At 71.0% G+C, this 55,232-nt stretch carries 54 protein-coding genes, 3 tRNA genes and 1 pseudogene (1 of these 58 running past the window's edge); 39 read left to right on the forward strand and 19 right to left on the reverse strand.

What is annotated here, in order from left to right; translation table 11 throughout:
• The 8 genes from dnaG to ACFRFH_RS10985 form a co-directional block, all read left to right on the forward strand.
• Positions 1 to 71: the end of a DNA primase gene (gene dnaG, locus ACFRFH_RS10950; RefSeq protein WP_382463038.1), read on the forward strand. It extends 1,822 nt beyond the left edge of the window; the window shows 71 of its 1,893 coding nt (coding positions 1,823-1,893); its start codon lies off the left edge, out of view; the stop codon is at positions 69 to 71.
• A gap of 224 nt (positions 72 to 295) precedes the next feature.
• Positions 296 to 1,927, forward strand: a complete 1,632-nt coding sequence (locus ACFRFH_RS10955; protein WP_382463039.1) for an ABC transporter substrate-binding protein — start codon at positions 296 to 298, stop codon at positions 1,925 to 1,927.
• A gap of 82 nt (positions 1,928 to 2,009) precedes the next feature.
• A complete protein-coding gene (locus ACFRFH_RS10960) occupies positions 2,010 to 3,104 on the forward strand; it encodes an ABC transporter permease (RefSeq protein WP_382463040.1) in 1,095 nt (364 codons plus the stop codon).
• A 1-nt stretch (position 3,105) separates the two neighbouring features.
• Positions 3,106 to 4,161, forward strand: a complete 1,056-nt coding sequence (locus ACFRFH_RS10965; RefSeq protein WP_382463041.1) for an ABC transporter permease — start codon at positions 3,106 to 3,108, stop codon at positions 4,159 to 4,161.
• The gene (locus ACFRFH_RS10970) at positions 4,158 to 5,846 is read left to right on the forward strand and encodes a dipeptide ABC transporter ATP-binding protein (RefSeq protein WP_382463042.1); all 1,689 of its coding nucleotides are present in this window, start codon (positions 4,158 to 4,160) and stop codon (positions 5,844 to 5,846) included. Before ACFRFH_RS10965 ends, ACFRFH_RS10970 begins: the two co-directional genes overlap by 4 nt.
• 10 nt (positions 5,847 to 5,856) lie before the next feature.
• Complete coding sequence (locus ACFRFH_RS10975; RefSeq protein WP_382463043.1) at positions 5,857 to 6,705, forward strand: ATP-binding cassette domain-containing protein; 849 nt, start codon at positions 5,857 to 5,859, stop codon at positions 6,703 to 6,705.
• A gap of 25 nt (positions 6,706 to 6,730) precedes the next feature.
• On the forward strand, positions 6,731 to 7,732 hold the full coding sequence (locus ACFRFH_RS10980; protein WP_382463044.1) for a D-isomer specific 2-hydroxyacid dehydrogenase family protein: 1,002 nt from the start codon (positions 6,731 to 6,733) through the stop codon (positions 7,730 to 7,732).
• Positions 7,733 to 7,810: 78 nt separating this feature from the next.
• Positions 7,811 to 7,883, forward strand: a tRNA-Asn gene (locus ACFRFH_RS10985).
• On the opposite strand, the gene ACFRFH_RS10990 is transcribed toward ACFRFH_RS10985, so the two are convergent.
• Positions 7,845 to 9,179: an acyltransferase family protein gene (locus ACFRFH_RS10990; protein ID WP_382463398.1), complete on the reverse strand. Its 1,335-nt coding sequence runs from the start codon at positions 9,177 to 9,179 to the stop codon at positions 7,845 to 7,847. The two genes, ACFRFH_RS10985 and ACFRFH_RS10990, sit on opposite strands and share 39 nt — an antisense overlap.
• A gap of 105 nt (positions 9,180 to 9,284) precedes the next feature.
• Between ACFRFH_RS10990 and ACFRFH_RS10995 the strand changes: the two genes are divergently transcribed.
• The 8 genes from ACFRFH_RS10995 (at position 9,285) to ACFRFH_RS11030 (ending at position 15,424) form a co-directional block, all read left to right on the forward strand.
• The gene (locus ACFRFH_RS10995) at positions 9,285 to 9,488 is read left to right on the forward strand and encodes a hypothetical protein (protein WP_382463045.1); all 204 of its coding nucleotides are present in this window, start codon (positions 9,285 to 9,287) and stop codon (positions 9,486 to 9,488) included.
• Positions 9,489 to 9,574: 86 nt separating this feature from the next.
• Positions 9,575 to 10,765 (forward strand): histidine kinase, encoded by a 1,191-nt coding sequence (locus tag ACFRFH_RS11000; RefSeq protein WP_382463046.1) that lies wholly within the window; start codon positions 9,575 to 9,577, stop codon positions 10,763 to 10,765.
• Positions 10,762 to 11,439 carry a response regulator gene (locus tag ACFRFH_RS11005; RefSeq protein WP_382463047.1) on the forward strand — a complete coding sequence of 226 codons (678 nt, stop codon included), beginning with the start codon at positions 10,762 to 10,764 and terminating at the stop codon, positions 11,437 to 11,439. Before ACFRFH_RS11000 ends, ACFRFH_RS11005 begins: the two co-directional genes overlap by 4 nt.
• Before the next feature lie 125 nt (positions 11,440 to 11,564).
• On the forward strand, positions 11,565 to 11,882 hold the full coding sequence (locus ACFRFH_RS11010; protein ID WP_382463048.1) for a hypothetical protein: 318 nt from the start codon (positions 11,565 to 11,567) through the stop codon (positions 11,880 to 11,882).
• Positions 11,883 to 11,954: 72 nt separating this feature from the next.
• Positions 11,955 to 12,830, forward strand: coding sequence for a sensor histidine kinase (locus ACFRFH_RS11015; RefSeq protein WP_382463049.1), 876 nt, complete (start codon positions 11,955 to 11,957; stop codon positions 12,828 to 12,830).
• 55 nt (positions 12,831 to 12,885) lie between these two features.
• The gene (locus tag ACFRFH_RS11020) at positions 12,886 to 13,203 is read left to right on the forward strand and encodes a hypothetical protein (protein WP_382463050.1); all 318 of its coding nucleotides are present in this window, start codon (positions 12,886 to 12,888) and stop codon (positions 13,201 to 13,203) included.
• Between the two features lie 158 nt (positions 13,204 to 13,361).
• Complete coding sequence (locus tag ACFRFH_RS11025; protein WP_382463051.1) at positions 13,362 to 14,912, forward strand: alpha/beta hydrolase; 1,551 nt, start codon at positions 13,362 to 13,364, stop codon at positions 14,910 to 14,912.
• A 95-nt stretch (positions 14,913 to 15,007) separates the two neighbouring features.
• Positions 15,008 to 15,424, forward strand: coding sequence for a hypothetical protein (locus tag ACFRFH_RS11030; RefSeq protein WP_382463052.1), 417 nt, complete (start codon positions 15,008 to 15,010; stop codon positions 15,422 to 15,424).
• A 27-nt stretch (positions 15,425 to 15,451) separates the two neighbouring features.
• On the opposite strand, the gene def is transcribed toward ACFRFH_RS11030, so the two are convergent.
• Positions 15,452 to 16,018, reverse strand: coding sequence for a peptide deformylase (def, locus tag ACFRFH_RS11035; RefSeq protein WP_382463053.1), 567 nt, complete (start codon positions 16,016 to 16,018; stop codon positions 15,452 to 15,454).
• A 40-nt stretch (positions 16,019 to 16,058) separates the two neighbouring features.
• Here def and ACFRFH_RS11040 point away from each other — a divergent pair, with 40 nt between their 5' ends.
• The 5 genes from ACFRFH_RS11040 (at position 16,059) to ACFRFH_RS11060 (ending at position 19,174) form a co-directional block, all read left to right on the forward strand.
• Entirely contained in the window at positions 16,059 to 17,024 is a 966-nt protein-coding gene (locus ACFRFH_RS11040) for a DMT family transporter (protein ID WP_382463054.1), read from the forward strand.
• Between the two features lie 88 nt (positions 17,025 to 17,112).
• Positions 17,113 to 18,366: a glycosyltransferase gene (locus ACFRFH_RS11045; protein ID WP_382463055.1), complete on the forward strand. Its 1,254-nt coding sequence runs from the start codon at positions 17,113 to 17,115 to the stop codon at positions 18,364 to 18,366.
• Between the two features lie 17 nt (positions 18,367 to 18,383).
• Positions 18,384 to 18,457 (forward strand) — tRNA-Ile (locus tag ACFRFH_RS11050).
• Positions 18,458 to 18,524: 67 nt separating this feature from the next.
• Positions 18,525 to 18,791, forward strand: coding sequence for a type II toxin-antitoxin system Phd/YefM family antitoxin (locus tag ACFRFH_RS11055; protein WP_382463056.1), 267 nt, complete (start codon positions 18,525 to 18,527; stop codon positions 18,789 to 18,791).
• The gene (locus tag ACFRFH_RS11060; RefSeq protein ID WP_382463057.1) at positions 18,788 to 19,174 is read left to right on the forward strand and encodes a type II toxin-antitoxin system VapC family toxin; all 387 of its coding nucleotides are present in this window, start codon (positions 18,788 to 18,790) and stop codon (positions 19,172 to 19,174) included. Before ACFRFH_RS11055 ends, ACFRFH_RS11060 begins: the two co-directional genes overlap by 4 nt.
• A gap of 98 nt (positions 19,175 to 19,272) precedes the next feature.
• On the opposite strand, the gene ACFRFH_RS11065 is transcribed toward ACFRFH_RS11060, so the two are convergent.
• Both ACFRFH_RS11065 and ACFRFH_RS11070 read right to left on the reverse strand, forming a co-directional pair.
• The gene (locus ACFRFH_RS11065) at positions 19,273 to 19,803 is read right to left on the reverse strand and encodes an AAA family ATPase (RefSeq protein ID WP_382463058.1); all 531 of its coding nucleotides are present in this window, start codon (positions 19,801 to 19,803) and stop codon (positions 19,273 to 19,275) included.
• Positions 19,804 to 19,807: 4 nt separating this feature from the next.
• Positions 19,808 to 20,833: an aldo/keto reductase gene (locus ACFRFH_RS11070; protein WP_382463059.1), complete on the reverse strand. Its 1,026-nt coding sequence runs from the start codon at positions 20,831 to 20,833 to the stop codon at positions 19,808 to 19,810.
• A 185-nt stretch (positions 20,834 to 21,018) separates the two neighbouring features.
• On the opposite strand from ACFRFH_RS11070, the gene ACFRFH_RS11075 reads away from it, so the two are divergent.
• Positions 21,019 to 21,630: a TetR/AcrR family transcriptional regulator gene (locus ACFRFH_RS11075; protein WP_382463060.1), complete on the forward strand. Its 612-nt coding sequence runs from the start codon at positions 21,019 to 21,021 to the stop codon at positions 21,628 to 21,630.
• 72 nt (positions 21,631 to 21,702) lie between these two features.
• Positions 21,703 to 22,203, forward strand: coding sequence for a hypothetical protein (locus ACFRFH_RS11080; protein WP_382463061.1), 501 nt, complete (start codon positions 21,703 to 21,705; stop codon positions 22,201 to 22,203).
• Here the strand turns inward: ACFRFH_RS11080 and ACFRFH_RS11085 are convergent.
• From ACFRFH_RS11085 to ACFRFH_RS11105, 5 genes are all read right to left on the reverse strand, one after another.
• Positions 22,200 to 23,534, reverse strand: a complete 1,335-nt coding sequence (locus tag ACFRFH_RS11085) for a M1 family metallopeptidase (protein WP_382463062.1) — start codon at positions 23,532 to 23,534, stop codon at positions 22,200 to 22,202. The genes ACFRFH_RS11080 and ACFRFH_RS11085 overlap by 4 nt on opposite strands.
• The gene (locus ACFRFH_RS11090; protein ID WP_382463063.1) at positions 23,531 to 27,490 is read right to left on the reverse strand and encodes a Pls/PosA family non-ribosomal peptide synthetase; all 3,960 of its coding nucleotides are present in this window, start codon (positions 27,488 to 27,490) and stop codon (positions 23,531 to 23,533) included. The genes ACFRFH_RS11085 and ACFRFH_RS11090 overlap by 4 nt, the downstream gene beginning before the upstream one ends.
• Positions 27,491 to 27,531: 41 nt before the next feature.
• Positions 27,532 to 27,918, reverse strand: a complete 387-nt coding sequence (locus ACFRFH_RS11095; protein ID WP_382463064.1) for a hypothetical protein — start codon at positions 27,916 to 27,918, stop codon at positions 27,532 to 27,534.
• A 66-nt stretch (positions 27,919 to 27,984) separates the two neighbouring features.
• The gene (locus ACFRFH_RS11100) at positions 27,985 to 28,461 is read right to left on the reverse strand and encodes an NUDIX domain-containing protein (RefSeq protein ID WP_382463065.1); all 477 of its coding nucleotides are present in this window, start codon (positions 28,459 to 28,461) and stop codon (positions 27,985 to 27,987) included.
• The gene (locus ACFRFH_RS11105; protein WP_382463066.1) at positions 28,461 to 29,171 is read right to left on the reverse strand and encodes a potassium channel family protein; all 711 of its coding nucleotides are present in this window, start codon (positions 29,169 to 29,171) and stop codon (positions 28,461 to 28,463) included. Before ACFRFH_RS11105 ends, ACFRFH_RS11100 begins: the two co-directional genes overlap by 1 nt.
• A 75-nt stretch (positions 29,172 to 29,246) precedes the next feature.
• Here ACFRFH_RS11105 and ACFRFH_RS11110 point away from each other — a divergent pair, with 75 nt between their 5' ends.
• Positions 29,247 to 29,705, forward strand: a complete 459-nt coding sequence (locus ACFRFH_RS11110) for an NUDIX domain-containing protein (RefSeq protein ID WP_382463067.1) — start codon at positions 29,247 to 29,249, stop codon at positions 29,703 to 29,705.
• A 4-nt stretch (positions 29,706 to 29,709) separates the two neighbouring features.
• Here the strand turns inward: ACFRFH_RS11110 and ACFRFH_RS11115 are convergent, their stop codons facing one another.
• On the reverse strand, positions 29,710 to 30,045 hold the full coding sequence (locus ACFRFH_RS11115) for a hypothetical protein (protein WP_382463068.1): 336 nt from the start codon (positions 30,043 to 30,045) through the stop codon (positions 29,710 to 29,712).
• Positions 30,046 to 30,133: 88 nt separating this feature from the next.
• Here ACFRFH_RS11115 and ACFRFH_RS11120 point away from each other — a divergent pair, with 88 nt between their 5' ends.
• Entirely contained in the window at positions 30,134 to 31,807 is a 1,674-nt protein-coding gene (locus ACFRFH_RS11120) for a bifunctional 3'-5' exonuclease/DNA polymerase (RefSeq protein WP_382463069.1), read from the forward strand.
• Between the two features lie 90 nt (positions 31,808 to 31,897).
• Entirely contained in the window at positions 31,898 to 32,740 is an 843-nt protein-coding gene (locus ACFRFH_RS11125; protein WP_382463070.1) for a DUF1684 domain-containing protein, read from the forward strand.
• Between the two features lie 82 nt (positions 32,741 to 32,822).
• On the opposite strand, the gene ACFRFH_RS11130 is transcribed toward ACFRFH_RS11125, so the two are convergent.
• Complete coding sequence (locus ACFRFH_RS11130) at positions 32,823 to 33,389, reverse strand: PadR family transcriptional regulator (RefSeq protein ID WP_382463071.1); 567 nt, start codon at positions 33,387 to 33,389, stop codon at positions 32,823 to 32,825.
• A gap of 167 nt (positions 33,390 to 33,556) precedes the next feature.
• On the opposite strand from ACFRFH_RS11130, the gene ACFRFH_RS11135 reads away from it, so the two are divergent.
• Complete coding sequence (locus tag ACFRFH_RS11135) at positions 33,557 to 34,060, forward strand: DUF3145 domain-containing protein (RefSeq protein ID WP_382463072.1); 504 nt, start codon at positions 33,557 to 33,559, stop codon at positions 34,058 to 34,060.
• A gap of 94 nt (positions 34,061 to 34,154) precedes the next feature.
• On the opposite strand, the gene ACFRFH_RS11140 is transcribed toward ACFRFH_RS11135, so the two are convergent.
• From ACFRFH_RS11140 to aceE, 6 genes are all read right to left on the reverse strand, one after another.
• Positions 34,155 to 35,390 carry a beta-ketoacyl-[acyl-carrier-protein] synthase family protein gene (locus ACFRFH_RS11140; RefSeq protein ID WP_382463073.1) on the reverse strand — a complete coding sequence of 412 codons (1,236 nt, stop codon included), beginning with the start codon at positions 35,388 to 35,390 and terminating at the stop codon, positions 34,155 to 34,157.
• Positions 35,391 to 35,504: 114 nt separating this feature from the next.
• Positions 35,505 to 35,756 carry an acyl carrier protein gene (locus ACFRFH_RS11145; RefSeq protein WP_021765217.1) on the reverse strand — a complete coding sequence of 84 codons (252 nt, stop codon included), beginning with the start codon at positions 35,754 to 35,756 and terminating at the stop codon, positions 35,505 to 35,507.
• Between the two features lie 54 nt (positions 35,757 to 35,810).
• Positions 35,811 to 36,815, reverse strand: a complete 1,005-nt coding sequence (locus ACFRFH_RS11150) for a beta-ketoacyl-ACP synthase III (RefSeq protein WP_370053227.1) — start codon at positions 36,813 to 36,815, stop codon at positions 35,811 to 35,813.
• A 14-nt stretch (positions 36,816 to 36,829) separates the two neighbouring features.
• Entirely contained in the window at positions 36,830 to 37,750 is a 921-nt protein-coding gene (locus ACFRFH_RS11155; RefSeq protein ID WP_382463074.1) for an ACP S-malonyltransferase, read from the reverse strand.
• 93 nt (positions 37,751 to 37,843) lie between these two features.
• Positions 37,844 to 39,052 carry a PucR family transcriptional regulator gene (locus ACFRFH_RS11160; protein WP_382463075.1) on the reverse strand — a complete coding sequence of 403 codons (1,209 nt, stop codon included), beginning with the start codon at positions 39,050 to 39,052 and terminating at the stop codon, positions 37,844 to 37,846.
• Between the two features lie 8 nt (positions 39,053 to 39,060).
• Positions 39,061 to 41,787 carry a pyruvate dehydrogenase (acetyl-transferring), homodimeric type gene (gene aceE, locus ACFRFH_RS11165; RefSeq protein ID WP_382463076.1) on the reverse strand — a complete coding sequence of 909 codons (2,727 nt, stop codon included), beginning with the start codon at positions 41,785 to 41,787 and terminating at the stop codon, positions 39,061 to 39,063.
• Positions 41,788 to 42,013: 226 nt separating this feature from the next.
• On the opposite strand from aceE, the gene ACFRFH_RS11170 reads away from it, so the two are divergent.
• From ACFRFH_RS11170 to ACFRFH_RS11195, 6 genes are all read left to right on the forward strand, one after another.
• Complete coding sequence (locus ACFRFH_RS11170; protein WP_382463077.1) at positions 42,014 to 42,484, forward strand: peroxiredoxin; 471 nt, start codon at positions 42,014 to 42,016, stop codon at positions 42,482 to 42,484.
• A 36-nt stretch (positions 42,485 to 42,520) separates the two neighbouring features.
• Positions 42,521 to 42,593 (forward strand) — tRNA-Val (locus tag ACFRFH_RS11175).
• Positions 42,594 to 42,617: 24 nt separating this feature from the next.
• A complete protein-coding gene (locus ACFRFH_RS11180) occupies positions 42,618 to 43,367 on the forward strand; it encodes a 3-oxo-5-alpha-steroid 4-dehydrogenase (RefSeq protein ID WP_382463078.1) in 750 nt (249 codons plus the stop codon).
• A 55-nt stretch (positions 43,368 to 43,422) separates the two neighbouring features.
• Positions 43,423 to 44,490 carry a hypothetical protein gene (locus ACFRFH_RS11185; RefSeq protein WP_382463079.1) on the forward strand — a complete coding sequence of 356 codons (1,068 nt, stop codon included), beginning with the start codon at positions 43,423 to 43,425 and terminating at the stop codon, positions 44,488 to 44,490.
• Between the two features lie 104 nt (positions 44,491 to 44,594).
• Positions 44,595 to 45,017, forward strand: coding sequence for a VOC family protein (locus ACFRFH_RS11190; RefSeq protein ID WP_382463080.1), 423 nt, complete (start codon positions 44,595 to 44,597; stop codon positions 45,015 to 45,017).
• An 88-nt stretch (positions 45,018 to 45,105) separates the two neighbouring features.
• On the forward strand, positions 45,106 to 45,951 hold the full coding sequence (locus ACFRFH_RS11195; RefSeq protein ID WP_382463081.1) for a class II glutamine amidotransferase: 846 nt from the start codon (positions 45,106 to 45,108) through the stop codon (positions 45,949 to 45,951).
• 60 nt (positions 45,952 to 46,011) lie between these two features.
• On the opposite strand, the gene ACFRFH_RS11200 is transcribed toward ACFRFH_RS11195, so the two are convergent.
• Positions 46,012 to 50,736, reverse strand: coding sequence for a beta strand repeat-containing protein (locus tag ACFRFH_RS11200; RefSeq protein ID WP_382463082.1), 4,725 nt, complete (start codon positions 50,734 to 50,736; stop codon positions 46,012 to 46,014).
• A 176-nt stretch (positions 50,737 to 50,912) separates the two neighbouring features.
• Between ACFRFH_RS11200 and ACFRFH_RS11205 the strand changes: the two genes are divergently transcribed.
• From ACFRFH_RS11205 to ACFRFH_RS11220, 4 genes and pseudogenes are all read left to right on the forward strand, one after another.
• Positions 50,913 to 51,248 (forward strand): ArsR/SmtB family transcription factor, encoded by a 336-nt coding sequence (locus ACFRFH_RS11205; protein WP_382463083.1) that lies wholly within the window; start codon positions 50,913 to 50,915, stop codon positions 51,246 to 51,248.
• Between the two features lie 35 nt (positions 51,249 to 51,283).
• Positions 51,284 to 51,781, forward strand: coding sequence for an SRPBCC family protein (locus tag ACFRFH_RS11210; RefSeq protein ID WP_382463084.1), 498 nt, complete (start codon positions 51,284 to 51,286; stop codon positions 51,779 to 51,781).
• Positions 51,781 to 52,398, forward strand: coding sequence for a dihydrofolate reductase family protein (locus tag ACFRFH_RS11215; RefSeq protein ID WP_382463085.1), 618 nt, complete (start codon positions 51,781 to 51,783; stop codon positions 52,396 to 52,398). Before ACFRFH_RS11210 ends, ACFRFH_RS11215 begins: the two co-directional genes overlap by 1 nt.
• Positions 52,398 to 52,700 (forward strand): annotated as a pseudogene (locus ACFRFH_RS11220) (DUF1801 domain-containing protein); the annotation flags it as partial. The gene ACFRFH_RS11215 and the pseudogene ACFRFH_RS11220, both read left to right, overlap by 1 nt.
• A gap of 129 nt (positions 52,701 to 52,829) precedes the next feature.
• On the opposite strand, the gene ACFRFH_RS11225 reads toward ACFRFH_RS11220, so the two are convergent.
• Entirely contained in the window at positions 52,830 to 54,074 is a 1,245-nt protein-coding gene (locus tag ACFRFH_RS11225; protein WP_382463086.1) for a hypothetical protein, read from the reverse strand.
• 394 nt (positions 54,075 to 54,468) lie between these two features.
• Between ACFRFH_RS11225 and ACFRFH_RS11230 the strand changes: the two genes are divergently transcribed.
• Both ACFRFH_RS11230 and ACFRFH_RS11235 read left to right on the forward strand, forming a co-directional pair.
• Positions 54,469 to 54,912: a DUF6325 family protein gene (locus ACFRFH_RS11230; RefSeq protein WP_382463087.1), complete on the forward strand. Its 444-nt coding sequence runs from the start codon at positions 54,469 to 54,471 to the stop codon at positions 54,910 to 54,912.
• Entirely contained in the window at positions 54,909 to 55,166 is a 258-nt protein-coding gene (locus ACFRFH_RS11235; RefSeq protein WP_382463088.1) for an SHOCT domain-containing protein, read from the forward strand. The genes ACFRFH_RS11230 and ACFRFH_RS11235 overlap by 4 nt, the downstream gene beginning before the upstream one ends.
• Positions 55,167 to 55,232 lie beyond the last annotated feature (66 nt).

The following is a 55,232-nucleotide window of genomic DNA, read 5'->3' on the forward strand; positions in this document are numbered from 1 at the left end:
AGCTGCGGCGCTCGCTCCAGGTGGCGCTGGCGTCGATCGATCATGAGCGGATGCGGCTGCGCGGCGAATAGCGCGGCACAATAGATCATCGCCACAGCCCGGCGACGGAATCCATAGCACTGTGCGCAAATGCGCGCGGAATTGTTGCGCCGATGTAAAGATTGCGCCGCGATCCGCGGCAACATGCGCATCGGGCGCGGCATTCGTGCTAGGACTGTGGCTACACGATTCGGCGATGTGGCACCCGTGTGCGCTCCGCCGATCGGTGACCCCACCAAGGAAGAGGTAATCGGATATGAGATCCGTAACAATCGGCGGACGGCGCCTGCTCGCCGTGTCGGCCGCATTCGCGGCCGCGGCGCTGGTGCTCGCGGGCTGCTCCGGGGCCAATAACGGCTCCAGCAGCGGCGGCGGCACGCTGACCATCGGCACGACCGACAAGATCACGTCGATCGACCCGGCCGGCTCGTACGACAACGGCTCCTTCGCCGTGATGAACCAGGTGTACCCGTTCCTGCTGAACTCGCCGTACGGCAGCCCGGACGTCAAGCCGGACATCGCCACGAGCGCGACGTTCACGTCGCCGACGGAGTACACGGTCAAGCTGAAGCCGAACCTGAAGTTCGCGAACGGTCACCCGCTGACCTCCGAGGACGTCAAGTTCACCTTCGACCGCCAGCTCAAGATCAACGACCCCAACGGTCCCGCGTCGCTGCTCGGCAACCTGGACAGCGTCAGCACGCCGGACAAGACGACCGCGGTCTTCAAGCTCAAGGTCCCGAACGACCAGACCTTCGCGCAGGTGCTCTCCAGCCCGGCCGGCCCGATCGTCGACCACCAGGTCTTCTCGGCCGACAAGGTCACCCCGGACAACACCATCGTCAAGGGTCACGCGTTCGCCGGTCAGTACGACATCACGAGCTACGACTTCAACAACCTGATCGCGTACAAGGCGAACCCGAACTACCAGGGCCTCCTCGGCAAGCCGGCCACGGACAAGGTCAACGTCAAGTACTACGCGGAGTCGTCGAACCTGAAGCTCGACATCCAGAAGGGCGCGATCGACGTCGCGTTCCGCAGCCTCTCGGCGACCGACGTCGAGAGCCTCGGCACGAACAAGAATGTCAAGGTCGTCAAGGGACCGGGTGGTGAGCTCCGCTACATCGTCTGGAACTTCAACACGCAGCCCTACGGCGCCACCACGCCGCAGGCCGACGCCAAGAAGGCCCTCGCCGTGCGCCAGGCCGCTGCCGACCTCGTCGACCGCGCCACCATCGCCAAGCAGGTCTACAAGGACACCTACACCCCGGCGTACTCGTACGTCCCGCAGGGCCTGACCGGCGCCACCACGGTGCTGAAGGACCTCTACGGCGACGGCAACGGCGGCCCGAGCCTCGACAAGGCGAAGGCTGCGCTGCAGGCCGCAGGCGTGACCACCCCGGTCGCGCTCAACCTGCAGTACAACCCGGACCACTACGGCCCGTCCTCCGGTGACGAGTACGCGCTCGTGAAGGAGCAGCTCGAGAACGGCGGCCTGTTCAAGGTCAACCTGCAGTCGACCGAGTGGGTCCAGTACTCCAAGGACCGCGTGAAGGACCTGTACCCGGCCTACCAGCTCGGCTGGTTCCCGGACTACTCCGACGCGGACAACTACCTGTCGCCGTTCTTCAGCAAGGACAACTTCCTCGCGAACCACTACGACAACCCCGAGGTGCAGTCGCTGATCACCCAGCAGCTCGGCACCACCGACAAGGCCGCCCGCACCAAGCTGATCGAGGAGATCCAGGCGAAGGTGGGCGCCGACCTGTCCACCCTGCCCCTGCTCCAGGGTTCGCAGGTCGCCGTGGTCGGCAAGAACGTGAACGGCACCGACAAGACGCTCGACCCGTCGTTCAAGTTCCGCTACGCCGCCCTCTCGAAGGGCTAGGCCGCACCTCAGGGCCGAAACGGGGGCGGCTCGCGTCTGACCCGAGCCGCCCTCACCCACGAACCACCCACGATTGGCTTCCATGACAGCGACCGTCAGTACCCCGGCAGCCCCCACTGCCGGGCCAGAACGTATCAAGGCGCGTCGACGGACGGGAGGCGGCCTCGGCCGCTACCTCGTCATCCGCGCGCTTCTCATCATCCCGACGATCTTCATCCTCGTCACCGTCGTCTTCTTCCTGATGCGGTCCACCGGTGACCCCATCACGGCGGCACTCGGCGGCAAGCTCCCTCCCGCGCAGCTGCAGCAGCGCATCCACGAGGCCGGCTACGACCGGCCGCTCCTCGTGCAGTACTTCGAGTACCTCGGACAGATCCTCCGCGGCGACTTCGGCACGACCTTCACCGACCACCAGCCCGTGACCCAGGTGCTGATCACGTACGGCGCGGCGACCCTCGAGCTGGCGTTCTACGCCCTCATCGTCGCGTTCATCGTCGGCATCCCGCTCGGCCTGCTCGCGGCCTACTTCCGCGACAGGTGGGGCGACGCGTCGCTGCGCATCTTCGCGATCCTCTGCTACGCGACGCCGGTGTTCTTCGTCGGCATGGTGCTCAAGCTCATCTTCTCGATCTGGCTGAACGTGCTCCCCGTCGCGGGGCGCGCCTCCACCAGCTCCGAGATCGAGATGCAGACCCTCCCGAACAAGACCGGCATCTACCTGATCGACGCGTTCATGACCGGGGACCCTGCGGTGGTCGGCGACGTGCTGCTGCACGCCGTCCTGCCGGCCGTGACGCTGGGCCTGCTGACCGCGGGCATCTTCCTGCGGCTGGTGCGCACGAACGTGATCGGCACGCTCTCCACCGACTACGTGGACGCGGCCCGCTCGCGCGGCGTCAGCGAGAGCCGGCTGGTGCGCAAGCACGCCTACCGTCCGGCGCTCATCCCGATCGTCACGGTCATGGGCCTCCAGATCGCCCTGCTGCTGGGCGGCGCGATCCTGACGGAGACCACCTTCGAGTGGAAGGGTCTGGGCTTCCAGCTCTCCCACTACCTTCAGGCGCGCGACTTCGTCGCGGTGCAGGGCATGGTCGTCCTGCTCGCCGTCATCGTCGCGCTCACGAACTTCATCGTCGACGTCATCGCGGCGCTCATCGACCCGAGAGTGAGGTACTGACATGGCCTCGGGCAAGCGATCCATCTGGAGCAGACTCCCCGTCGTGCATCAGCTCCGCCAGTCCGTCGGACTGCAGCGCGGGATGCTCATCGTCGGGCTGGTGCTCACCGCCCTGTTCATCCTGGTCGCGATCTTCGCGCCGGTCATCGCACCGTACGGCTTCGCGCAGCTCAAGGACGCGCACGGACAGTTCGGTTCGCAGCAGCCGCCGAGCCCCGCGCACATCTGGGGCACGACGGTCGGCGGCTACGACGTGTTCTCGCGCGTGATCTGGGGAGCGCAGACCGCGATCCTGGTGATCGTCGTCGCGGTCATCCTGTCGATCTTCGCCGGGGTCATCCTCGGTCTGGTCTCCGGCTACTTCGGCGGCTGGGTCGACCGGGTCCTCGTGGTGATCGCCGATGCGATCTACGCGTTCCCGTCGCTGCTGCTGGCGATCGTCATGGCGATCGTGATCTCGGGAGGACAGTCCAGTCTCTGGGGCGGCATCCTCGCCGCTGCGATCTCGATCACCGTGGTCTACATCCCGCAGTACTTCCGGGTCATCCGCTCGGAGGTCGTCCGGATCAAGGCGGAGGCCTACGTCGAGTCGGCCAAGGTCGTCGGAGCGAGCAACAGCCGGATCATGTTCCGCCATGTGCTGCGCAACTCGACCCGCACCCTGCCGCTGATCTTCACGCTGAACTCGTCGGACGCCATCCTGACGCTCGCCGCTCTCGGCTTCCTGGGCTTCGGCATCGAGCCGACCGCCGCGGCGGAGTGGGGCTACGACCTCAACAAGGCGCTGTCGGATGTCACGAGCGGCATCTGGTGGACATCCATCTACCCCGGTCTCGCGATCGTGCTCGTGGTGCTCGGCATCACGCTCGTCGGCGAGAGCCTGAACGATCTGGCCGACCCGCGCCTGCGCGGCCGCCGCCGCGCCGCTGTGGCGTCCGGTCAGGTGGCCGAGACCTCCGTCGTCCCCGGCGGTCCGCTGGAGGCGGGCCCCGGCGGAATCGACGGACTTGAAGGCGGAGAGTCGTTCGACGAGCACGGAATCGAGGTCAAGCCATGAGCGACGTCGTCACCATCGAGAACCTGTCGGTGACCTTCTCAACCGACGCCGGCGCCGTGAAGGCCGTCGAAGATGTCACCCTGCGCGTGTCGCCCGGCGAAGTGCTGGCGATCGTGGGGGAGTCCGGTTCGGGCAAGACCGTCACCGCCAAGACCATCCTCGGCCTGCTGCCGGAGACCGCGACCGCCTCGGGTGCCGTGGTGCTGCGCAGCAAGGACGGCGCCAGCGAGGCTGACGTCATCTCGCTGAACAAGAAGGAGCTCAGGGAGGTGCGCGGCACCGACGTGGCCATGGTCTTCCAGGAGCCGTCCACCGCGCTGAACCCCGTCTTCCAGGTCGGCTGGCAGATCGCCGAGGGCCTGCGCGCCCACGGCAAGCTGTCGAAGAAGGAGGCGCAGAAGAAGGCGGTCGACGTCCTCCGCCTGGTCGGCATCCCCGAGCCGGAGAAGCGGGTCAAGTACTACCCGCACCAGTTCTCCGGCGGCCAGAAGCAGCGCATCGTGATCGCGATGGCGCTGGTGCTGAACCCGGGCCTGATCGTCGCCGACGAGCCGACCACCGCGCTGGACGTGACCGTGCAGGCCGAGATCCTCGACCTGCTGCGGCGCTGCCGCGACGAGTTCGGCGCGGCCATCGTGCTGATCACGCACAACATGGGCGTGGTCGCCGACCTGGCCGACCGGGTCGCGGTCATGTACCAGGGCAAGGTCGTGGAGGAGGCCGACGCGCGCACGCTGTTCGCCGCGCCGAAGGACGAGTACACGCGGAAGCTCCTGGCCTCCGTGCCGCACATCGGCCAGGGCGCCGTCGCGACGCAGGACCGGGCGATCGCCCGCGCCGAGCGTCCCCAGGCGGCTCCGGTGGTCGCGGCGCGCGATCTGCGCATCCAGTACCCCGGCCGGCTCGGCCGCCCCGGGTTCGTGGCGGTCGACGGCGTGAGCTTCGACATCCGCCCCGGCGAGGTGCTCGGCCTGGTGGGCGAGTCCGGCTCGGGCAAGACGACGATCGGCCGCGCCATCGCCGGTCTCGGCAAGGTCACCGACGGCTCGCTCGAAGTGCTCGGGATCGAGATGAACGGCGTCAAGGAGCGGCAGTTCCGCAAGGTGCGCAGCGACATCGGGTTCGTGTTCCAGGACCCGGCGTCGAGCTTCAACCCGCTGCTCACGATCGCGGACTGCGTGGCGGAGCCGCTCGTCGTGCACGGCAGGGCGTCCTCGCCCGCGGCCGCGCGCGCCCGGGTGGACGAGCTGCTGGAGGCCGTGCAGCTGCCGCGCAGCTACGGCGACCGGTTCCCGCACGAGCTCTCCGGCGGCCAGCGGCAGCGGGCGAGCCTCGCGCGCGCCCTCGCCCTGGAGCCCACCCTGCTGATCGCCGACGAGCCGACCTCGGCGCTCGACGTCTCGGTGCAGGCGCGGGTGCTGGAACTGTTCGCCGACCTCCAGCGCGAGTTCGGCTTCGCCGCGCTGTTCATCAGCCACGACCTCGCCGTCGTCGACCTCCTGGCCGACCGGATCGCGGTGCTGCACCGCGGCAAGCTGGTGGAGGAGGGCACGGGCGCCGAGGTGCTCGGCAACCCGCGCGAGCCGTACACGCAGCGGCTGCTGGCCTCCCTTCCGGTGCCGGACCCGGTGGAACAGGCCGACCGGCGGGAGGCACTGCGCGCTCTCGCAGGCGAGAGCGCCTAGGGTCGATCATGTGAGTTCCGAACCTGCCATCCTCGTCAGCGACCTGTCCGTCGAATATCCCGCCAGGGGCGTCAGCCCTTCGTGCGTCGCCCTCCGCGGGGTGAGCTTCCAGTTGGAGGCCGGACAGTCGCTCGGGGTCCTGGGCGAGACGGGTTCGGGCAAGAGCACGCTGGCCGCGGTGCTCGCCGGGCGGGGGCTTCCCCTCCGCTCCGGCGAGCCCGGCCCGCGGATCAGCGGCGGCGACGCGACCGTGCTCGGGCATTCGCTGAGGCACGCGCGCAAGCGCGACCTGGCCGAGGTGACCTTCCACGTCGGCTACCTGCCGCAGGAGGCCGCCGCCACCCTGGAGCCGTCGCTGTCGGTGCAGGACAACGTCTCGCTGCCGATCTTCGAGCGCGACGAGCACTACGACCGCCGGGCGGCGGGGGAGCGGGCCGCGCTCATGCTGGACACCGTCCACCTCCCGCTCAGCGTGCTCAACAAGTACCCCTACCAGCTCAGCGCCGGGCAGCGGCAGCGCGTCGCTCTCGCCAAGGCGCTGGTGCTCGGCCCGCAGGTGCTGGTCGTCGACGAGCCGACCGCCGGCATCGACGCGACGGTCCGCGACGCGGTGATCGACCTCCTGGCCCAGCTGAGGACGCACGAGGGCTTCACGGCCGTGATCGTCAGCCACGACCTTGCCGTGCTGCGGCGCGCTACGGACAACTCGCTGGTGCTGCAGGGCGGCCGTCCCATCGCCTACGGGCCGATCGAGGACGTGCTGGCCGACCCGTCGCATCCGTTCGTGCGCGGGCTGGCGGACGCGCTGAAGCCGCCGGCGCGCCGGCGGGAGCGCCGGCCGCAGATCGCGGCGAAGTAGCAGACCGTCCCCGACAGGAGGAATCGTGACCGAATCCACGCCGCAGCACCGCGCCGTCCTCGCTCCGGGCGGAGTCCCGCTCGCGCCGGGCGAGCGTCCGGAGCCCGGACCGATCGCCGTACTCCCTACCGCCGAGCCCTCGTTCGTCGCGGCCGTGGAGGCCGCGGGAGGCACCGTCGAGCCGCTCTCGGACCGCACCCGCGGCGTCGTCTGGCTGTCCAACAAGGACGCCGCCGCCTTCCCGCCGGTACTGGAGGCGCACCCCGGCATCGGCTGGGTGCAGCTCCCGTTCGCGGGCGTCGACGCATTCTCCGGCATCATCGCGTCGGAGGACCGTCCCGGCCTGATCTGGACCAGCGCGAAGGGCGCCTACGCGCAGCCCGTCGCCGAGCACGCCCTGGCGCTCACCCTGGCGCTGCTGCGGGTCCTCCCGAAGCGCGTGCGGGCGACCTCCTGGTCGACCCTCGAGGAGGGCCGTTCGCTCTACGGCAGGAACGTCGTGATCATCGGCGCAGGCGGGATCGCGCTGGAGCTGATGGTGCTGCTCGCGCCGTTCGGCGCCCGCGTGACCATCGTGCGCCGCTCGTCGGAGGCCGTGCCGGGCGCTGAGCGCACCGTCGGCTCCGACCGGCTGCTCGAGGTCCTCCCGGACGCCGACGTGGTCGTCGTCGCCGCCGCGCTCACCGGCGGCACCCGCCACCTGTTCGGCGACGCCGAGTTCGCCGCTATGAAGGACACGGCGTACCTGGTGAACATCGCCCGCGGCGGCCTGGTCGACAGCGACGCGCTGCTGCGCGCCCTCCGCGCCGGGGAGATCGCCGGTGCGGGCATCGACGTCACCGACCCCGAGCCGCTCCCGGACGGCCACCCGCTGTGGTCCGAGGACGCCTGCCTGATCACGCCGCACCAGGCGGACACGTCGGAGATGGTCGCTCCGCTGCTCGCCGAGCGGGTCCGTGCGAACGTGCGCGCGTTCCTCGGCGACGGCGATTTCGTGGGCCGCGTGGACCCGGAGTTGGGGTACTGACGGCGACGCGCGCGGGGTGCGGAGCCGATTTCACTCGGCGCGCGAAGTCTTGCTAGAGTAGCTTCGCTGATAAAGCATTCCTCGATAGCTCAATTGGCAGAGCAGCCGGCTGTTAACCGGCAGGTTCTTGGTTCGAGTCCAAGTCGGGGAGCGGAAACACAGGCGAAGGCCCGGAGGTTGAGACCTCCGGGCCTTCGTCGTCGTCGGCCGAGTTCAGGTGCTGTTCACCCGCCTCGGCGTGACGGTTCCGCTCCGGGAGCGCCGAGGTGATGAGGCGGCCGACACGGCGGGACAGGCCGATCGACGGCCGCTCGACCGCGTCGTAGAACCAGTGCGCGATCACGAGGACGACCGGGACGAGCAGGATCGCGACGGCGATCCACGGTCGCCATCCCGAGACGCCGACGACGAGCGCGGTCGCGACGATGATCGGCTCGTGCACGAGGTAGATGCTGAACGAGCGCCGACCGGCCCACTGCACCGGCCGGGCCTCCAGCGGCCTCCGGAGCGGGCCGATGAACGCGAGCGCGACGATGACCGTGACGCCGACCAGGCTCAGCACGTAGCCGCCCGCCTGGCGCGGGCCCCACCCGGGCGGGGCGACGAGCGTGGGGGAGACCGTGAGCAGGAGCGCGCCGGCGACGATCGGCCACCAGACCCGGATGCGGGAGGCCGCGGCCCGGATGCGCTCCTTCTGGAAGGCCAGCAGCATCCCGATGCCGAAGACCGGCAGGTACTCCAGCATGTCCGCCGTCAGCCACGATGACGGAAGGCTCGCACGGACCCCGTCGAAGCGGGCGAGCGTCGAGAGACCGATGAGCACCGGGATGGTCGCCCACCACCAGCGCTGCGCCCGCGTCACGCGGATCAGCACGAAGATCAGCGGCAGCAGCAGCGAGAACCAGACCTCCCAGGTGAGCGACCACAGCGGACTGTCGAGGTTCGAGGTCCCGAACAGCAGCACGGCATCCTGCCGCACGTCGTGGACGGTGGGCGGCAGATGCGAGCCGAGCCAGCCTCCCACCGACGGATCGCGGGGCACGGCGAGGGCGAGCGTCAGCGCGAAGAGCAGTGCGCCCCAGACCGGCAGGTAGAGCCGCACCACACGCCGGCCGTAGTACGCGACCGTCGACCGCGCCGTCGACGCCCGCACCAGCAGCGGCAGCGTCAGCACGAAGCCGGAGAGCACGAAGAACACCAGGACCGCCTCGTGCCCGGCGAACAGTAGCCGCAGGGGCGTGGCGTACAGCCACCACTCGGGCGTGAAGGCGTCGGGAGCGACCTTGTCGACGTAGATCGCGGACACGGCGGGCACGACGAGGTGCGCGTGATAGCCGACGACGATGAGGGAGGCGACCCCGCGGAGGCCGTCCAGGGAGGCGTAGCGGGAGTCGGCCGTGCGAGGGGATTCGAAGGCCGTATTTAACTGAGCATTCCTCATTGCCATAGTGAACTACTCGTTCTACCGTTGTGGCAAGCGCCTCGCCCCAGCCAGTCCCATGCCGCAAACGGAATACGCCCCAGACGGCCCGCGAATCGCTACGATGCGGCCATGAAGCACAGGGACCGGGACGAGCGTGACTCCGAGCAGCCGGACGACGCGGTCGAGGAGTACGAGAACGACGCCGACGAACGGCGTGCGTCACTGGAGCGCGAGGCCGGGCTGACCAGTTTCGGGGGACCGGCCTTCGGGCCGCTGTTCCCGAAAGGCGACGGCGACGACGGGGAGATCTTCGACGCCGAGCACAATCCGTGATCGGCGGCTGAGTACTCCCGGGGGAGTACCCCGAAGACTCCCCGCGGGCCACGCCACGCCCCCTCTACGCTCGTTAGCATGAGGAGATGCCCTGGAACCCGTCCGCCGACTCCCGTCCGCACGGGCCGGGCTGGCCCGACGGCCGAGGGTGGTCGGGGCGGCGGCCACGCGGGACGATCTGGTTCCCGGTGGTCTTGTCAGTGCTGCTGCAGCTCCCCGGCGTCCTCATTGCCGCGCACACGGCGGCGGCCGACCCGCTGACGCTGGCGGCCGTCCTCGTCGCCTTCGCGGCCTCCTTCCTGCTGCTGCTCGCCCGCGTGTACCCCGGCCCGGTGCTGGTCTCGATCGCGGTGCTCTGCACCCCTGCGATCGCCCTCACGATGGGGCCGCCGCTCGCGGCCGTGCCGCTGGCGTTCGCCGTCGTCGGCGCGGTGGTGCGCTCGGCACGGGTGTGGGCCTGGTGGACGGTGGCCGGGGTCGCCGTGGTCGGGCCGCTCGGCGCATACCTGCTGGTGGGGAGGCCGGAGGCCGTCATCCGGCCGCTCGTCATCGCCCTCGTGCTCACCCTCCTGGTGGGTGTCGGTGAGGCGATCCGCGGGCGGCGCGAGCGCTACCGGGAGGTCTCCCGCCAGGTCGCCGCACGCCGTGAGTCCGTCGCGGAGGCCGAGCGGCTGCGGATCGCGCGCGAGCTGCACGACGTGCTCGCGCACTCGCTGTCCCAGATCAGCGTGCAGGCCGGGGTCGGTCTCCATCTGTTCGAGAGCCGGCCCGACAAGGCGCGGGAGAGCCTCGAGGCGATCAAGTCCGTGAGCAGTCAGGCGCTGGAGGAGGTGCGCGGCGTGCTCGGCTTCCTGCGCGCCGAAGGGTATCCGGCTTCGCGGGCGCCGGAGCCGGACCTGGCGCGCATCCCCGTCCTGGTCGAGACGTACCGGCGCGCCGGGCTCGACGTGCGCTACGACGACGCGCTGACCTCGGTGCCCTCCGCCGCCTCCCAGCTCGCGCTGTACCGGATCGTGCAGGAGTCCCTGACCAACATCGGCCGGCACGCGCAGGCACGCACGGTCTCCGTCCGGCTCGGCGAGGACGGCGGCGAGTACGTGCTGACGGTCGCGGACGACGGTCGCGGGCTCCCCGAGGGCGAGACCGACGGCAAGGGGATGATCGGGATGCGAGAGCGCGCGGAGCTGCTCGGCGGCCGGTTCGAGACGCGCGCGACGGAGGGCGGCGGACTGACGGTGGAGGCTCGCATCCCGCTGCGGAAGGCGGACGACGCATGACAGAGGACGGCAGGATCAGCGTGCTGCTGGCGGACGACCAGCATCTCGTCCGCGCGGGCTTCCGCGCGCTGCTGGAGGCGGAGGACGACCTGGAGGTGGTCGGCGAGGCTGCGACCGGGCGGGAGGCCGTGGACCTCGCCCGGCAGACGCATCCCGACGTCGTCCTGATGGACATCCGGATGCCGGACGGTGACGGCCTGTGGGCGACGGGGGAGCTCACCGCCGACCCGGACCTGGCGGGCACGCGGATTGTGATGGTGACCACCTTCGAGCTGGACGACTACGTCGCGCAGGCCATCCTCTCTGGCGCGAGCGGCTTCCTGGTGAAGGACACCGAGCCCGTGGAGCTGCTACGCGCCGTGCGGGTGGTGGCCGTGGGCGATGCGCTGATGTCGCCCGGCGCGACGCGGCGGCTGATCGAGCGCGTGGCGGGCGGGCTGCGGCCGGCGCCCGACCCGGAGGCGCTGCGCGACCTGACCGAGCGTGAGCGGGAGGTGCTGGCGCTGGTGGGCCACGGGCTGACCAACACCGAGATCGGGGAGCGGCTGTTCCTCAGCCCGCTGACGGCGAAGACGCACGTCTCGCGCATCATGACCAAGCTGGCCGCGCGCGACCGCGTGCACCTGGTCGTGGTCGCCTACGAGACGGGGCTGGTGCAGCCCGGCAAACGGTGAGCGCCCTGCTGCTCCCGTCGGAGTAGCCCAAGTGTCTCCCGCCGGCGGATTCGCCGCGCGGCCGGCACGGCGAGGCTGAGTACGGTTCCGCGAAAGCCGCGGACCACTCACCGATTGGATGCACCATGTTCAGTTCGCTCGCAGCCGCCGCCCCCTGCGCCGTCGTCGCCTGGGGTGGCGGCCCCTGGTTCGGCTGGTGGTGGTTCCTGATCCCGCTCTTCTGGATCGGGATCTTCTTCCTCATCTTCGGCGTCTTCGGCCGCCGCTGGCGCCGCGCCGCCGCCGCGCGCGGAGGCTACGGCTGGGGCCCGAACGGCCCGCACGGCGCCACCCGCGCCGCCGAGCAGACCCTCGCCGAGCGCTACGCCAACGGCGACATCGACGAGAAGGAGTACCGCGCCCGTCTGGAGGTGCTGCGCGCCAACCGCGGCGACAGCGCCTGACCGCTCCGGTCCTCCCCGTCGCGCGGCCCGGATATGATCGTCCGGGCCGCGCCCCCGGCCGGAAGGACCAGCATGACCCCCCTCTCCCTCGTACTCCCGGCCGCCGCAGTGGCCGCCGCCGTCGTGTTCGCGGTGCTCTGGCTCCTCGAGCGGACCCGCCGGCGCCGCGCGCAGAACGCGCGCGAGGAGCGCGAGTGGGACCGCATCGACCGCGAGCTGGAGCTCGCGGAGCAGTCCGGCCGGTTCCGGATCATCGGCGAGCTCGGGGATGTCGCGGTCGCCGCCGTCTCCCGGCTCGTCAACCAGGCCGAGGGGATGCGCTACGCGGCCGGCGCCGACCCGGAGGCGGCCTCCCGCTCGGCCGCCGCGATCGAGACCTCGGCCCGTGACGCCCTGGCCGACCTCCGCCGCATGCAGAACGCCGTCGCCGAGGGAGGCCGCGAGGTGCTGCCGGCACCCGGCCTCCATTCCGCGCGCGACCTGTTCCGGGTGATGCGGGAGGCGGGCCTGGAGGTGACGTTCTCCGAGACGGGGGAGCGCTACGAGCTGCGCCAGGGCGCGGAGCTCGTCGTCTTCCGCATCCTGCAGACCAGCCTCGGGAACGCCCTGGATCACGGTGGCCCCGGCACGACGGCCGTCGTGGCGATGGCCTGGACGCCGGACGGCCTCCAGGTCACGGTCGACGACGACGGCATCCGGGCCGCGGCACGGCGCAGCGGCCTCGACCGGGCCGGCGTCGACCAGGCGACCGCGTACAGCGCGGAGGATGACCTGCGGGCGATGACCGCGTACGTGGAGGGGCCGGACCTCAATGAGCTGCGCGAGCGCGCGGCGCTGTTCGGCGGTGTCCTGGATGCCAAGACCGTTCCGGGCGTCGGGTTCTCGCTGTCCGTCGTGTTCCCGGCGCTGCGGCACCACAACGGTGTGCACGGGGTGCCGCTGCGGTAGCGACCGACGCCCTGCCGCTCATGGGGTGGAATCTGCCCCACTAGTATTCGACGTCATGGCAGACATCGAGGTTCGACCCGACGAGGCGCGGGCGGCGACGGCACGGGTCACGGCGGCAGCGGAAGGTATCGCGAGAGCGGGAGCCGCTTTCCGGGCTGCTGGTGCAGAGGTCGTGTACGCCATGCGTTGCGCGCCCGTGCGGTCGGCATTGAGCGATGTCGTCGAAGACATCGTGGGTGCGCCCGCTGAGACGAGCGACGCTTTCCGGAAGCTGGCACAGGTCGGGGAGAGCGCGGTGGACCGGGCGGAGGCGACGGACCGGTGGGGTGCGACGTTGCTCGGCGCTGCTCCACTGGCGGTGGAGGAAGCGTGATCCGGGAGAGCGACCTGCGCGATCTGGCGGAGCTGGACCCGACCCGTGTCGCCGAGGCTGCTGTCGTGTTCCGCGACACGGCGGCGCAGATGGTCGGGTTCGCGCGGGAGGCGGAGTCGGCGCAGACCGCATTCGCGGAGAGCTTCCGGTCGCGGAGGATGCCGGATGTCGTGGCCCGATACGTGAAGCCCGGCCGGACGGCTCTCGAGCATGCGCACACGATCGCGCAGGAGCTCTTCCGTGCGATCGAAACCGCGTGGCGCGCGCACGGTGAGTTGGCCCGACGGCGGGATGCGCTGCTGGTCTCGCTGGACGAGCTGTACGCGCACGACATCCCCACGGTGATCGAGGCGTGGATGGTCGTGCACGGCCCGACGCACTACCCGGAGATCCACGAGGTCCCGGCGGCAGCGGAGCTGGAGGAGGACGCGCGCCGGCAGGTGAGCGCGTTCAACCGGGCGACCGAGGAGTTCGTGGCCGAGTTCGAGCGCGCGATCCGGGCCCTCCGCGACGCCGCGCGGGAACGGGTGACCGCGCCGGCGAGGGCGGTCGTCACCGCGTCGGCGAAGGCCGGTGCGTCGTCCACGCCCCTGGTGCCGGCGAAGAGACTGCGATCGATGACCCCGGCGCAGGTCGCGGAGTGGTGGTCGTCGCTGACCCCGGGCGCCCGACGGAAGTACCTGACAGAGCAGCCGGGCGTGATCGGGGCTATGGACGGAGTGGACGCGGGCTCGCGTTCGGCGGCGAATCGCGCCGAGCTGGCCCGCTTCGCCACAGCGCTGAAGGCGATCGGGAAGGGCGACCCCGGGTACGACGCCGCACAGGTGAAATTGCGGGCGGTCGAGGCGATCCGGAGGACCCTCGGCCCGCACCCGGAGAACCGTGAACCTCCGCGGCAACTGCTCCTGCTGGACCTGGCCGGCACGAATCCGAAGGCCGCGATCTCGCTCGGGGACCTCGACACCGCCGATCACGTCACGTACAACATTCCCGGGATGATGACCACGGTCGCCAAAGACATGAGCGCGTGGACCAGCGCGAGCAGGAACCTTTACGTCGAGCAGCAACGCTTCGCCGCGCGGAAGGGGGCCTCGGGCCGGGTCGCGGTGGTGGCGTGGTTGGGGTACGACGCCCCTGGGGATGTCGCTCAGGTGGGTGCGAATGATTCCGCTCGCGTGGGAGGGAAGTCGTTGGCGGCAGCGTTGGAGGGCACGCTCGCGTCCCGCGGTTGGCCCGAGAGGTCCAAGCATCTATCGGTCGTGGGCTTCTCCTACGGTTCGACGGTCGCGGCAGAAGCGTTGAAACTGGCGTCCGCCGGCACATTCGCGTCCGTCGGGTCGGCGGGAATCCGCCTGGAGCGTAAGCCGCCTAGAGACGGGCCGATTGATCGAACCGGTCTGATCCCGCGACCGGTCCCGTTGAACGTTCCCCGGGGCGGAATCTCCGCGGGGCAATCGAGCGCCGACGCCGTCGCCACCGTGGGCAGGCTGGCCGGCGGTCGCGCGGATCCTGCTGAGTTCGGCGCGGTGCCGTTCAGCACCGACAACGCCCGGACCCCCGAGGGGCAGGACACGGCCGGGACCACCGAGCACGCGGCAACGGTCCACGCCAGTAACCCCAAGGCATACGGGTACTACGACAACGGCACCAGCGCTCTCCACAACCTGGCCGCGCACACCATGGGCTATCCGAACGCGGTGGCGAAATGAGCACGCGGGCACCAGTTCTCGCAGCCCTCGCGTCCGCAGCGCTGGCCCTCGCCGGCTGCGCAGCAGCGGAACCTCCTACCGGAAAGGCGACCTCCATGACCTCTGCATACCCCACCGCGAGCGAATCGAGGGCAGCCCTCGTCGCACTGTTCGAAGCGACGAGGGAGGTCATCGGTGGAACGAGCTGGGAAGTCCACGCATCGGACTACGGGCTGTGCTACCTGCCCGACGGGAGCGAGGGCGCGGAGTACATGCGCCAAGAGGCCACGCACGCGACGTTCGAGCCGCTGACCGTGGCGAACGAGATCGCCGCGTTGTGGGAGTCCGAGGGGTATCACGGGGTGACCGTCGAACCGTTGCCCGAAGGAACCGGTTACGAGGTGAGGTATCCGAAGGACGCCGACCGGGTGTTCTTCGAGGCTGATATCACAGGGTTCGCAGCTGTCTTCTTCATGTCGGGCCCGTGCATTCCGGGGGACGCCGACGAATTCGCGCTCGACCTCTTGGAGTGACGGCAAATGGGGCCCGAAACAGACGCTTCAGTCCTCCAGGTGGTCCCGCCCCGGCAGCCAGCTCAGCCCCGGCACGCCCCACGAGTTCTTCCGCTGTGCCTTCAGCGCGGCTTTGCCGTACGGGTGCTCCAGCCGGTCGACGTACAGCACGCCGTCCAGGTGGTCGTACTCGTGCTGGAAGATGCGCGCGAGCCAGCCGTGGGCGCGGACTGTGTACCGCTCGCCCTCCAGGTCGGTGGCCTCCAGGATGACGTATTCGGCGCGCCGCAGCGGGAAACGCTCGCCGGGGAACGACAGGCAGCCCTCCGACTCGGTGTCCTCGTCCGGCTCGCCGACCACCAGCGGGCTGAGCCACAGCACCGGGTTGATCGCGACGCCGCGGTGCAGCACGTCGTCGTCGTCCGTCCAGCCGTAGACGAACAGGCGCAGCGGCACGCCGGCCTGCGGCCCGGCGAGTCCGACGCCGGGCGCCTCGTCCATCGTCTCGAACATGTCGGCGACGAGCGTGCGGAGGGCGTCGTCGAAGTCCGTCACCTCCGCCGCGCGGGTGTGCAGGACGGAGTCTCCGGTGATCCGGATGGGAAGGACGGCCATTCGGCAAGACTATCGGGATCATGTTGGGTAGGGTCGTGGCGTGGCAACGGAACTGATGGACGCGCTCGAGCTGGCTTATCAGCCCAGTCAGCTCCTGGGCATCCCGGTGGCGCTGGTCGGCGCGGTGTTCCTGTCGCTCGGCGCCCAGCTGCAGCACCACGGCGTCGCCAAGGTGGAGGCGCAGACCCAGGACGCGAAGGCCGGGCTCAGCGTCCGGCAGCTCGGGCTGCTGCTCGCGCGGCCCTCCTGGGTGATCGGCACGCTGCTGCTCGGGCTCGCGATCGTGTTCCAGCTGGTCAGCCTGAAGCTCTCGCCGATCATCCTGGTGCAGCCGCTCGGCGTCGTCGGGCTGGTCATCACGAGCGTGCTGAACGCGCGGGTGAGCGGCGTGAAGCTCAACCGGAAGTCCGTCATCGCCATCTCGCTGTGCGTCGGCGGCGTCGGCGCGTTCGTCATCATCGCCGCGATCTTCGCGCGCGACCAACCGGTGACCACCCAGGCGCTCGTCGTCATCCTGATCATCCTCGCCGTGGTCCTCATCGTGTTCGGGCTGCTGTTCGCGTTCCTGCGGCACCGGTTCAAGGCGATCATGTACATCGTCGGGGCCGGCGTGCTCTACGGTTTCGTCGCGACGCTCGCCAAGGTGGTCATCGACCGCATCTCCAACCAGGAGTGGGACTGGCTGCTCGTGCTGTGCATCGTCGCGCTGCTCGCGGCCGCAGTGCTCGGCGCGTACTTCGTCCAGAACGCGTACTCGTCCGGGCCTCCCGACCTGGTCATCGCCGGACTGACCGTGATCGACCCGCTGGTCGCCGTGACCATCGGCATCGTCGTCCTCAACGAGGCGGCCGGGGCGCCGTGGTGGGCGATGCTCGGCTTCGCGGTCACCGGCGCGGTGGCGATCTACGGGGTGTTCCAGCTCGCCAAGCACCATCCGCAATCGAACCTCGACGCGCCGCTCACCGAGAGGCTTGCCCACCCCGTAGGGGAATCCGGCCTAGACTGAAGCGATGAATCGCCGGTCCGACCGCCCGGCGCGCTCAGACCGTCGCCGGGCGAACCGTCCCGGCCGAAGACCGTGAGGGACTCACTACGTGCCTGATACGAGCGGAACGCACGACCTCCCGCCCGCCCCGGCCGAGCACAGGCCGATGACCATCCTCATGGGCTGCGACACCTTCGCACCGGATGTGAACGGCGCCGCCCGCTTCGCCGAGCGCCTCGCCGCCGGCCTGGTCGCACGCGGCCACGACATGCACGTCGTCGCCCCGGCCGCCGGCCGTCGCCACGGAACCTGGATCGAGGAGCACGAGGGCGAGAAGCTCACGGCTCATCGCCTGCGGAGCTGGCGCTGGTACCCGCACGACTGGCTGCGGTTCGCGCTGCCGTGGATGAGCAAGGCGAACGCCCGCCGGGTGCTCGACGAGGTGAAGCCGGACGTGGTGCACTTCCAGTCGCACATCGTGGTCGGCCGCGGTCTCGCCTACGAGGCCCAGAAGCGCGGCATCCGCATCGTCGCCACGAACCATGTGATGCCCGAGAACATCATCGAGTTCACCCGGCTGCCGAAGTTCCTGCACCACACCTTCGTGACGCTGGCCTGGCGGGACGCGCGCAAGAGCTTCGACCGCGCTGAGGCGATCACGACCCCGACCCGCCGCGCAGCCGAGTTCCTGGAGAAGGCCACCGGCCTCCGCGGAGTGCACGCGATCTCCTGCGGGATCGACGCGCACAACTACAGGCCGGACTTCACTCCGCGCACGGCGAACCGCATCCTCTTCGTCGGCCGGATCACCGGCGAGAAGCAGATCGACGTGCTCCTCAACGCCGTCAAACTGCTGCCGGAGTCGCTGGACGCGCAGCTGGAGATCGTGGGAGGCGGCGACCAGTTCAAGAACCTCCAGTCGCTCGCCGAGAGCCTGGGCGTCGCCGGACGGGTGCGGTTCCTCGGCTACGTCACCGACGAGGAGCTCCGCCAGGCCTACACGCGCGCAACGGTCTTCGCGATGCCGTCCATCGCCGAGCTGCAGTCCATCGCGACGATGGAGGCGATGGCCTCCGGGCTCCCGGTGGTGGCGGCCGACGCGATGGCGCTCCCGCACCTGGTGCACGACGGCGAGAACGGCCACCTGTTCCGCCCCGGCGACGCGCAGGACCTGGCGGACAAGCTGGAGAGCGTGCTCACCCTCCCGCAGGAGGAGCTCGACGTCCTCAAGAACGCGTCGCTGCGGATCGTCGCGACGCACGACATCCAGACCACGATCAGCACCTTCGAGAGCCTGTATCGTGGAGAGCCGGTGGCCGACCCGGTGACGGCGGCGGCCCCCGGCGTGCCCACCCCGGAGTGACCTGGGGGAGGACGCACGGGGCGGTAGCTCAGCTGGTTAGAGCATCGGACTCATAATCCGCCGGTCACGGGTTCAAGTCCCGTCCGCCCTACGGAGTTGACGCGGCAGGAGCCGCGCATCCGTGCGACAGTGTGCTACGGCGTGCTACGCTCAGATGCATGGAAACCGTGACGCACCGTGAGATGCGCAACCGAAGTGGCGAGATCCTTCGCCGCGTCGAGGCGGGGGAGTCGGTGCAGGTGAGCAACAACGGCCACCTGGCCGCCATCATCGTCCCGGCCGGCGGCGATCCGCTCGACGGCCTCGTGACACGCGGGGAGGCCCGTGCCGCCCGCACCGGTGCCGACGCGCTGGCGAGGATCACGCGCACGGTCTCGCCGCTGAGCTCCGAGCAGATCATCGAGGACAGCAGAGGCCGCTGGTGACGGTCGCCTACCTGGACACCTCCGCCGCGATGAAGCTCGTCATCGAGGAGCGCGAGTCCACGAAGCTGGTCGTCGCCCTCTCCGACCCGAGTCGCCGGCTCGCATCCTCGTGGCTGCTCCACACCGAACTGCACTGCGCCGCAGGGAGGAATCCCGCGTCCGTCGCGGTCGAAGCGATCACGGCGGTTCTGGACGCGGTCGTCCTGGTCGATGTCACGCGGGGGGATCTGCTTTCCGCCGGCACACAGACTCCGCTCCGGTCCAACGATGCGATCCATCTCACGACCGCCCTGCGCATCGGCGCGGATGAAATCGTGACCTACGACGCCGAGTTGGCGCGCGCCGCCCGAGCGGCCGGCATCCAGGTGCTCGCCCCCGCCTGAGCGTCAACGAAGCGCCACCGCAGGAGCCGCGGCCGCGACACGCGTCGAAAGTCCTGCTGAAGGCCCATCCGCAGGAGATGTGGGCGGGTTTTCCTGTGTTAGCGCGCCGCCGCGACAGCGGCCTCCAGCGCCGCCAGCGCTCCGTCACCGGCCGGAATCCTCGCCGCGTGCGGCCGCGACTGTAGAAACGTCTCGAAGTCCGCCACAACGTCCCCCATCTCACCGGGCAACGTGGCATAGATGTCGGCCGCCCCCAACTCCGCCGCCCGCCTCTCGAACCGCTCCACCGCGACGCCGGCGTCGATCCGCAGCGCCGTCTCCACGAACATCGCCCCGCACTGCTGGGCCGTCGCCTCCAGCCGCTCGATGAACTCCATCCGCCTCAGGTACTGCGGCACCACGACGTCCCGGCCGCTGCCGAGGTGCACGGAGGCCGCTGCGATGGCCAGGTCGCGGGCGGCGAGGCCGGCCGAGTGGAGGTCGTCCTGCCAGCCGCCCAGCATCGCGCGCAGCGCGTCGATGTCGAGGGCGAGCGGCAGGCCGGACGCGTGGCGTGCGCACCAGGCGCGCGCGAGGGTCGTCTTGCCGCTGGCGGGCACGCCGTTGATCAGGATCAGGCGGGGCGGCACCGGCTCAGCCCGCCGACCGCTCGGCCGCCGGGCGCCGCCGCGACGCCGGGTCGCCGACCTCCGGCCCGCGGTACACCATGTCCATCGCCCCGATGCTCTCGCCGGGCGGGACGATCGCGTCGATGCGGTCGAGGACCTCGTCGGACAGGGACACGTTCATGCCGGCGAGGGTGTCCTCGAGCTGCTCCATCGTGCGCGGGCCGGCGATCGCGGAGGTGACGCCGGGGTGCGCGATCACGAAGGCCATCGCCAGGTGGGTGAGCGGGACGCCGACCTCGTCGGAGAGCGCGATCAGCTCCTCCACGGCCGCGAGCCGACGCTCGTCGCGGAAGTGGCGCATCCCGGTCCGGGTGGAGCGGAAATTGTCGTTCTCGCCGCCGGCCCGGTAGCGGCCGGTGAGCGTGCCGCCCGCGAGCGGGCTGTAGACGAGCGTCCCCATGCCGTACCGCTGCGCGACGGGCAGGATCTCGCGCTCGATCTCCCGGTCGAGGAGGGAGTAGTTGGGCTGCTCGGTGCGGAACCGCTCGAAGCCGCGGCGCTCGGACATCCACTGCGCCTCCACGATCTCGGAGCCGCGCATCGAGGAGGAGCCGATCGCGCGCACCTTGCCCTGCCGGACCAGGTCGGTGAGCGCGGAGAGCGTCTCGTCGATGTCGGTGTCCGGGTCGGGGCGGTGCAGCTGGTACAGGTCGATGTGGTCGGTCTGCAGGCGGCGGAGGGAGCGCTCGACGGCCTGCATGATCCAGCGGCGGGAGGCGCCGCGGTGGCTGATGTCGTCGTCCACGGGACCCCAGAACTTGGTCGCGAGCACGACGTCGTCACGGCGGCCCTTGAGCGCCTCGCCGACGACCTCCTCCGAGTCGCCGTAGCGGTCGGCGGTGTCCACGAAGTTGATGCCGGCGTCGAGCGCGCGGTGGATGATGCGCACGCCCTCCGCGCGGTCGGGGTTGCCCAGCGAGCCGAGCATCATCGCGCCGAGCGCGTAGGGGGTGACTTTGATGCCGGTGCGGCCGAGAGTGCGGTACTGCATGACTTTCTCTCCTGAGTCGAGGGGTTCGTGGTCTGGCGCCGAGATGACGGCTGGCCTAAGATCGAGCAATCGGAACATGATTCCGGATCGGTTGGGACTCCAAACGGAACAGTGTTCCGTTTACCCTTCCGACGTTACACCGATCGCCGACGAATCGCCAGAGGAAGGACGCAGGGGACAGCCGCATGCCCGCGAACACGAGCAGCCTCAGCGCAGGGGAGCCCGCGACCCGGCCCCGTCGCGCCGACGCCCGCCAGAACGCTGACGCGCTCGTGGAGGCGGCCACCGCGCTGTTCGCGGAGGCCGGGGTCGACGTGCCCGCACGGGCGATCGCCGTGCGAGCCGGTGTCGGGGTCGGAACGCTCTACCGGCACTTCCCGCTCCGGTCCGACCTGATCTCGGCCGTGTTCCGGCGCGAGCTGGACGCCTGCGTCGACGCTGCGGCCCCGCTGGCGGCGGCGTATCCGCCGGGGGAGGCCCTGGACCGGTGGATCATGCGCTACACCCGGTTCGTGGCCGCCAAGCGCGGGCTGGCGAGCGCCCTGCACTCCGGAGACCCGGCCTACGAACCGCTGGCCGCCTACTTCTCGACCCACCTCACGCCGACGCTCGCCGGGCTGCTCGCGGCGGCGCTGGAGTCCGGCGACATCGCCCAGGACGTCGACGCGGGGGAGTTCCTCGGCGCCGTCGCCGACCTCTGCCACGGCGTCCGGCCGGACGGGGCGGCCTCCGGGCGCGCGGAGCGGATGGTGGGCCTGCTGCTCGCGGGACTGCGGTCGGGGGACGCCGGCGGCTAGACCGCCCTGCACCTCCCGCCCCCGAGCGCAAGGCCCTTACGGCGCCTCGTGCCGCGCGTACCGTGCCGCGGCATGAACGCAATCGGATGGATCGTGCTGATCGTCGTCATCGTGGTCATCGTCGTGGGGATCATCATCGTCGTCTCCACGGTGGGACGCCGGCGCAAGGTGGAGGCCGACCGGCAGCGGGCGACCGAGCTGCGGGAGGCCGCCTCCCGCGACGAGCTGGCCGCGCGCGAACGCGAGGCGAAGTCCGCCAGGGCCGCCGCGGACGCCAAGCAGGCCGAGGTCGACGCGGAGCGGCTGCGCCGGGAGGCCGACGAGCGCGAGCGCGCCGCCGCGGCCGCCCGCGATGAGCAGCAGGACAAGCTCAGCCGTGCCGACGACGTCGACCCGGACGTCGAGACCGACCGGCACGGCAACCGCGTGGTCGCCGACGGCGCGGTGGACGACACCCGCCGCGACGAGGTCCCGCCGCCCCGGCCGGCCGCAGAGACCGCGTCGCCCGCGCACGACGCGCCCCGCATCGACGGGATCACCGGCGAGGAGCGCCGCGTGGAGGACCGGCCCTAGTCGCTGAGCGACGGCAGCCGCGTCTCGCGCAGCCACGCGTCGAAGAACGCGTCCAGCGGCTCGTCGGAGAACCCGGCCGCGAACGCCTCGAAGTCCGCCGTCGACGCGGTCCCGAAGCGGTGCGCGGCCGACCAGCCGCGCACCAGGTCGAAGAACGTGTCGTCGCCGAGCCTCCGCCGCAGCGCGTGGAGGAGGCAGGCGCCGCGCTTGTAGACCCGGTCGTCGAACATGCTGTCGACGCCCGGGTCTGCGAGCACCAGGTCCTTCGGCTTCACGCGCAGGACGGCGTGGTGGGTGCGCGCGAGCGTGTTCGCGGAGTGGCTCCCGGAGTACTCCGACCAGATCCACTCGGCGTAGCAGGCGAAGCCCTCGTTCAGCCAGATGTCCGACCAGCCGGCCACGCCGACGCTGTTGCCGAACCATTGGTGGGCGAGTTCGTGCGCGATCAGGCGCTCCGAGCCGCCGCGGCCGTCGACGTGCGACGAGCCGAACGTGGCCATGCCCTGCGACTCGAGCGGGATCTCCAGCGGATCCTCGGTCACCACGACCGTGTACGACGGGAACGGGTACGGGCCGAAGCGCTCCTGGAAGCACTCGATCATCCGCCCGACCGGCGCGAAGTCGGCCAGCACGCGGGCGGCGAGCGCGGGCGGATAGGCGATCACCCACTCCACGCCGCCGGTGCGCCGGGGCTCGAGCACGTAGCGGCCGATCTGCACGGCGGCGAGGTAGGTCGCCGTCGGCTCCGGGCGCTCGAACGTCCAGGTGCCGCGGCCTCCGCTGACGCTGTGGCCGGCGAGTTCGCCGGTCGCGAGCACGGTGTACGGCTGCTCGGTCGTGATCGTGATCCGGTACGCGGCCTTGTCGGACGGCCGGTCGTTGCACGGGAACCAGGTCGGCGCGCCGGAGGGCTGCGATGCGACGATGACGCCGTCGGTCAGCTCCTCCCAGCCGAGGGTGCCCCAGCGGGTCCGGCGTGGGACGGGGGAGCCGTCGTAGGCGATCTCGACCGTGAACTCCGTCCCGGCGGGGATCGGCTTCGCCGGTTTCACCCGCAGGTGGGTCGGGGACTGCGTGAACCGGGTGCGCTTGTCTCCGTCCAGCTTGACCCGCTTGGCGCGCAGGTGCACCAGGTCGAGCGAGACCGCCGGGAGCGTCACGTTGGCGCGTCCCCGGATCACCGCCGTCCCGTCGAGCCGGTTCGTGGCGACCCTGTACGACAGCTCCAGGTCGTACGAGAGCACCGAGAAGTCGTCGGTGCCGGAGCGCGGGAGGTAGACGTGGGACGCGGCGGGGAAGACGGCGTCGGTGTCGGAGGTGGCCTCGGTCATCGCACCGCACGGTACTCGCGTACCACCACATCCCGCCACGGGCCGATCGGGTTCCCGCTCCACCTGCTGCGATCGGGCACCGTCTCGCCGCGCATCACCAGGGAGGCCGGTCCGATTGTCGCGTTGGAGCCGATCGCGGCCGCGGGCAGGATGACGCTGTGCGGGCCGAGGGTCCCGCCGCGCTCGATGATCACCTGGTCCATGCTCATGATTCGATCATGGAACAGGTGCGTCTGCACGACGCAGCCCCGGTTGACCGTGGATGCGTCGCCCAGCTCGACCAGGTCGGCCTCCGGCAGCCAGTAGCTGTCGATCCAGACGCCGTGCCCGATGCGCGCGCCGAGGCTGCGCAGCCACCAGACCAGCGCCGGCGTGCCGGCGGCGGCCCAGGCGAACCAGGGCGCCGCGACCATCTCCGTGAAGGTGTCCGACACCTCGCTGCGCCAGATGAACGACGACCAGAGCGGGTGCTCGCCCGGCTTCAGCCTCCCGAGCAGCGCCCACTTCGCGGCGGTGCTGACGGCCGCGCTGACCGCGCCGGCGACCAGGAGCACGGGACCGCTGACGACGATCGCCCAGCCGACGCCCCAGGCCTCGGAGAGCGCCGCGAGGGCCAGCAGCACGGCGAGCCCGATGGCGCAGGTCACGAACACCGGGACGATGCGCAGCAGCTCCCAGGCGGTGCGAGCGACGCGCAGGGAGGCCTTCGGCTCGAAGGTGCGCGAGAGGTCCGCGTCCTGCGCGCGCCGCCGGAGCTTGACCGGGGGCGAGCCGAGCCACGACGTCCCGGCCTTGGCCTTGCGCGGGGCCACCGACAGCACGGCGACCAGGCCGTCGCGCGGCACCCGGTTGCCGCCGCCGGCCATCCCGGAGTTGCCGAGGAAGGCGCGGGCGCCGATCTCCGCCTCCGCGACGCGCACGTAACCGCCGCCGAGCTCGTAGGAGGCCACCAGCGTGTCGTCGGCCAGGAACGCGCCGTCCCGGATCTTGGTCATCGCCGGCAGGAGGAGCACGGTGGAGGCTTCGACGTCGCGCCCGACGCGCGCACCGAGCATCCGCAGCCAGACCGGTGTGAACAGGCTGGAGTAGAGCGGGAAGAGCAGCGTCCTGGCCATGTCGAGCAACCGCTCGGTCGACCACACCTGCCAGCCGACCCGGCTGCGCACCGGGTAGACGCCCTCCCTCAGGCGGAGGCCGAGCAGGCGCACCAGGACCACGACGACGCCCGCGAGCACGACGCCCGCCGCCAGCGTCGCCGGGACGAGCGCGGCGGCGGCGCCGGGGATGGCAGCGGCGATCGTGGTCGCGCCGCGCGTGAACCCCGCCACGATCAGGCCGCCGACGCCGAGCGCGACGACCGGGACCAGCGAGACGACGAGCGAGGCCACGGCGTACGCGGCGACCCACCTGGTGCGGCGCAGCGGCCGCTCGCCCGGCCACCACTCGCGCGCCTTGCCGACCCGGACGGCGGGGGAGCCCGCCCAGTTCTGACCGGAGGGCACCCGGCCGAACACCGCCGAGCCGGGTGCCACGGTCGCGTCGCGGCCGATCTTCGCGCCGGGCATCAACGAACTGCGGGCGCCGACCGAGCTCCCTGCACCGATGCGGATCTCGCCGATGCGCACGAGGTCGCCGTCGATCCAGTACCCGGCGAGGTCGACCTCCGGCTCGATGGACGCGCCGGCGCCGATCCGCAGCATGCCCGTCACCGGCGGCAGCGCATGGAGGTCGACGCCGCGGTCGATCGTCGCGCCGAGCGCCCGGGCGTAGTAGCTGATCCAGGGCGCGCCGGCGAGGCTGGCCGCGCCGATCTGGTGGGCGACCTGCTCGGCGAGCCAGAGCCGCAGGTGCACTCCGCCGCCCCGCGGGTAGTCGCCGGCCGCGACCCCGAGCAGCAGCAGCCGCGCGGAGGCCACAGCGATGGCCATCCGGCCCCAGGGCGTGACGAAGATCAGGAGGCCGACGATGAGCCAGACGAGGTTCACCTCCGGCAGGAACCCGAAGCCGCCGAACGGCCGCAGGATGGCCGCCGCCGTCAGCAGGTACAGCAGCCAGCGGATGCCGTTGAGGATGAACAGCGGCACGGCGAGCACGGTCTGGAGCACCTGCATCCGCCGCGGCGTCGGCGGGACGACGTGCGTGGAGGCGGCGGAGGCCGACGGCGAGCTCTCCGCGAGAGCGGAGGCGAGCGAGCCGAAGCGCGGGTGCGCGTAGATGTCGGCGACTGTGATGTCCGGATGCCGCCTGCGCACCAGCGAGACGAGCTGCGCGGCCGCGAGCGAGCCGCCGCCGAGGTCGAAGAAGTTGTCGTCCAGACCGCTCACCGGCAGGCCGAGCACGCCGCGCCAGTCGGCCGCGAGCAGCTCCGAGACGGGGTCGAGGACCGGCGCGTCCTCGTCGACCTCCTCCAGTGGCCAGGGGAGCGCGGCACGATCGACCTTCCCGGAGGTGCGCACCGGGAGGTCGTCCACGACCGCCAGCAGCGGCACGAGCGCGGCGGGGAGCTCGGCGCGCAGCTCCGCCAGCGCCGCGCGCCGGTCGAAGGCCTCGCGCTCCGGGACGGCGAGGTAGCCGACCAGCACGTCGTTCCCGGCCGAACTCCTGCGCACGGCGGCTGCCGCGCCCGATACGCCCGGGAGCTGCTGGAGGGCGGCCTCCACCTCGCCGAGCTCGATGCGGCGGCCGCCGACCTTGACCTGGTCGTCGGCGCGGCCGAGGTAGAACAGTCCGGCCGGGTCGAAGCGCACCAGGTCGCCGCTGCGGTAGGCCCGCTGCCAGCCGAGCGAGGGGAGCGGCGCGTACTTCTCGGCGTCCTTCGCCGGGTCCAGGTACCGGGCGAGGCCGACGCCGCCGATGATCAGCTCGCCGGGCTCGCCGACCGAGACCGGGGAGCCGTCCGGCGCGACGACCGCGAGGTCCCAGCCGTCGAGCGGGAGGCCGATCCGCACCGGTTCGCCGGCGGTCAGCAGGCTCGCGCAGGCCACGACCGTCGCCTCGGTCGGCCCGTAGGTGTTCCAGACCTCGCGGCCCTCCACGGCGAGCCGGTTGACCAGTTCGGGAGGGCAGGCCTCGCCGCCGAAGATCAGCAGCCGCACGGTGTCGAGCGCGTCGGTCGGCCAGAGCGCCGCGAGCGTCGGCACCGTCGAGACGACCGAGATGCGGCGCGCCGCCAGCCAGGGGCCGAGGTCCATGCCCGTGCGCACCAGCGAACGCGGCGCGGGCACCAGGCACGCGCCATGTCCCCAGGCGAGCCACATCTCCTCGCAGGAGGCGTCGAACGCCACCGAGAGCCCCGCGAGCACGCGGTCGCCGGGACCGATCGGCTCCTCCCGCAGGAACAGGCGTGACTCAGCGTCCACGAACGCCGCAGCCGAGCGGTGCCGCACCGCCACGCCCTTCGGCGTCCCGGTCGAGCCGGAGGTGAAGATGATCCAGGCGTCGTCCTCCGGCGTCGGCGGGTCGACGACCGGGAGGCCGGACGTGCTCGGGTGCGGCTCCTGGCCCTGCACGGCGAGCGGTCCGGCCGGCACGTCGACCGCGTCCGCTCCGTCCGGGGAGGTCGTGGCGAGATAGCCGTCGTCCGTGATGACCCCGCGCACCTCCGCCTCGCCGAAGACGAGGTCGGCGCGCTCCTGCGGGTCGTCGGCGTCCACCGGCACGTAGGCGGCGCCGGCGGCGAGCACCCCGAGGATCGCCAGGTAGAGGTCCCGGCTGCCGGAGCTCATCCGCACGCCGACGCGGTCGCCGCGGCGCACCCCGGCCCCGCGCAGCCGCGCCGCCGTGGCCAGCACGCGCGCGAGCAGCTCCCGGTAGCTGAGCGCCCCGCGGGCGTCCTCGATGGCCGAGCCCTGCGGGTTGGCGGCGGCGGACTCCCGCAGGATGTCGATGAGCGTCCGCGGCGCGGGCGCGCGGTCCAGCGCCGAGAGGATCGCGGGCTCGGCGGCGGTGTCAGTCACGGCGGCAACCGTAGAAGCAGCCGGTTACCGGCCGGTGAACGTCAGCCCTCACCGAGCGCGTGCAGCAGCTGGGCCTTGTTCATCCGGGAGTAGCCCTGGATGCCCTGCGCCTTCGCCCGGTCGCGCAAGTCGCGGAAGGTGGGGATGCCCGTGCTCGCCGCCGGGGCCGACGCGGCCGTTCGTGCCCGCTCGCGCGCCGCCTGGGCCTTCGCCTTGGCGTCCTTCGCCGCCGTCTCCGCGGTCTTGCGGGCGCGCTGTGAGGCCTTCTTCGCGTCCCTCGCGGCCTGCTCCAGCGCGGCCGCGAGGTCCTCGGCCTCTTTGCGGGTCTTCTTGTCGAGCTTCTTGACCAGCCGCTGCGCGTCGTCGACAGCGGCTCGTGCAGTGATCAGGGCCTTCTCGGCGTCCTTCTCCGCCTTGTTCTTCGCCACCTGCTCCTCCTTCGTCCCGTCCGGCCAGGTGCAGCCAACGATACGACCGAGGGGGTGCCGTGCGCGCTAGTCTGATCCGGATTCGTCGAGGAGCCGCACGAGTGCGTCCAGAATGGGCCGCTGCCCTTTCGCGAGCTTCTGGTGCGCGACCTCGATCGGATGCCAGCGGGCGTCGTCCACCTCGGGGAACGTTCGCACGACGCCGGAGCGCGGCGGCCACTCCAGCTCGAACCCGTTGCTGACCAGCTCCGCGAGCGCGAAATCGGCCTCCGCCGCGAACACCACGAAGGTCTTGCCGGAGGCGCGGAACTCGCCGAGCGGGACGTACACGGCGTCGGGGGAGGGCGCGCCCATCTCCTCGGCGAACTCCCGCCGGGCCGCGGCGAGGTCGTCGACGTCATCCGCCTCGACCAGGCCCTTCGGCAGCGTCCAGGCGCCCTCGTCCTTGCGCGCCCAGAACGGCCCGCCCATGTGCGCGATCCACACCTCCCTGCCGGCCGCCCCGCGGCGGTGCAGCAGGATCGCCGCACTGCGCACCGCCATCAGGCCGACCTCTGCTCGAGCAGGTCCTTCAGCTCCGCCATCTGGCGCGACAGGTCCCGGATCTGCCCGCGGGTGGCCGCCCGCATGTCGATCTCGGTCTGCGCGACCCGCTCGACGATCCAGGAGGCCAGCGTCGCCGTCACGATTCCGAGCGTCGCGATGCCGCCGATCATCAGGCCGACCGCGACGAGCCTGCCCACCTCGGTGACGGGGACGTAGTCGCCGTAGCCGACCGTCGAGATGGTCTCGAAGGCCCACCAGATGGCCTGCGGGAAGGTCTGGATGTGCGCGTGCGGGCTCCCGCGCTCGGCGTCCAGCGCCGCCAGGGCGGCCGTGAACACCAGGAGGGCGACCGCGCCGGCGACATAGACGATCACGCGCCCACGGAACGCGGCGCCCGCGCTGCGCTGCAGGATGGCGAGGATCGTCACCAGCCGCAGCAGCCGCAGCGGCCGCAGCATCGGCAGCACGACGATCGCGAGATCGAACAGGTGCGTGTAGAACCAGCGCCAGCGCTGCGGGGCGAGGGCGAGGCACACGAAGTAGTCGAGCAGGAAGACGACCCAGGTGATCCAGATCACCGTCTCCGCGACGACGAGCTGCGCCCCGTGGAGGTCGCCGATGACCTCCCAGGCGTAGGCGGCGAGGAACACCGCTGCGGCGGCGGTGAGTGGCCACTCGGTGAGGTGGCGCCAGCGTTGGAGTGTCATGTCCACACAGTAGGACCGTCTGCGAGAACCGTCACGCGGCGTCACCGGCTTCGGCCGTGCGGCTAACGTGGAGACGTGAACTCCGGCGACGCATGGGTGGAAGGTCCGAACGGCGAGCGGTTCTGGGGCCGCTTCGGCGCCGCCGGCCTGCTCGTCCACGACCTGCGGCGCGGGGTGCTGCTCCAGCACCGGGCCGACTGGAGCCATTTCGGCGGCACCTGGGGCCTCCCGGGCGGCGCCAGGCACGAGGGCGAGACCGCCGTCGAGGGCGCGCTGCGGGAGGCCGCGGAGGAGGCGGCGGTGCCCGCCGACGCGGTGCAGGTGCTCTTCGAGAGCGTGCTCGACCTCGGATTCTGGTCGTACACGACCGTGGTCGTTCAGGCGGTGCGCGCGTTCGAGCCGCACATGGCCGACGTGGAGAGCATCGAGCTGCGCTGGGTGTCGGTTCCGGAGGTCGCCGATCTGCCGTTGCATCCCGGCTTCGGCGCGGCCTGGCCGGAACTGCGGTCGCGCTTGGCGGCGCTGGCGGGCTGAGAGCTCAGGAGGCGATGCGCGGCCAGAGCAGCGCCGGCGCCACGTCCTCGCAGCCGTCCGGCAGCCCGACGTACGGCCCCGCGCCCGGATACGGCGCCTGACCGGGGTAGCCCGGCGCTCCCGGATAGCCGGGATTCCCGCGGTACGGGTGCTCGTCGTCCATGAACAGGCGGTCGCCGTGCACGGTTCCGAGATAGGAGCCGCCCGGGGTCACCGCCATGTCGTCCGACCAGGGGAACCAGCCGATCCAGTCGCCCTCGGAGTTGAACAGCCAGCGCGACTGCGGGTCGGGCCGGTACGCGATCCACACTCCCTGGGAGTCGTGCAGGTACTCTGTCATCGTCGCTCGCCTTTCGGGTCGGCATCGCTTAAAGTGACGTTTCCTCACTATAGCGGGAAGTGTCGTCCGTCGCATGCAGAATTAGGGAGTGCACCTCCTTCTCGATCGCGTCGCTCCCGGGCGGGTCGTTGCCGTCCGTGCGGACGGTGACGAGGCCGGGCGCACCGAGCTCGCGGAGGCCGACGTGCCGGAGTTCGTCCGGCGCGAGGAGGCGGCGACGCGACCGCGCTGGGTCTGGGACGACACCCGTGCCTGGTACCCGCGGCTGCTGCAGGCGGGCGTCCGGGTCGAGCGCTGCGTGGACCTGCGGCTCAGCCACGCGATCCTGCGGGCCTCCACGCTCACCGCGGGCTCCGCGCTCGCGACGGCCGCACCGGGGCCGTGGGACGCCGCACGCGTGCAGGAGGACGCGCCCGAGCCCGCTGCCGCGACGCTCTTCGACCTCGACCACCCGGCCGAGACGACCCGGCCCTCCAGCGAGCAGGAATACGCCGCACAGCAGGAGGCCGTCGCGGGAAGCGCGGAGCCCGGGCGGCTCCGCCTCCTGCTCGCCGCCGAGTCGGCCGGAGCGCTGATCGCGGCCGAGATGCAGCACGCGGGCCTCCCGTACAGCGTCGAGCGGCACGATGAGCTGCTGCGTGCCGTCCTCGGCCCGCGACCGCGCTACGGGCGGCCGGAGGCGCTCGAGGCCCTGGCGGCGGAGATCCGCGCGGCCCTGGAGGCGCCCGATCTCAACCCCGACAGCCCGCCGGAACTGCTCAAGGCGCTGCAGCGTGCGGGCCTGATGGTGACCTCGACGCGGTCGTGGGAGCTGCGCGAGCTCGACCACCCCGCGATCCCCGCGGTGCTGAAGTTCAAGAAGCTCGCCCGGCTGCACGCGGCGAACGGTTGGAGCTGGCTCGACGCCTGGGTGCGCGACGGGCGCTTCCGGCCCGACTACATCCCGGGCGGCGTCGTCACCGGTCGCTGGGCCACGCGTGGCGGCGGCGCCCTCCAGCTCCCCAAGGAGGTCCGCGGCGCGGTCGTCGCGGATCCGGGCTGGAAGCTCGTGGTCGCCGACGCCGCCCAGCTCGAGCCGCGCATCCTCACCGGTCTCGCCGGCGACACGGCGATGGCGGAGGCCGGGCGCGGCCGCGACCTCTACGCGGGCATCGTGGCGAGCGGAGCGGTGGAGGAGCGCGCCCAGGCCAAGGTGGCCATGCTCGGCGCCATGTACGGCGCGACGACGGGCGACAGCGGCCGGCTGATGCCGCGGCTGGCACGCGCCTACCCGCGGGCCGTGCGGCTCGTCGAGGACGCGGCGCGCACGGGGGAGCGCGGCGACATCGTGACCTCCCGGCTCGGGCGCAGCTCCCCGCGGCCCGGCGGGAGCTGGCAGGCCGCCCAGTCGGCGGCCTCCGGAGCCGAGTCCACGCCCGCCGAGGAGCGCAGGGCGCGCAGCCAAGCCCGCGACTGGGGCCGCTTCACGCGCAACTTCGTCGTGCAGGCCAGCGCCGCCGAGTGGGCGCTGTGCTGGATGGCCGAGCTGCGCAACCGGCTCGCCCGGCTGACCCCGGAGGGCGCCGACTTCACCGCCGGCCCGCACCTGGTGTACTTCCTGCACGACGAGGTCATCGTCCACACCCCCGCGGAGTCGGCCGAGGCCGTCGCCGCCGAGGTCCGGGCGTCGGCCGAGGCCGCGGGGCGACTGCTGTTCGGCGGCTTTCCCGTCGACTTCCCGGTCACCGCCGCCGTGGTCGACAGTTACGGCGAGGCCAAGTGAACCCACCTCGGGCGCGGGGATGGGCCGGGGGCGGGAATGGGGGAGTGTCGCGCTTGGTTGCACCCACCGACCTGACAGAGGATGGAGACCATGACCGACACCGCAGCCCTCGCCGACCCCGACGCCGTTCTCGCGCGCTACCGCTCCCGCCGCGAGCAGGCCGTCACGGCCCCGCAGGGCAACCTGGCGCTCGTGAACACCCAGTGGATCACCGGTGAGCCGGACTCCGAGCAGCCGGTCTGGGGCGTTCCCGGGCTCTGGTCGCCGCTGCCGGCAGGCCAGTCCGGCCTGAAGGTCACCGCGGTCGCCACGGACGACGTCTTCGTGGACGAGGTGCTGGTCGACGGCTCCGCGATCGTGCGCGGCAAGAACGACCCGAACCCGAGCGCCGTCCGCTTCAGCGACACCGTCTCCGGCTTCGTCATCGCCAACGAGCAGGGCGAGTACGCGCTGCGGGTCTGGGACGCGCAGTCGGAGGACATCCAGAACTTCGGCTCGATCGACGCCTTCCCGTTCAACCCCGAGTGGATCATCACGGCGACCTTCTCGCCGATCGAGGGCGGCAAGACGGTCGGCTTCGAGCACCTCAAGGACGACGGTGCGACCCGGGACATGGTCATCCCGGGCGAGATCACCTTCAGCAAGGACGGCGTCGACTACAACCTCGCCGCCTTCAAGGCGGGCCGCGCGCTGCAGCTCGTCTTCTCGGACACCACGAACGGCGACAGCACGTACTCGGTCGGCCGCTTCCTGTTCGTCGTCCCCAACGAGGACGGCACCGTGACGCTCGACTTCAACCTCGCCGTGCTGCCGCCGTGCGCGTTCAGTTACAACTTCAACTGCCCGCTGCCTCCCGCGCAGAACCGCTTCGCGGTCCCGATCGAGGCCGGCGAGAAGAACGTCCTCACCAAGGACGGCACCCTCCTCCACTGACCCCAGCGGTCGAAGGGCACGTAAACGCCCCTAAAACGCGGTTGTAGGGGCGTTTACGTGCCCTTCGGCGTGAGGGGAGTGCTCAGTCGAGGGCGGCGGCGGGCTTGCGGCCGCGGCGCGGGCGCTCGGGGCAGCGCGGCTGCACCAGCGCGCCGGGGTGCGCGGCGAGGGCCTTGGCGACCTCGTCCAGCCACTCGATCGCAGCACGAGCGCCGAGCTCGGCCGCGCGGTTGGCGGCGAGCACCGCCCGCGAGTCCGCGTCATGCGTCAGCTCCCGGATGCGCTCGGCGAACGCCGCGCGATAGTCCGCGACGACGACGGCCGCGTCCGCGCCGTCGAGGGACGCGGCGACCAGCACTTGGTCCTGCATCTCGTCCCAGTCCGGACGCACGTCCCGCGGGCCGGCGGTCAGCCACGTCCTGGCCTCCTCGGCTCCCGCGTCCGTGAGCCGGTAGAGCGGGAGGCCGTCGTCCGTCTCGCCCGCCGGCTCGACCAGGCCCTGCTCGGTCATCCGGTCGAGGGTGGAGTAGACCTGCCCGGCGTTGAGCGTGCGGCGGTTGGCCGCGCGCAGGAGGAACTCGTTCTGGAGCTGAGAGCCGTAGGCGGGGCCCTGGGTCAGCACCGCGAGGAAACCATACTGAACCGACATACCCGGTATGCTATTCCGCTCGCGTCGCTGTGGCACGCAGGAATCGCCGAATCACAATCTTGTAACTCGGGCGCGTTGTCCGGCATAATCGCGGTAGTCAACTTCATAGAAGTCATGGCACTCGTTCGCGGTCGTAGGGGAAGACGTACCGACGAAGGAGGAAAACCATGACGGCTCACGCAGCTCGAGGAGTGCTCTACGTGCACTCCTCTCCCGGCGCGCTCTGCCCTCACATCGAGTGGGCGGCAGGACGCGCTCTCGGTCGCGCCGTCAACTTCACCTGGGAGACGCAGCCGGTGCTCAAGGGCGCCCAGCGCACCGAGTTCTTCTGGGACGGCCCCCAGGGCACCGGAGCGCGCCTCGCGACCGCGCTCCGCGGCTGGGAGCACCTCCGCTACGAGGTGACGGAGGACGCCGGCCTCGGCACCGACGGCGGCCGCTGGATGCACACCCCCGATCTCGGCATCTTCTTCGTCCAGACCGACACCGCGGGCAACACCGTGGTGCCGGAGGACCGCATCCGCTACGCGATGGAGGTCGCCGGCTCCAACCCGCTCGAACTGCACCGCGAACTGCGGCTCGCGCTCGGCCAGGCGTGGGACGACGAGCTGGAGCCGTTCCGACGCGCCCACGACGACACCTCCGTGATCTGGTTGCACAAGGTCGGCTGATAGAACTCCCGCGACGGGCCAGGCTCAGCCGCCCTCCCGCGGTGACAGAAGAAGGCCCCGGTCACTCGACCGGGGCCTTCTTCAACGCCAGGGCTCAGACCGAGCGGATCGCGACGACGGCGTTGTGGCCGCCGAAGCCGAACGAGTTGCTGATCGCGAGCTGCGGGCCGTCGCCGAGGGGCTGCGGCTCGCCGGAGACCTTCAGCGGGATCGCCGGGTCCTGCTCCGTGATGTTGATCGTCGGCGGGGCGACGCGGTCGCGCAGCGCGAAGATCGTGAAGACGGCCTCCAGTGCGCCGGTGCCGCCGAGCAGGTGACCGGTCGACGCCTTCGTGGCCGACACCGGGATGTCGTGCACCCGCTCGCCGAACACCTCGCGGAGCGCGACGTACTCGGCCGGGTCGCCGACCGGGGTGCTGGTGGCGTGCGCGTTGATGTGGGTCACCTCGTCGGGGGAGGCGCCCGCCTTCTCCAGGGCGAGCCGCAGCGCGCGGATGGCCCCGCGGCCTTCCGGGTCGTTCGCGGTGATGTGATACGAGTCGGCGGTCACGCCGCCGCCGACGATCTCCGCGTAGATGTGGGCGCCGCGGGCGAGCGCGTGCTCCTCGGTCTCCAGCACCAGGCTGGCCGCACCCTCGCCCATGACGAAGCCGTCGCGGTCGACGCTGTACGGGCGGGAGGCCGTCGCCGGGTCGTCGTTGCGACGCGACAGCGCCTGCATCGACGCGAACGACGCGACCGTGATCGGGTGGATGGCCGACTCGGTGCCGCCGGCGATGACGACATCCGCGAGGCCGGCCTGCAGGTGCTCGTACGCGTTGACGAGCGACTCGGTGCTCGACGCGCAGGCGGAGGCGACGGTGCGGGCGAACGCACGGGCCTCGAAGTGCATGGACACCGCGGCGGAGGCGGCGTTGGGCATGAGCATCGGGACGGTCATCGGCAGGACGCGGCGGGGGCCGCGCTCGCGCAGGGTGTCCCACGCGTCGAGGAGGGTCCACACGCCGCCGATGCCGGTGGCGTAGTCGACGCCGAGGCGCTCGGGGGCGACCTCGGGGGAGCCGGCGTCGGCCCAGGCCTCCATCGCCGAGACCAGCGCGAACTGGCTGGACGGGTCGAGTCGCTTGGCGGTCGGCCGGTCGAGGATGGTGTCGGGCCGCACGAGCGCCTCAGCCGCGAAGGTGACGGGCAGCTCCAGCTCGGCCACCCAGTCGTGGGTGAGGCTGCGGGCGCCGGACTTCCCGGCCAGCAGGCCGGCCCAGCTCTCGGGGGCGGTGCCACCGAGCGGGGAGGATGCGCCCACGCCGGTGACGACGATCTTCTTGGTCATAACGGCAACTCCGTCTGGTAGGGACAACGGTGCAACGCGCAGCGCGCTGCCACCCGCGCGGGCGGAACCTCGGGGGAGGCCCGCCCGCGCGTAGGAAGTTTCTTCGTGCGGTGCTTAGGCGTCCTGCGCCTTGACGATGAACTCGACAGCGTCACCGACGGTCTTCAGGTTCTTGACCTCTTCGTCCGGGATCTTCACATCGAACTTGTCCTCGGCGTTGACCACGATGGTCATCATCGAGATCGAGTCGATGTCGAGGTCGTCGGTGAACGACTTGTCCAGCTCAACCGTGTCGGTCGCGATGCCGGTCTCGTCGTTGATGAGCTCGGCCAGGCCGGCAAGAACTTCTTCGGTGGACAATGCCATTGTTTTCTCCTTGAGGGGGTGTCGTTTTGACCGTTGATCAGTCTAGGGCAGGCCCTAGGGGAGCACGACGACCTGCGCGCCGAATACCAGACCGGCACCGAAGCCGATCTGGAGCGCGAGGCCGCCGGACAGTTCGGGGTGCTCCTGCAGGAGCCGGTGCGTGGCGAGCGGGATCGAGGCGGCCGACGTGTTGCCCGTCGTCTCGATGTCGCGGGCGATCGCGACCGTCTCCGGCAGCTTGAGCTGCTTGGCGAACTCGTCGACGATGCGCATGTTCGCCTGATGCGGGATGAAGGCCGCGAGCTGGTCCGGCGTGACGCCGGCGGCGTCGAGCGCCTGCTTGGCGACTTTCGCCATCTCCCAGACCGCCCAGCGGAAGACGGTCTGGCCGTCCTGGCGCAGGGTCGGCCACGGGGTCTCGCCGTCGCGGAACGCGGTGAGCGTGCCGTCCATCCCGACCGCGCCGGCCTTGGAGCCGTCGGAGCCCCACACCGTCTTGGCGATGCCGGGGTACTCGCTCGGGCCGATGACGACGGCGCCGGCGCCGTCGCCGAGCAGGAACGAGATGGTCCGGTCGGTCGGGTCGACCACGTCGGAGAGCTTCTCGGCGCCGACGACGAGCGCGTAGTGCGCCTGGCCGGTGCGGATGAGCGCGTCAGCCTGGGCGACGGCGTAGGCGTAGCCGGCGCAGGCCGCGTTCATGTCGTAGGCGGCGGCCGGGTTGGCGCCGACGCGGTCGGCGAGCACGGCGGCCACAGAGGGCGTCTGCTGCGGGTTCGAGATCGTCGCGACGATGACCGCGTCGATCAGCTTCGGGTCGACGCCGGACTTCTCGATCGCCTCCTTCGACGCCTCGGTGGCGAGGTCGACGGCGAACACATCGTGGCTGGCGCGGGTGCGGGTGATGATGCCGGTGCGCTGCCGGATCCACTCGTCGGACGAGTCGATCGGCCCGACCAGGTCGTCGTTCGGCACCACCAGGTCGCCGCGGGCGGCGCCGATGGAGAGGATGCGGGTGTACTGCGGCCCGTGGGACTGCTGCAGGGTGGGGTGGGTCATGATCTGCGGTCCTCCTAGGCGGCCTGGTCGATGAGGTCGAACGCGGCGGGCAGGTCGTCGGGGGTCTTCACCGCGACCGCGGGGACACCCTTCAGCCCGCGCTTGGCGAGCCCGACGAGCGCGCCGGCGGGGGCGACCTCGATGATGCCGGTCACGCCGGCCTCCTGGAACGCCGCCATGTCGAGGTCCCAGCGCACCGGCGAGGAGACCTGGCCGACGAGCAGGCGCAGGAACGCGGCGCCGTCGGTGACCTCGGAGCCGTCCTTGTTCGTCCAGAGCCGCAGCGTCGGGTCGTTCGTGGCGAGGGTCGCGGCGAACTGCTCGAGCGCGGGGACCGCCGGGGCCATGTAGCGCGTGTGGAACGCGCCGGCGACCTGCAGCGGGATGACCCGGGCGCGCGCGGGCGGCTCCTCGGCGAGCTTCGCCAGCGCGTCGAGATCGCCCGCGACGACGATCTGGCCGCCGCCGTTGTAGTTGGCGGGGGAGAGGCCGAGCGCGTCGAGCTTCGCGAGCAGCTCGTCCTCGTCGGCGCCGATCACGGCGCTCATGCCCGTGCGCACCTCCGCGGCGGCGCGGGCCATCGCGGCGCCGCGCTCCCGGACGAACGCGACCGCGTCGGTCTCGGACAGCACGCCGGAGCCGGCCGCGGCCGTGAGCTCGCCGACCGAGTGACCGGCGATGCCGCCGACCTTCTCGCGGCGGCCGTCGGCGAGGAGCGCCGAGAGCGTGAGCAGACCGGCGGACACGATCAGCGGCTGGGCCACCGCGGTGTCGCGGATGGTGTCGGCGTCGCTCACGGTGCCGTGCGCGACGAGGTCGATGCCGACCGCGTCGGAGATGCCGGTGAGCTGGTCACGGAACGACGGTTCGGTGAGCCACGGGTCGAGGAAGCCGGGGGTCTGGGAGCCCTGCCCCGGGCACACGATGACGATCACGGGTTCAAGTCTGCCAATCTTCCGCCGAGCGGATGTGTCGGATGTGGATGAACTATGCGCCGAAGCTTTGTGGTTGTCTACAAAGAGGGGATATCAGTGCCGCCGTGGCGCGTCCGGCTCGTTGATCGAGCCCACGATCAGCGCCGCCTGGAGGATGAGCGCCTCCCTGGCCCCGGTGGCGTCCCAGCCGATCACCTCGGAGACGCGCTTGAGCCGGTAGCGCACCGTGTTGGGGTGCACGAACAGCTCGCGCGCGGTGGCCTCCAGCGACCTCCCGTTGTCCAGGTAGCACCACAGCGTGGTGAGGAGCTCCGTGGAGTAGGCCTGCAACGGCCGGTAGATCCGGCTGATCAGCGTGGCGCGCGCGAGCCCGTCGCCCGCGAGCGCCCGCTCGGGGAGCAGGTCGTCGGCGTGCACGGGCCGCGGGCAGTTGCGCCACGCCTTGGCGACGGCGAAGCCGGCCAGCGCGGCCTTGGCGCTCTTGGAGGCGTCCACCAGGCTCGTGACCTCGTGGCCGAGCACCAGGTGACCCGGCCCGAAGCCCGGCTCGAGCTGCTGCGCGATCTCCAGGAAGCTGACCGAAGGCGCGGCCCCGATGGCGTCCTCGTTCGGCGTGTCGGCCGGGAGCGCACGGCCGATGACGAGCACCAGCCGGCTGCCCTGCACGCCGATCAGCACGTCGGCGGACATGTGCCGGGCCGTACGGCGCAGCTGGTCCACGTCGAGCATCTTGGGGGCGGTTCCCACCAGGACGCTGACCTCGCCGTGGCCGTGCCAGCCGAGCGCGGCGATCCGGCTGGGCAGCTCGTCGTCGTACTCGCCGGTGAGGATGCTGTCGACCACCAGGGCCTCCAGGCGCGCGTCCCAGAGGCCGCGGGCCTCGGCGGCGCGGGCGTAGACATCGGCCGCGGCGAACGCGATCTCGCGCGAGTACAGGAGGATGGCCTCCTTGAGCGACTCGTTGCCGCCGCTCTTCACGCGCTCCTCGACCACCTCAACGGTGATCTTGATGAGCTGGAGGGTCTGCTGCAGGCTGACGCTCCGGAGCAGCTCGCGTGGAGCCGCCCCGAAGACGTCGGCCGCGATCCACGGCGTCGACCGCGGGTCGTCGAACCACGAGATGAACGACGAGATGCCCGCCTGGGCGACCAGCCCGACCGCGCTGCGGCGGCCGGGGGGCATGTCCCGGTACCAGGGGAGCGTGTCCTCCAGCCGCTTCAGCGTCGTCGTCGCGAGCTCGCCCGAGATCTTGCGCAGCCACGCAAGCGTCTCGGCTTTCGTCCTCTCGTGTGCGGTCGCCACGGGCGTCGTTACGCCTCGCCGCCCGCTGTGCCGGTGGTGCCGGCGTTGACGTCGTGCAGCAGGTACTTCTCGATCGCCCAGGCCGGGGCGTTCGGGTCCACCTTGCCCTGGGCCGCGAGCAGCTCCAGAGTGCGGACCACGAGCGACGGGCCGTCGATCTTGAAGAACCGGCGCGCGGCGGCGCGGGTGTCGGAGAAGCCGAAGTCGTCGGCGCCGAGCGTGGCGTACTCACCCGGCACGAACTGACGGATCTGGTCCGGCACCGCGTGCATGTAATCGGTGACCGCGACAAACGGGCCCTCTGCGCCCTGCAGCTTGCGGGTGACGTACGGCACCTGCTTGTCCTGCTGCGGGTAGAGGAAGTTGTGCTCCTCCGCCGCCAGGCCGTCGCGGCGCAGTTCGCTCCACGAGGTGACGCTCCACACGTCGGCCGACACGCCCCAGTCCTGCGCGAGCAGGTGCTGGGCCTCCAGCGCCCACGGCACCGAGACGCCCGACGCGAGCAGCTGCGCCTTCGGGCCGCCGGTCTCGCCGACGCGGAGCTTGTGAATGCCGCGGACGATGCCGTCCACATCCACGCCCTCCGGCTCGGCCGGCTGCACGATCGGCTCGTTGTAGACCGTCAGGTAGTACATGACGTTCGGGTTCGGGTGCGACTCGCCGTACATCCGCTCCAGGCCGGCGCGGACGATGTGCCCGATCTCGTAGCCGTAGGCGGGGTCGTAGGCGACGACCGCCGGGTTCGTGGAGGCGAGCAGCAGCGAGTGGCCGTCGGCGTGCTGCAGGCCCTCGCCGGTCAGGGTGGTGCGTCCGGCGGTGGCGCCGATCATGAAGCCGCGCGCCATCTGGTCGCCCGCCGCCCACATGGCGTCGCCGGTGCGCTGGAAGCCGAACATCGAGTAGAAGACGTAGACCGGGATGAGCGGCTCGCCCTGCGTCGAGTACGACGTGCCCACGTTGGTGAACGCCGCCAGGGCGCCCGCCTCGTTGATGCCGACGTGGATGATCTGGCCCTGCGGGCTCTCCTTGTAGGCCAGGAGCAGCTCGCGGTCGACCGAGGTGTAGTGCTGGCCGTTCGGGTTGTAGATCTTCGCGTTCGGGAAGAACGCGTCCATGCCGAACGTGCGCGCCTCGTCCGGGATGATCGGGACGATGCGGTGGCCGAAGTCCTTCGCCCGCAGCAGGTCCTTCAGCAGGCGGACGAACGCCATCGTGGTGGCGATCTCCTGCGTGCCGGAGCCCTTCTTGGCGATGGCGTAGGCCGAGTCGTCCGGGAGGTTCAGCTGCGTGTACTTGACCCGGCGCTCCGGGACGTACCCGCCGAGGGCTGCGCGGCGCTCGTGCAGGTACTGGATCGCCTCGTCGTCCGGCCCCGGGTTGTAGTACGGCGGCAGGTACGGGTTCTCCTCGAGCTGCGCGTCCGACACCGGGATGCGCATGGCGTCGCGGAACGTCTTGAGGTTGTCCAGCGTCATCTTCTTCATCTGGTGGGTCGCGTTGCGGCCCTCGAAGGACGGACCGAGGCCGTAGCCCTTGATGGTCTTGGCGATGATGACGGTGGGCTGGCCCTTGTGCTCGACGGCCGCCTTGAAGGCCGCGTAGACCTTGCGGTAGTCGTGGCCGCCGCGCTTGAGGCCCCAGACCTCGTCGTCGGTGTAGTCCTTGACGAGCTCCAGCGTGCGCGGGTCGCGGCCGAAGAAGTTCTCGCGCACGTAGGCGCCGTTCTCGGTCTTGTAGGTCTGGTAGTCGCCGTCCGGCGTCTGGTTCATCAGGTTGACCAGGGCGCCGTCGGTGTCGCGGGCGAGCAGGTCGTCCCACTCGCGGCCCCAGATCACCTTGATGACGTTCCAGCCGGCGCCGCGGAAGTAGCTCTCCAGCTCCTGGATGATCTTGCCGTTGCCGCGGACAGGGCCGTCGAGGCGCTGCAGGTTCGCGTTGATGACGAAGGTCAGGTTGTCGAGCTTCTCGTTCGCCGCCACCTGGAGCTGGCCGCGCGACTCCACCTCGTCCATCTCGCCGTCGCCGAGGAACGCCCAGACGTGCTGGTCGGAGGCGTCCTTGATGCCGCGGTTGGTGAGGTACTTGTTGAGCTGCGCCTGGTAGATCGCGTTGATCGGGCCGAGACCCATCGACACGGTCGGGAACTGCCAGAACTCGGGCATGAGCCGCGGGTGCGGGTACGACGAGAGGCCGCCGCCCGCGTGCGACTTCTCCTGGCGGAAGCCGTCGAGCTGGTCGGCGCTCAGGCGGCCCTCGAGGAAGGCGCGGGCGTAGGTGCCGGGGGAGGCGTGGCCCTGGACGAAGATCTGGTCGCCGCCGCCTGGGTGGTCCTGCCCGCGGAAGAAGTGGTTGAAGCCGACTTCGTACAGGGCGGCGCTCGACGCGTAGGTCGAGATGTGGCCGCCGACAGCGATGCCGGGACGCTGCGCGCGGTGCACCAGGATGGCCGCGTTCCAGCGGATCCAGGCGCGGTAGCGGCGCTCGATCTCCTCGTCGCCGGGGAAGTCCGGCTCGTTGTCGGGGGAGATGGTGTTGATGTAGTCCGTGGTCGGCACCATCGGCACGCCGAGGTGGAGTTCCTTCGAGCGCTTCAGCAGGCTGAGCATGATCTCGCGAGCGCGCTCATGGCCGTGTGCCGCAACCAGTGCGTCGAGGGACTCGCGCCATTCGGCGGTCTCCTCGGGGTCCGAGTCGATGTTATTCATCGAGTACGGGTCCTGGTCGTTTACAGTCACCCTCGACCTCTTTCTTGTGTCGGATGGATCGTGGAAGGAGCGCATCCGCTTGTCGGGTCACGACAAATCTGCGGGCACCATCGTTCAGCCTAGCCGCAACTCGGGACCACCGGTGACCGCTCGGAGGGAGGGCACGGGTTGGCGCTCCCCGCGTCCGGGTCTATGCTGTGTCCTCGTGCGCCGGCCGGGTGGAATCGTCCCCGGAGCGCGTGAAAGGACACGTCTCATGGCTCTGGAGAACGACACCCAGGCTCCCGACTTCGAACTGCTCGACCAGCACGGCCGATCCGTCCGGCTCAGCGACTTCCGCGGCTCCAAGGCCGTCGCCCTGGTCTTCTTCCCGCTCGCGTTCTCGGGCACCTGCACGGGTGAGCTGTGCGCACTGCGCGACAACCTTGCGATGTTCCAGGACCACCGGGTGGAGCTGCTGGCGATCTCCGTGGACTCCAAGTACACGCTGCGCGCCTGGGCCGAGCAGGAGGGCTACGACTTCAGCCTGCTGGCCGACTTCTGGCCGCACGGGGACATCGCCAAGGAGTACGGCGTCTTCCTGCCGGAGAAGGGCTTCGCCAACCGCGCGACCTTCCTGATCGACGAGGCGGGCATCATCCGGGCGTCGTTCATCACGGCGCCGGGGGAGGCCCGCTCGATCGAGGCGTACAAAGCTGCGCTGGAGCTGCTGCCGGCGCATGTGTGAGCGCGGGGGCCTCGCCAGCTAGGCTGGGAGGCGTCAGGGCCTTTAGCTCAGCTGGTAGAGCGCCACGTTTACACCGTGGATGTCGTCGGTTCGATCCCGGCAGGGCCCACTCCCACTCACTAGACTCCCGCACATGCCGGCCCCCTATCGCTGGTTCGTCATTGCCGAGCTGATCCTCGCCGCCGTCACCTTCGTCGCCCTGCTTTTCGTCGTCGCGCCCTACGGCGGCCGCCACGGTCGCCCCGGCTGGGGACCGACCGTCCCCGCGCGCATCGGCTGTAGCGTGATGGAGGCCCCCGCGAGCCTCGCCTTCCTGGCCTTCTATCTCCTCGGCTCGCACCGCGCCGACCTCGTCCCGCTGCTCTTCCTGCTGCTGTGGCAGGCGCACTACGTCCAGCGCGCCTTCGTCTACCCGCTGCTCATGCGCTCCGGCTCCCGGATGCCGGTGCTCGTGATGCTGCTGGCCATCCTGTTCAACCTGCTCAACGCGTGGGTGAACGCGCGCTGGATCAGCGAGTACGGCGACTATCCGGTCTCCTGGCTGCGCGATCCGCGGTTCTGGATCGGGGTCGCGCTGTTCGCGGCGGGCTACGCGCTCAACGTCGGCTCCGACCGCATCCTGCGGCGGCTGCGGCGCACTGGAACCGGGTACCGCATCCCGTACGGCGGCGGCTTCCGGTTCGTGTCCAGCCCGAACTACCTCGGCGAGATGGTGGAGTGGACCGGCTGGGCCGTCGCCACCTGGTCCGTCGCGGGGCTCGCGTTCGCGCTCTACACCGTCGCCAACCTCGCGCCGCGGGCGATGGCGAACCACCGCTGGTACCGCGAGACCTTCCCCGACTACCCGTCCGACCGCCGCGCCCTGCTCCCGTTCATGCTCTGACACACCCCGCTGTCGGAGGCCCGCCGTACCGTTGGCGTGTGAAGGACGGGGTGACGTGACCGAGAACGTCGCGCAGTGGTGGGCGCGCCGGCAGTGGTCCAAGGGCCTCCCGGTGCCGTACGCCGTCGGCACGTATCGCGCCGACTGGCAGCAGTACCCGACCGTGGTGCGCCAGTTCCATCCCGAGCTGAACGCCGGGATCGTGCTCAGCCAGATCCCGCCCGCCGCCGACGTCTACGTGCAGTGGGAGTGCGACGCCGGCCACCGCTTCATCGCCACACCCGAGGAGCAGCGCTCCCGTCCCGGCGGCACCCGGCGGCGCTCGGCCTGGTGCCCGTGGTGCAGCGAGGAGGCCGTCCCGCGCCGTATCCGCACGCCGGAACCCGACGCCGGGCTGCACGTCTGCGGCCACGCGCGCGACCTGCGCCGCATCGAGAACGACCCGGGCGACGACCGCTGCTACCTCTGCCGCAGGCTCGACCGCACATCGATGACCCGGGAGGAGCTGATCGCGCTGGCGGCGCCAGGCTCCCGCGTCGCCCTCTCGCACGAGAACGGCACCGCCACGCGCTACTCCTGGCAGTGCGCGAACGGGCATCCCACGTATTCCGCCACGGTCGAGCGCATCCTCGGCGGCCGCCGCTGCCCGGTCTGCCGGAACGCCCGCCGCGGAGCGGACCGGGTGCCGGTCGGGGAGGCCTTCCTCAGCGAGCTGGCTCCGCGCCCAGCGTCTGCCGCCGAGCCCGAGCTGAAGCGCCGCCTGGCCGCCCGGCTCGCGGTCGACCTGAGCCTCAACGCGGTCCGGGTCGCCCGGCCGTTCTACAACCAGCTCGAGGTGTGGCCCGACATCGTCGTCCCCGAGCTGCGCGTCGCCATCGAGTACGACACCATCGGCCGGCACGGCCTGGAGCACGTCGGCCCCCGGGAGGCCTCCGACCGCCGCAAGGACCGCCTGCTGCGCGCCGCCGGCTGGGAGGTCGTCCGCGTGCGCTGCTCGCCGCTCGCGCCGCTCGGCCCGCACGACGTCGTCGCGTCCGGGGTGACGGACGCGGTGGTCGAGCGTGTCCTCGCGGCGTTGGGCGCGATCCGCGGCGAGCTGTTCGTCGCCGCGTACCTCGCCTGACGTGGCGCGCGCGCCCGCGTCCGCGGCCTTCCCGCCCGGGTGGCCCACTGACTAGCCTGAAGCCTGAGCCGCGCACCGTGCGCGCGCACGAAGGGAGCCCCACGATGCCGTCGATCCTGAACCCGTACCTCAACTTCCGCACGCAGGCCCGCGATGCGATGGACTTCTACCAGTCCGTCTTCGGCGGCTCCCTCCAGCAGAGCACCTTCGCCGAGTTCGGGATGAGCCAGGACCCGGACGACGCGAACCTGATCATGCACTCGCAGCTCACCACCGACGCGGGCTTCACGATCATGGCGGCCGACGTCCCCGCCCACATGGACCTCAAGGAGGGCTCGCAGATCTCGGTGTCGCTGAGCGGCGACGACGAGGCCCAGCTCTCCGGCTACTACGACAAGCTGGTCGACGGCGGCACGGTCGTCGAGCCGCTCTCCAAGGCGCCGTGGGGAGACAGCTTCGGGATGCTGGTCGACCGGTTCGGCGTGCAGTGGCTGGTCAACATCGCGGGGGCGGCGCCGACCGCCTGAGAGTCGCTTGACCGCCATTCCCGGGGGAGGGCCCGCGGCGTTATGGTGCTCCCGGATCGAGCCGGTCGATCCGGGAGGGGAAGACGTCATGTGCCGTTGGCTCGCGTACTCCGGGGAGGCGCTGAAACCCGCCGTCCTCATCCTGGACGCGCAACACTCGCTGGTCGCGCAATCGCTGAACTCGCCGCTCGGCGCCGAGACGGTGAACGGCGACGGCTTCGGCTTCGGGTGGTACCCGGAAGGCTCGAAGGCGGGCAGCACGCCCGCGCTGTTCCACTCCACCGAGCCTGCCTGGAACGACGAGAACCTGCGCGAGCTCACCAACTCGATCGCCAGCCCGCTGTTCTTCGGGCATGTGCGCGCGGCGGCCGGGCCGCCCATCCAGCAGACGAACTGCCACCCGTTCCGCTACGAGAACTGGCTGTTCATGCACAACGGCTTCCTCGGCGGCTTCGCGAAGATGAAGCGCGACCTGACGTTCTCGGTCGACCCGTCGCTGTACCCGCTCATCCACGGCACCACGGACTCCGAGGTCATGTTCTACCTGGCCCTCACGCTCGGCCTCCAGGAGGACCCGATCGGCGCGATGACGAAGACCGTCGAGCGGATCGAGGAGGTCGGCGAGGCGAACGGCGTCCAGTTCCCGATGCAGGGGACGATCGCGATCTCCGACGGCGGAACGCTGTGGGCGTTCCGGCACTCCACCTCGGGCCGCAGCCGGACCCTGTACCACTCGGTTGCCATCCCGGAGCTGCGTGAGATGTACCCGGACGCCGCTCGCCTGGAGGTGTTCGGCGACAAGGCGAAGGTCGTGGTGTCCGAGCCGCTCAACGACATCCCCGGCGCGTTCGTCGAAGTGGGGGAGTCCACGGTGGCCATCCTCACGGACGACGGCTACCACCACGAGCCGTTCATGGCCCGCGCCGACGCCTGAGGACGAGCACGACGAAAGACGGGGACGACCTGAGTCGTCCCCGCCTTCGTCACCCCCCGGTCAGGCCCGGCGTCGCCGCAGGACGCGGAATCCGAACGCGCCTCCACCGAGCGCCAGGAGGATCGCACCGACCCAGACCAGCGTCTCCACGTCCAGCCCCGTCGAGGCGAGACCGCCCACCGCGGCCCGAGCCGTCGACGGAGGGGACGTGACCCGTCCCGAGCCGGTGGTGCCGTCCGCGACCGCCGTGTTGGTCACGGTTCCCGCCCGCCGATCGGCGTCGGTGAGTGTGTACGTCGCCGTGCAGACGATCGACGCGCCGGGAGCAAGCGAGGCCGCCCCGTCCGGGCAGTCGACGCCGGGGAAGCCGCCGGTGCCGGTGAAGTCGCCCTCCGCGATGGCCACGCCGGTGACCGTCACGTTCCCGGTGTTGGTCACCGTGAAGCGGTAGTCGATCGTCGAGGCGTTCACCGTGGCGCTCTTCACCAGGTCGAGCGCGGGCGCGCTGTCGTGCGGCAGCGTGACCGTGGACGGCTCGCTCTCCACCGGCTCGCCGCCGGCTGGCGGGACGCCGCTCGCCGTGGCCGTATTGCTGATGCCTCCGGCGTCCGCGTCCGCCTGCGTGACGGTGTAGGTCGCCGTGCAGGTCAGCTGCGCGGCCGGCGCCAAGGAGATCGGCGCCAGTGAGGTCGGCTCACCGGAGCAGTCCGGCACCGGAGCGGGGCCGCTGCCGGTGAAGCCCGAGTCGGCCACCTGGATGTCGTCGAGCGTCACGTTGCCGGTGTTGGTCACCACGAAGCTGTACGTGATCACCGCCCCCGTCGTGAACGACGCCGCGTCGCTCGGCGTGCCCGACTTGACGATCGCCAGCGCCGGCTCGGCCGGCGCGTCGACGGTGCTGCCGGCCGGACCGAAGGTCATCGGCACATCGGGAGCCGACGGGATCGTGCCCTGCACGGTCGCCGTGTTGTCGACCGTCCCCGCATCCACGTCCGCCTGGGTCGCGAGGTAGGTCGCCGTGCAGGTCACGGTGTCGCCGGGCGCCAGGACCATCGGCGACGCCGGGCACTGGACGGCCGGCGCGACACCGGTTCCGGTGAAGGTCCCTTCGATCACCTCGACCGAGGACATCGTCACGTTGCCGGTGTTCGTCACCACGAAGCTGTAGGTCACGGTCTGACCGGCTTTGGTGATGATGGCCGGGTCGGCCGTCTTCGTGATGGTCATGTCCGGCGATGCGATCGCACTGAAGGTCGTGGACGACGGCGTGGAGTCCACCGCCGCACCCCCGCCGATCGGGTCGCCGCTCGCGGTCGCCGTGTTGGTCACCGTGCCCGCGTCGACATCGGCCTGGGTCGGCGTGTACACCGCCGTGCAGGTGACGGTCGCGCCCGGCGCGAGGGAGGCCGCGCCGGCCGGGCAGCTCGGCGCCGGCGTCGCGCCGCTGCCGGTGAACTCGCCCTCGGCCACCGAGACGCCGGTGAGCGTCACGTTGCCCGTGTTCGTCACCAGGTAGGAGTAGGTGACCGGCTGTCCTGCCGCGGTGATCGCGGTGGGGTCGACCGTCTTCTCCATCGTCAGCGCCGGCGCCGGGTCGGCGATGATGTCGACCTCCGACGGGGGAGCGGTGATGGTGGCCCCGCCCGGTGTCTGGAGCGTCGCCACGGCCCGGTTGGTGATGCCGCCCTTGTCGATGTCGGCCTGGGTCGCGACGTAGTCGGCCGTGCAGGTCACCGACTCACCGGGCGCCAGGGAGGTGACCCCGGCCGGGCACACCGGGCTCAGCACGGCGAACCCGCTGAACGTGGCCTCCACGACCTGCGGGGTCTGCAGCGTCACGTTCCCGGTGTTGGTTACCACGAACTCGTAGGTGATCGTCTGGCCCGCGGCCGTCACGCTCCGCTCGGTGGCGGTCTTCTGCAGCGTCACGGCAGGGTCCGCCAGGATCGGCACCACGGTCTGCGCGTCGCCCGACGTGACGGCGGCGCCGCTTCCCGTCGTGCCCGTCGCGGTGGCGGTGTTGTCGATGCCGCCGGCGTTCGCGTCGGCCTGCGTCACGGTGTAGGTCGCCGTGCAAGTCACGGTCGCGCCCGGCGCGAGGGAGGCCGCTCCCGCCGGGCAGTTCGGCGACGGCGCCGTGCCGGAGCCGGAGAACGCCCCCTCCCTGATCCCGATGCCGTTGACCGTCGTGTCTCCGGTGTTGGTCACCGCGAACGAGTAGGTGATCGTGTCGCCAGCGGCCCTCGCCTGCAGCGGGTTCGCGGTCTTCACCAGGGTGAGCGCCGGGTTCTCGGCGACCGAGACGGTCGCCGTCGACGGCGGGCTCGTCACTGGGCCGCCCGCCGACGCCGGCGGGGTGCCGGTCGCGGTGGCGGTGTTGACGAGCTGCGAGCCGTCGGCGTCCGTCTGGGTCAGCGTGTAGCTGGCGGTGCAGACGACCCGTGCGCCGGGGACCATCGTGGCGGCCTCCGCGGGGCAGGTCACGACGGGGGTCGCGCCGCTGCCGGAGAACGCCGTCTCGTCGACCGTGACGCCCTTGAGAGTCACGTTCCCGCTGTTGGTGACGGCGAACTGGTAGCTCACGACGTCACCCTGCGCCGCGACGGTCGCAGGAGTCGCCGTCTTCTCGACCGTGATGGCCGGCGCCGGGTTGCCCGGGGCGCTGATCGTGGCCGGCGTCGAGGTCACGGCCGGACCGGTCGGCGGGGTGCCGTGCGAGGTCGCCGTGTTCGTCACGTCGCCCTGGTCGATGTCGGACTGGGTCAACGTGTAGGTCGCCGTGCAGGTCACCTGACCGCCCGGCGGGATCGGAGCGCTGGCCGGGCAGACCGGGTTCACCGCGCCTCCGGTGCCGGTGAAGCCCTGCTCGTCGATGCCGACGTTCGTCAGCGTCACGTTGCCGGTGTTGGTGGCGACGAAGGAGTAGGTCAGCACTTGCCCGACGACGAACGACGCGGCGTCGTCCGGCGACGCCGACTTCTCGACAGTGATCGCGGGCGCGGCGGCCGAGGTCACCGTCGCCGACGAGTCGGGGGAGTCGACCGTGCCGCTCTCCGGGTCGGACGCCGTCGCGTGCGCGGTGTTGGTCACCGAGCCGCGGTCGACGTCCGCCTGGGTCAGGGTGTAGGTCGCGGTGCAGACCGTCGAGGTGCCGGGGGGGAGCGACGTCACCGGGCAGACCGGCGCCGGGGCGCTTCCGCTGCCGGAGAAGGAGCTCTCCAGGATGGCGAGGGCGTGCACATCCACGTTTCCGGTGTTCGTGACGCTGTAGTCGTAGGTCACCGCGCTCCCGGCCGTCGCCGCGGTCACGGGGGTGACGGTCTTGGTCATCGTCAGCGCGGCGTTCGCGGCCTCGAGTGTCGTCGTGGTCGCGGAGCTGTTGGAGCGGATCACGGTCGTGCCGCCGAGCGGGTTGGCCTGCGCCGTCGCGGTGTTCGTGAACGCGCCGGAGGCGACATCCGCGGCCGTGATGGTGTAGGGCGAGTTCGCCGTGCAGCGGGTGGAGGCGCCGGGCGCGAGGGTGGTCGTCGGGCAGGTGACCGCTCCCACCGCGGGGTCGGTGACCTTGAGGTTCTCGACGGTCATCTGGCCGGTGTTCGTCACCGCGAAGGAGTACGGGATGGTGTCGCCCGCGTCGCGGACGCCGTTCCCGTTGACGTCGTTCACGGCTCCGGCCTCCTTCTGGAGGAGGATGTTGCCGGCGAGCGCCGTGTTGGTGATGCTGCAGTTGACCAGGTCGCCGATCGCGAGCGCGACCGTGGCGGAGGGGCCGACGGCGCCCGACGGCAGACCGGGATCGGCCGAGCCGTTCCTGGTGCACGACCACGACTGCGCATACGCGCCGATCGGCGTCGTGCCGGTCGCGGTCTCCGCGAGCGTGAACGGGGAGGTGGTGGCGGCGCCGATGGTCTCGACCTCGCCGGTGGTGGCGGTGGTCGCCGTCCCGGTGTTGGCGCTTGCCAACTGGATGCCGCCGGGGGCGCTCACGCTGAGCCCGAAGGAGTCGGACGGGCTGACCCGGCTGGCGACCGTCTTGGACAGGACGACCTTCGACAGCAGGATGCCGAACGCGACGCCCTGTCGCCGGGTTGAGTTCAAGTCGATCGTGGCGCCGGTGGGAGCGTTGGCCGCCACCATCGCCGTGCCGGTCCTCCAGACGCTCTGGCTGCTGGAGCACGTCACCGTGTTCGTGCCGACCCCGGTGAACCCTGCGTCGCACGCGGTGCCGAGCGGCGCGATCTGCCGCAACGGCTGATCGGACGCGAACGCCAAGGATTCGTCCTGGTCGGTGGACTCGGCGTCCGCCATGACGATCGAGAACGCGTTGACGGGGTTCCCGTTGGCATCCTTGACGGCGATGCTGCTCATCAGCACGGACGAGTGCCCGCCCGTGGCGCCCGCCTGGTAGAGCGCGGGCAGGCCCGCAACGCCCCGGTACCCGCCGTCGGTGCGGCCGAGATAGGCGGCCGTGTACGTCGGGAACGCGGCGGGGACCACGGCGCGGCCGGTCGCGAAGGCCGTGTATTCGAGCGTGTAGCCGCCGGGAAGCGCGACCTTCATCTGCTGGCCGCCGGGGCTGGCGGCCGCTGCCTGGTCGTACCCGCTCTGGTCGAGCCAGCACAGCGTGCGCGCGTACGTCCCCGTGCCGGCATCGGCGTACGAGCACTGCTGGTCGGTCGGCGCTGCCGACGCAACCTGCGAGAAGACAATGACGCCGGCCACTGCCATCAGCACGCTCACGAGCGCGGCCAGCGCTTTCGAGCGCCTCCGTGTGAAGAATTTCATCGATGCCTCCCCGGCGGTGAAATAACCGTCGAAAGCTACCGACGTCACCCGGCGGATCGAGCCGCATGGAGCCGTTTTTCCGCGGCACCGAGCGCATTCTTCCGTTCAGCGGAAAGCAGGTTTAACGACGATCTTCACCCTGCGCATCTGAACCCATATGGGTATATGATCGGTCCATGGCACGGGCAGCGACGACGTCGGACGTCTTCAACGCGATCGCCGAGCCGCGCCGCCGGGACATCCTGATGCTGCTGCGCTCCGGCGAGCGGCCGGTGAACGAGGTGGCCGCGGCGCTCGGGATGCCACAGCCCGGCGCGTCCAAGCACCTGCGGGTGCTCAAGGAGGTCGGGCTCGTCCAGGACCGCCGGGCGGGCAAGCACCGGGTCTACGGCCTCGACGCGGGCGGCCTGCGCACGGTCCACGAGTGGACCGGCGGTTTCGAGCGGTTCTGGAACGAGAGTTTCGACCGGCTCGACGCGTACATGCAGGAGCTGACAGCCCAGAGAGACTGAAAGCACAGCGACACGAGAGAGCAGGGGAGTAGCCGGTGCGGGAACCCGAAGCAGTGGAGTCGTCGACCGCCGATCGCGAGATCGTGGTCACCCGTGTGATCGACGCGCCGCCCGAGCTGGTGTTCGAGGCGTTCACGTCGGTCACGCACCTGTCGCGGTGGTGGGGCCCGGAGGGCTTCAGCACGACCACGCGGTCGTTCGACTTCCGCGTCGGCGGGGAATGGGTGTTCACGATGCGGGGGCCGGACGGCGCCGTCCATCCCGAGTGGATCACCTGGACGGCCATCGTCCCGCCCGAGCGGATCGAGATGCTCCACGGCGAGCGCCGCGACGATCCCGACACCTTCGAGTCCGCACTGACCTTCACACCGGAGGGCGCCGCCACGCGTATCGAGCTGCGCACGGCGTTCCCGACGACGGAGCTGCGCGACCAGGCGCTCGAGCGGTCGCACGCCGCCGAAGGCGGACGGCAGACGCTGGCCAAGCTGGCCGGCTACGTCGAGACCACGATGAAGGAAGAGAAGGAGGACTGATGGCAGGGAAGGTGTTCTTCAGCGTCTCGATGTCGCTGGACGGGTTCATGGCGCCGGACTCCCCGGACGAGTTGATGGGGAAGCAGTGGATGGAGCTGCAGCACTGGGTGTTCCCGACCCGCTTCTTCCGCGGGAATCTGGGGCTCGGCCCCGGCGGCGAGGAGGGCCTGGACGACGACATCGCGCGCAGCACCTTCGAGCGCACCGGTGCCAGCGTGATGGGGAAGCGCATGTTCGAGGCCGGTGAGCATTCCTGGCCGGAGGACGCCCCATTCCACAGCGATGTGTTCGTGGTGACCCACGAGCGCCGCGACCCGTGGGTGCGCGCCGGCGGGACCACCTTCCACTTCGTGGACGACCTCCGGGTCGGGCTCGATCGCGCGCGCGCGTCCGCGGGGGAGCGCGACGTCCGGATCGCCGGGGGCGGAGCGATCATCGTGGAGTACCTCAACGCGGGCCTGGTGGACGAGTTCTCGATCGCCCTCTCGCCCGTGCTGTTCGGGAAGGGCATCCGACTGTTCGAGTCCGTGGACGACTCCCGGATCAAGCTGGAGCAGACCGCCTCGGAGGCGTCGCCGCGCGCGACGCACCTGACCTACACCGTGAGCGAGCGCTGATGACCGGCCGCGCGAGCCCAGCGAAGGCGGCGGTCGGCGACAAGCCGGTGTTCGCCTACATCGCGAGCCTCCCCGACGCCCAGCGCGTGATCGCCGAGGCCGTCGACGCCCTGGCGGCGCGGACACTGCCCGGCCTCACCCGTTCGATCAAGTGGGGGATGTCGTACTACGGCGTCGGCGACGGCTGGTGCTTCTGCTGTGGCGCCTTCGACGACATCGTGAAGCTCATGTTCGTGAACGGGACGACTCTCGATCCCGTGCCGCCGGTGACGCCCGTGGCGATGGGCAAGGCCACTCGCGGGGTGGAGCTGGCGACGCTCGCGGACCTGGACGAGGCGCAGGTCGCGGACTGGATGCGGCAGATCGCCTCCCGGCCGGGGGGGGGGGGGGGGGGGGGGGGGGGCGCCCCCCCCCCCCCCCCCCCGCCGCCGCTACGCTCCGGTTGCCGGCAGCTTCCAGAAGACGGACCCGATCTGGTGTCCCGGGTCGGACTGGGGGTCCCAGGCGACCCCGCCGGGTGCGGCCCCGACGCCCGGCTTCGAGTTGTTCGACTGCGGCCAGCACACGAGGCGCCAGTAGCCCGGCTTGTCGAGCTCGAAGGCGGTGCCGAGCTGGTCGGGCGACCCGAGCAGCACGCCCTTCACGCTCGTGTCTGCGGAGTGGGTCCGGATCGCGACGCGCTTCGGCGTGGGCGTGACCGACGCGGGGGTGCCGTCCTCGTGCACGAATTGGTAGTAGACCTCGGTGGTCTCGTCGTTGCCTGCGGCCGCGGGACGTCCGGACGAGAGCGCGTCGACGTGGAAGTGGTTGCCGTTGAGCGTGCCCGACGAGTTCGCCGACACCACGTTGCCCCACGCCGCCTGCGACGACAAAGTCTTGTCGTAGCCGGGAAGCGCCGCCGTGGTCTTGTCCCAGGCGTTGATCGCCACCGGCCGCCCGTCGGCGCCGCGGCGCTGGACCAGGATCGGGAACGTGACTTGCGTCTGGGTGCCGTTCGGCCAGGTCGTCTGCATCGGCCACGCGTAGGTGCCGGTCGGCGTGGCGTCCTTCACATGCGCGTCGCCGCGGCAGCTCAGGAACAGTCGCTCGTTCCCGTTTCCGAGATCCTGCACATGGACGATGGCATAGTTCTGATCGATGTACTTCCGGATGTCGCCGGCCACTGGTTTCAGCATGGTGCCGATCGCCGAGGCGGGCAGGCCGGGTTCGAAGCGGTACTTCAGCTGCGCCGGGCGCGCGCCCCTCGGCACGATGACCGCGTAGTCGGCCCGGTACTCGTCCGGCCCCCTCGCGATGATGTCCATCGCACCGAGCACGGTCAGTTCGTAGACGCCGGCCAATACCGTGATGGCTGCCCAGGCGCCGGTGCCGGCACTCGTGGCGGCGATGCCGGTGGGGTAGCCGGGCGCCGGTGTGCCGACCATGACGTCCGGGATGAGGTAGACGCCCGGGCCTCGGCCGATGACGCGGGCCGGCGATGTCGTTCCGTCGGACCAGGCGAGACCGGGGGACAGCGTGACGGTCACGTCCGCACCCGGGTTGTCGAACGCGGAGACCGCGGCGCCCGTGAGGGAGCTACCCGTACTCGCGGAGGCGGGGACCCCGGTGATGTGGATCACCGCGGTGCTGCTGGTGGCGTGCGCGGGCGATGCGACCGCGAGTGAGATCGCGGGCACCGACCAGGCGGCCGCCTTGGCTAGGGAGCGACGGGAGGGTGCGTTACCCCCCCCCCCCCCCCCCCGGAGCGGGGACGAGGCTCGCGCGGCGGTCGTTGCGGACGTCGGAGGGACGACGGGCAGGTGCGTTCACTGAAACTCCCTTGTATCACGCGTGATCATGCTTACCCGCCAGACCGTACCAGATAACTGCACTGCTAACCTAGAGACATATTAATTGTTCGTTACCGAAAGCCCCTCGGGTGAGCGCGTTGCGGGCGATACGGGGGCAGAGGATGGGCGTCCCGGTGATCTTCTGGCGCCGTGACCCTGCGATCGGGCTCGCAGCAGGGGAGAACACGCGACCCGCCGCTAGCGTGACGCTCGCCGTGCCCTCGCAACAGAAAGGAACGACATGGCCAACGACGCTTTCGCCGGACCCGTGGACTACCTCGTGTTCGCCTTCCCCACCGAAGCCTCCGTCAGCGCGGGCCTCGCCGCCGTGCTGCGCCGGGTGGATGAGGGGATCATCGAGGTCCTCGACCTCGAGCTCATCCGTGTGGACGACACCGGCGCGCCCGTCCGGCAGCCGGCCGACCAGCTCCCGGGCCTCGACGGCTTCGCGGGCGCCTACTCCGGCATCCTCGACGCGGAGGACGTCCAGCGGGTCGCCGACGCGCTGGAGCCCGGCGCCTTCGCCGTCGCGCTCGTCTACGAGGACCGCTCCCTTGCTCCCGCGGCGGACTCCTGGATCAAGGCTGGCGGTACCGAGCTGTTCGCCGGGGGAGTCGACATCATCGACCTCGCCGACGCCCTCGATGCGACCGACGCTCTCGATCTGGAAGGAACGGACCGATGAGCCTTCTGCGCACCGCCGCGCGCGCCTCCGTCGCGACGCGTGTCATCGGAAGCACCCACCGACGCCAGCAGCAGCGCTGGGCCGCCCAGGACGCGGCGGCCGGGCAGCAGCATCCCGCCGCCGTCGAGACGCCGGCCCGAGCCGCTGCGCCGTCGCCGCTCGACCAGCTCGCTCAGCTCGGGGAGCTCCGCGCCGCCGGGGTGCTCACCGAGGCGGAGTTCGAGGCGCAGAAGGCCCGGATCCTGAACGCGTAGCGCATCCCGGCGGGGGAGCACCCCGCGTGCTACCGTTGGCGTTGTATGGAACCATTCGGTTCAGTA

This window comes from Leifsonia sp. NPDC056824 (assembly GCF_042789575.1).
Classification (GTDB): domain Bacteria; phylum Actinomycetota; class Actinomycetes; order Actinomycetales; family Microbacteriaceae; genus Leifsonia.

Coding starts and splice junctions, on each gene's coding strand:
- ACFRFH_RS11020 (WP_382463050.1), top strand. CDS start 12,886: ATGGCAGACATCGAGGTTCGACCCGACGAGGCGCGGGCGGCGACGGCA.
- ACFRFH_RS11215 (WP_382463085.1), top strand. CDS start 51,781: ATGGCAGGGAAGGTGTTCTTCAGCGTCTCGATGTCGCTGGACGGGTTC.
- ACFRFH_RS11100 (WP_382463065.1), bottom strand. CDS start 28,461: ATGGCGGTGCGCAGTGCGGCGATCCTGCTGCACCGCCGCGGGGCGGCC.
- ACFRFH_RS11170 (WP_382463077.1), top strand. CDS start 42,014: ATGGCTCTGGAGAACGACACCCAGGCTCCCGACTTCGAACTGCTCGAC.
- ACFRFH_RS11015 (WP_382463049.1), top strand. CDS start 11,955: ATGACCCCCCTCTCCCTCGTACTCCCGGCCGCCGCAGTGGCCGCCGCC.
- ACFRFH_RS11235 (WP_382463088.1), top strand. CDS start 54,909: ATGAGCCTTCTGCGCACCGCCGCGCGCGCCTCCGTCGCGACGCGTGTC.
- ACFRFH_RS11115 (WP_382463068.1), bottom strand. CDS start 30,045: ATGACAGAGTACCTGCACGACTCCCAGGGAGTGTGGATCGCGTACCGG.
- ACFRFH_RS11205 (WP_382463083.1), top strand. CDS start 50,913: ATGGCACGGGCAGCGACGACGTCGGACGTCTTCAACGCGATCGCCGAG.
- ACFRFH_RS11140 (WP_382463073.1), bottom strand. CDS start 35,390: ATGACCAAGAAGATCGTCGTCACCGGCGTGGGCGCATCCTCCCCGCTC.
- ACFRFH_RS11105 (WP_382463066.1), bottom strand. CDS start 29,171: ATGACACTCCAACGCTGGCGCCACCTCACCGAGTGGCCACTCACCGCC.
- ACFRFH_RS10965 (WP_382463041.1), top strand. CDS start 3,106: ATGGCCTCGGGCAAGCGATCCATCTGGAGCAGACTCCCCGTCGTGCAT.
- ACFRFH_RS11075 (WP_382463060.1), top strand. CDS start 21,019: ATGCCCGCGAACACGAGCAGCCTCAGCGCAGGGGAGCCCGCGACCCGG.
- ACFRFH_RS10955 (WP_382463039.1), top strand. CDS start 296: ATGAGATCCGTAACAATCGGCGGACGGCGCCTGCTCGCCGTGTCGGCC.
- ACFRFH_RS11030 (WP_382463052.1), top strand. CDS start 15,008: ATGACCTCTGCATACCCCACCGCGAGCGAATCGAGGGCAGCCCTCGTC.
- ACFRFH_RS10970 (WP_382463042.1), top strand. CDS start 4,158: ATGAGCGACGTCGTCACCATCGAGAACCTGTCGGTGACCTTCTCAACC.
- ACFRFH_RS11125 (WP_382463070.1), top strand. CDS start 31,898: ATGACCGACACCGCAGCCCTCGCCGACCCCGACGCCGTTCTCGCGCGC.
- ACFRFH_RS11085 (WP_382463062.1), bottom strand. CDS start 23,534: ATGACCGAGGCCACCTCCGACACCGACGCCGTCTTCCCCGCCGCGTCC.
- ACFRFH_RS11135 (WP_382463072.1), top strand. CDS start 33,557: ATGACGGCTCACGCAGCTCGAGGAGTGCTCTACGTGCACTCCTCTCCC.
- ACFRFH_RS10990 (WP_382463398.1), bottom strand. CDS start 9,179: ATGGCAATGAGGAATGCTCAGTTAAATACGGCCTTCGAATCCCCTCGC.
- ACFRFH_RS11055 (WP_382463056.1), top strand. CDS start 18,525: ATGGAAACCGTGACGCACCGTGAGATGCGCAACCGAAGTGGCGAGATC.
- ACFRFH_RS11190 (WP_382463080.1), top strand. CDS start 44,595: ATGCCGTCGATCCTGAACCCGTACCTCAACTTCCGCACGCAGGCCCGC.
- ACFRFH_RS11005 (WP_382463047.1), top strand. CDS start 10,762: ATGACAGAGGACGGCAGGATCAGCGTGCTGCTGGCGGACGACCAGCAT.
- ACFRFH_RS11080 (WP_382463061.1), top strand. CDS start 21,703: ATGAACGCAATCGGATGGATCGTGCTGATCGTCGTCATCGTGGTCATC.
- ACFRFH_RS11180 (WP_382463078.1), top strand. CDS start 42,618: ATGCCGGCCCCCTATCGCTGGTTCGTCATTGCCGAGCTGATCCTCGCC.
- ACFRFH_RS11200 (WP_382463082.1), bottom strand. CDS start 50,736: ATGAAATTCTTCACACGGAGGCGCTCGAAAGCGCTGGCCGCGCTCGTG.
- ACFRFH_RS11025 (WP_382463051.1), top strand. CDS start 13,362: ATGCCGGATGTCGTGGCCCGATACGTGAAGCCCGGCCGGACGGCTCTC.
- ACFRFH_RS11000 (WP_382463046.1), top strand. CDS start 9,575: ATGCCCTGGAACCCGTCCGCCGACTCCCGTCCGCACGGGCCGGGCTGG.
- ACFRFH_RS10960 (WP_382463040.1), top strand. CDS start 2,010: ATGACAGCGACCGTCAGTACCCCGGCAGCCCCCACTGCCGGGCCAGAA.
- def (WP_382463053.1), bottom strand. CDS start 16,018: ATGGCCGTCCTTCCCATCCGGATCACCGGAGACTCCGTCCTGCACACC.
- ACFRFH_RS11010 (WP_382463048.1), top strand. CDS start 11,565: ATGTTCAGTTCGCTCGCAGCCGCCGCCCCCTGCGCCGTCGTCGCCTGG.
- ACFRFH_RS10995 (WP_382463045.1), top strand. CDS start 9,285: ATGAAGCACAGGGACCGGGACGAGCGTGACTCCGAGCAGCCGGACGAC.
- ACFRFH_RS11130 (WP_382463071.1), bottom strand. CDS start 33,389: ATGTCGGTTCAGTATGGTTTCCTCGCGGTGCTGACCCAGGGCCCCGCC.
- ACFRFH_RS11145 (WP_021765217.1), bottom strand. CDS start 35,756: ATGGCATTGTCCACCGAAGAAGTTCTTGCCGGCCTGGCCGAGCTCATC.
- ACFRFH_RS11150 (WP_370053227.1), bottom strand. CDS start 36,815: ATGACCCACCCCACCCTGCAGCAGTCCCACGGGCCGCAGTACACCCGC.
- ACFRFH_RS11195 (WP_382463081.1), top strand. CDS start 45,106: ATGTGCCGTTGGCTCGCGTACTCCGGGGAGGCGCTGAAACCCGCCGTC.
- ACFRFH_RS11230 (WP_382463087.1), top strand. CDS start 54,469: ATGGCCAACGACGCTTTCGCCGGACCCGTGGACTACCTCGTGTTCGCC.
- ACFRFH_RS11070 (WP_382463059.1), bottom strand. CDS start 20,833: ATGCAGTACCGCACTCTCGGCCGCACCGGCATCAAAGTCACCCCCTAC.